The 57,671-nt window shown below is 58.4% G+C and carries 58 protein-coding genes and 1 tRNA gene (2 of these 59 only partly in view); 38 read left to right on the top strand and 21 right to left on the bottom strand.

Annotation, left to right across the window (positions count from 1 at the left end):
- The 12 genes from DSCA_RS31595 to DSCA_RS31650 all read right to left on the bottom strand — a co-directional run.
- Positions 1–257 carry the 5' portion of a class I SAM-dependent methyltransferase gene (locus tag DSCA_RS31595; protein WP_155320207.1) on the bottom strand. The gene continues 559 nt to the left of window position 1, outside the view, so the window shows 257 of its 816 coding nt (coding positions 1–257); its start codon is at positions 255–257; its stop codon lies off the left edge, out of view.
- 256 nt (positions 258–513) lie between these two features.
- Positions 514–1,203, bottom strand: coding sequence for an ABC transporter permease (locus DSCA_RS31600; protein WP_155320208.1), 690 nt, complete (start codon positions 1,201–1,203; stop codon positions 514–516).
- 1 nt (position 1,204) lies between these two features.
- A complete protein-coding gene (locus DSCA_RS31605) occupies positions 1,205–1,912 on the bottom strand; it encodes an ABC transporter permease (protein ID WP_155320209.1) in 708 nt (235 codons plus the stop codon).
- Between the two features lie 14 nt (positions 1,913–1,926).
- On the bottom strand, positions 1,927–2,793 hold the full coding sequence (locus DSCA_RS31610) for a transporter substrate-binding domain-containing protein (RefSeq protein ID WP_167528044.1): 867 nt from the start codon (positions 2,791–2,793) through the stop codon (positions 1,927–1,929).
- Between the two features lie 45 nt (positions 2,794–2,838).
- A complete protein-coding gene (locus DSCA_RS31615; protein WP_155320211.1) occupies positions 2,839–3,627 on the bottom strand; it encodes an ABC transporter ATP-binding protein in 789 nt (262 codons plus the stop codon).
- Between the two features lie 3 nt (positions 3,628–3,630).
- The gene (locus DSCA_RS31620; RefSeq protein ID WP_155320212.1) at positions 3,631–5,937 is read right to left on the bottom strand and encodes a DUF3604 domain-containing protein; all 2,307 of its coding nucleotides are present in this window, start codon (positions 5,935–5,937) and stop codon (positions 3,631–3,633) included.
- Between the two features lie 33 nt (positions 5,938–5,970).
- Positions 5,971–7,575 (bottom strand): gamma-glutamyltransferase, encoded by a 1,605-nt coding sequence (gene ggt / locus DSCA_RS31625; RefSeq protein ID WP_155320213.1) that lies wholly within the window; start codon positions 7,573–7,575, stop codon positions 5,971–5,973.
- A gap of 17 nt (positions 7,576–7,592) precedes the next feature.
- A complete protein-coding gene (locus tag DSCA_RS31630; RefSeq protein WP_167528045.1) occupies positions 7,593–8,312 on the bottom strand; it encodes a FadR/GntR family transcriptional regulator in 720 nt (239 codons plus the stop codon).
- Between the two features lie 508 nt (positions 8,313–8,820).
- The gene (locus DSCA_RS31635) at positions 8,821–9,201 is read right to left on the bottom strand and encodes a response regulator (protein WP_155320215.1); all 381 of its coding nucleotides are present in this window, start codon (positions 9,199–9,201) and stop codon (positions 8,821–8,823) included.
- Positions 9,202–9,210: 9 nt separating this feature from the next.
- Positions 9,211–11,070 (bottom strand): sensor histidine kinase, encoded by a 1,860-nt coding sequence (locus DSCA_RS31640; protein ID WP_155320216.1) that lies wholly within the window; start codon positions 11,068–11,070, stop codon positions 9,211–9,213.
- Positions 11,071–11,089: 19 nt separating this feature from the next.
- Positions 11,090–11,938, bottom strand: coding sequence for a transporter substrate-binding domain-containing protein (locus DSCA_RS31645; protein WP_155320217.1), 849 nt, complete (start codon positions 11,936–11,938; stop codon positions 11,090–11,092).
- A 505-nt stretch (positions 11,939–12,443) separates the two neighbouring features.
- The gene (locus DSCA_RS31650) at positions 12,444–12,770 is read right to left on the bottom strand and encodes a type 2 periplasmic-binding domain-containing protein (protein ID WP_155320218.1); all 327 of its coding nucleotides are present in this window, start codon (positions 12,768–12,770) and stop codon (positions 12,444–12,446) included.
- Positions 12,771–13,629: 859 nt separating this feature from the next.
- On the opposite strand from DSCA_RS31650, the gene DSCA_RS31655 reads away from it, so the two are divergent.
- Positions 13,630–14,109, top strand: a complete 480-nt coding sequence (locus tag DSCA_RS31655; RefSeq protein ID WP_155320219.1) for a response regulator — start codon at positions 13,630–13,632, stop codon at positions 14,107–14,109.
- Here DSCA_RS31655 and DSCA_RS31660 read toward each other — a convergent pair.
- The 6 genes from DSCA_RS31660 to DSCA_RS31685 form a co-directional block, all read right to left on the bottom strand.
- The gene (locus tag DSCA_RS31660; RefSeq protein ID WP_155320220.1) at positions 14,106–14,633 is read right to left on the bottom strand and encodes a GIY-YIG nuclease family protein; all 528 of its coding nucleotides are present in this window, start codon (positions 14,631–14,633) and stop codon (positions 14,106–14,108) included. The genes DSCA_RS31655 and DSCA_RS31660 overlap by 4 nt on opposite strands.
- Before the next feature lie 353 nt (positions 14,634–14,986).
- Positions 14,987–15,062: transfer RNA gene (locus DSCA_RS31665), tRNA-Arg, on the bottom strand.
- Between the two features lie 55 nt (positions 15,063–15,117).
- Positions 15,118–16,413 carry a bifunctional folylpolyglutamate synthase/dihydrofolate synthase gene (locus DSCA_RS31670; protein WP_231716331.1) on the bottom strand — a complete coding sequence of 432 codons (1,296 nt, stop codon included), beginning with the start codon at positions 16,411–16,413 and terminating at the stop codon, positions 15,118–15,120.
- 372 nt (positions 16,414–16,785) lie between these two features.
- Positions 16,786–16,992, bottom strand: coding sequence for a 30S ribosomal protein S21 (gene rpsU, locus DSCA_RS31675; RefSeq protein ID WP_054691100.1), 207 nt, complete (start codon positions 16,990–16,992; stop codon positions 16,786–16,788).
- Between the two features lie 207 nt (positions 16,993–17,199).
- Entirely contained in the window at positions 17,200–17,877 is a 678-nt protein-coding gene (locus tag DSCA_RS31680) for an adenylate kinase (protein ID WP_155320221.1), read from the bottom strand.
- A 274-nt stretch (positions 17,878–18,151) separates the two neighbouring features.
- Positions 18,152–19,564, bottom strand: coding sequence for a CCA tRNA nucleotidyltransferase (locus DSCA_RS31685; protein ID WP_155320222.1), 1,413 nt, complete (start codon positions 19,562–19,564; stop codon positions 18,152–18,154).
- Between the two features lie 398 nt (positions 19,565–19,962).
- On the opposite strand from DSCA_RS31685, the gene rho reads away from it, so the two are divergent.
- The 21 genes from rho (at position 19,963) to DSCA_RS31790 (ending at position 42,458) form a co-directional block, all read left to right on the top strand.
- Positions 19,963–21,210: a transcription termination factor Rho gene (gene rho, locus DSCA_RS31690; RefSeq protein WP_155320223.1), complete on the top strand. Its 1,248-nt coding sequence runs from the start codon at positions 19,963–19,965 to the stop codon at positions 21,208–21,210.
- A 27-nt stretch (positions 21,211–21,237) separates the two neighbouring features.
- Positions 21,238–21,447 carry a 50S ribosomal protein L31 gene (gene rpmE, locus DSCA_RS31695; protein WP_155320224.1) on the top strand — a complete coding sequence of 70 codons (210 nt, stop codon included), beginning with the start codon at positions 21,238–21,240 and terminating at the stop codon, positions 21,445–21,447.
- A gap of 167 nt (positions 21,448–21,614) precedes the next feature.
- Positions 21,615–22,691 carry a peptide chain release factor 1 gene (gene prfA / locus DSCA_RS31700; protein ID WP_155320225.1) on the top strand — a complete coding sequence of 359 codons (1,077 nt, stop codon included), beginning with the start codon at positions 21,615–21,617 and terminating at the stop codon, positions 22,689–22,691.
- The gene (prmC, locus tag DSCA_RS31705; RefSeq protein ID WP_231716332.1) at positions 22,684–23,574 is read left to right on the top strand and encodes a peptide chain release factor N(5)-glutamine methyltransferase; all 891 of its coding nucleotides are present in this window, start codon (positions 22,684–22,686) and stop codon (positions 23,572–23,574) included. The genes prfA and prmC overlap by 8 nt, the downstream gene beginning before the upstream one ends.
- Before the next feature lie 211 nt (positions 23,575–23,785).
- A complete protein-coding gene (rpsB, locus tag DSCA_RS31710) occupies positions 23,786–24,712 on the top strand; it encodes a 30S ribosomal protein S2 (protein ID WP_155320227.1) in 927 nt (308 codons plus the stop codon).
- A 5-nt stretch (positions 24,713–24,717) separates the two neighbouring features.
- Positions 24,718–25,317: a translation elongation factor Ts gene (gene tsf, locus DSCA_RS31715; protein WP_155320228.1), complete on the top strand. Its 600-nt coding sequence runs from the start codon at positions 24,718–24,720 to the stop codon at positions 25,315–25,317.
- A 2-nt stretch (positions 25,318–25,319) separates the two neighbouring features.
- Positions 25,320–26,033: a UMP kinase gene (gene pyrH / locus DSCA_RS31720; RefSeq protein WP_155320229.1), complete on the top strand. Its 714-nt coding sequence runs from the start codon at positions 25,320–25,322 to the stop codon at positions 26,031–26,033.
- A 35-nt stretch (positions 26,034–26,068) separates the two neighbouring features.
- On the top strand, positions 26,069–26,626 hold the full coding sequence (frr, locus tag DSCA_RS31725) for a ribosome recycling factor (RefSeq protein WP_155320230.1): 558 nt from the start codon (positions 26,069–26,071) through the stop codon (positions 26,624–26,626).
- Entirely contained in the window at positions 26,616–27,377 is a 762-nt protein-coding gene (locus DSCA_RS31730; RefSeq protein ID WP_331457140.1) for an isoprenyl transferase, read from the top strand. Before frr ends, DSCA_RS31730 begins: the two co-directional genes overlap by 11 nt.
- Positions 27,378–27,483: 106 nt before the next feature.
- A complete protein-coding gene (locus DSCA_RS31735) occupies positions 27,484–28,290 on the top strand; it encodes a phosphatidate cytidylyltransferase (RefSeq protein WP_155320231.1) in 807 nt (268 codons plus the stop codon).
- Between the two features lie 36 nt (positions 28,291–28,326).
- The gene (locus DSCA_RS31740; protein ID WP_155320232.1) at positions 28,327–29,490 is read left to right on the top strand and encodes a 1-deoxy-D-xylulose-5-phosphate reductoisomerase; all 1,164 of its coding nucleotides are present in this window, start codon (positions 28,327–28,329) and stop codon (positions 29,488–29,490) included.
- Positions 29,491–29,500: 10 nt separating this feature from the next.
- Positions 29,501–30,865, top strand: coding sequence for an RIP metalloprotease RseP (rseP, locus tag DSCA_RS31745; protein WP_155320233.1), 1,365 nt, complete (start codon positions 29,501–29,503; stop codon positions 30,863–30,865).
- Between the two features lie 131 nt (positions 30,866–30,996).
- The gene (locus DSCA_RS31750) at positions 30,997–33,993 is read left to right on the top strand and encodes an AIR synthase-related protein (protein WP_155320234.1); all 2,997 of its coding nucleotides are present in this window, start codon (positions 30,997–30,999) and stop codon (positions 33,991–33,993) included.
- Complete coding sequence (locus DSCA_RS31755; RefSeq protein WP_155320235.1) at positions 33,990–34,808, top strand: phosphoribosylformylglycinamidine synthase subunit PurQ; 819 nt, start codon at positions 33,990–33,992, stop codon at positions 34,806–34,808. Before DSCA_RS31750 ends, DSCA_RS31755 begins: the two co-directional genes overlap by 4 nt.
- Positions 34,809–34,836: 28 nt before the next feature.
- On the top strand, positions 34,837–35,760 hold the full coding sequence (locus DSCA_RS31760) for a lysophospholipid acyltransferase family protein (protein ID WP_167528046.1): 924 nt from the start codon (positions 34,837–34,839) through the stop codon (positions 35,758–35,760).
- A 129-nt stretch (positions 35,761–35,889) separates the two neighbouring features.
- Positions 35,890–36,930: a lipopolysaccharide heptosyltransferase II gene (gene waaF, locus DSCA_RS31765; protein ID WP_155320237.1), complete on the top strand. Its 1,041-nt coding sequence runs from the start codon at positions 35,890–35,892 to the stop codon at positions 36,928–36,930.
- Positions 36,927–38,003 carry a glycosyltransferase family 9 protein gene (locus DSCA_RS31770; protein WP_155320238.1) on the top strand — a complete coding sequence of 359 codons (1,077 nt, stop codon included), beginning with the start codon at positions 36,927–36,929 and terminating at the stop codon, positions 38,001–38,003. The genes waaF and DSCA_RS31770 overlap by 4 nt, the downstream gene beginning before the upstream one ends.
- Entirely contained in the window at positions 38,000–38,794 is a 795-nt protein-coding gene (locus tag DSCA_RS31775; RefSeq protein ID WP_155320239.1) for a glycosyltransferase family 2 protein, read from the top strand. The genes DSCA_RS31770 and DSCA_RS31775 overlap by 4 nt, the downstream gene beginning before the upstream one ends.
- Before the next feature lie 109 nt (positions 38,795–38,903).
- Positions 38,904–40,217 carry a glycosyltransferase gene (locus tag DSCA_RS31780; protein WP_155320240.1) on the top strand — a complete coding sequence of 438 codons (1,314 nt, stop codon included), beginning with the start codon at positions 38,904–38,906 and terminating at the stop codon, positions 40,215–40,217.
- 4 nt (positions 40,218–40,221) lie between these two features.
- A complete protein-coding gene (locus DSCA_RS31785; protein ID WP_269434627.1) occupies positions 40,222–41,109 on the top strand; it encodes a DUF6492 family protein in 888 nt (295 codons plus the stop codon).
- A gap of 101 nt (positions 41,110–41,210) precedes the next feature.
- Positions 41,211–42,458 (top strand): O-antigen ligase family protein, encoded by a 1,248-nt coding sequence (locus DSCA_RS31790; protein WP_155320242.1) that lies wholly within the window; start codon positions 41,211–41,213, stop codon positions 42,456–42,458.
- A gap of 93 nt (positions 42,459–42,551) precedes the next feature.
- Here the strand turns inward: DSCA_RS31790 and DSCA_RS31795 are convergent, their stop codons facing one another.
- Genes DSCA_RS31795 through DSCA_RS31805 form a run of 3 tightly spaced genes read right to left on the bottom strand, consistent with a single transcriptional unit; the run spans position 42,552 to position 46,162 of the window.
- Positions 42,552–43,250, bottom strand: coding sequence for a lipopolysaccharide kinase InaA family protein (locus DSCA_RS31795; protein ID WP_155320243.1), 699 nt, complete (start codon positions 43,248–43,250; stop codon positions 42,552–42,554).
- Positions 43,251–43,257: 7 nt separating this feature from the next.
- Complete coding sequence (locus DSCA_RS31800) at positions 43,258–44,361, bottom strand: glycosyltransferase family 4 protein (protein ID WP_155320244.1); 1,104 nt, start codon at positions 44,359–44,361, stop codon at positions 43,258–43,260.
- A gap of 19 nt (positions 44,362–44,380) precedes the next feature.
- On the bottom strand, positions 44,381–46,162 hold the full coding sequence (locus DSCA_RS31805) for an ABC transporter ATP-binding protein (RefSeq protein WP_331457141.1): 1,782 nt from the start codon (positions 46,160–46,162) through the stop codon (positions 44,381–44,383).
- Between the two features lie 314 nt (positions 46,163–46,476).
- Between DSCA_RS31805 and DSCA_RS31810 the strand changes: the two genes are divergently transcribed.
- The 16 genes from DSCA_RS31810 to atpB all read left to right on the top strand — a co-directional run.
- Positions 46,477–47,400, top strand: coding sequence for a hypothetical protein (locus DSCA_RS31810; RefSeq protein ID WP_231716333.1), 924 nt, complete (start codon positions 46,477–46,479; stop codon positions 47,398–47,400).
- 209 nt (positions 47,401–47,609) lie between these two features.
- Positions 47,610–48,233, top strand: coding sequence for a D-sedoheptulose-7-phosphate isomerase (locus DSCA_RS31815; RefSeq protein WP_197904702.1), 624 nt, complete (start codon positions 47,610–47,612; stop codon positions 48,231–48,233).
- Positions 48,230–49,741: a bifunctional D-glycero-beta-D-manno-heptose-7-phosphate kinase/D-glycero-beta-D-manno-heptose 1-phosphate adenylyltransferase HldE gene (hldE, locus tag DSCA_RS31820; protein ID WP_197904703.1), complete on the top strand. Its 1,512-nt coding sequence runs from the start codon at positions 48,230–48,232 to the stop codon at positions 49,739–49,741. The genes DSCA_RS31815 and hldE overlap by 4 nt, the downstream gene beginning before the upstream one ends.
- A 3-nt stretch (positions 49,742–49,744) precedes the next feature.
- Entirely contained in the window at positions 49,745–49,912 is a 168-nt protein-coding gene (locus DSCA_RS31825; protein ID WP_155320246.1) for a Trm112 family protein, read from the top strand.
- 7 nt (positions 49,913–49,919) lie between these two features.
- Positions 49,920–50,456 (top strand): DUF4416 family protein, encoded by a 537-nt coding sequence (locus DSCA_RS31830; RefSeq protein ID WP_155320247.1) that lies wholly within the window; start codon positions 49,920–49,922, stop codon positions 50,454–50,456.
- Entirely contained in the window at positions 50,453–51,334 is an 882-nt protein-coding gene (locus DSCA_RS31835; protein ID WP_155320248.1) for a YicC/YloC family endoribonuclease, read from the top strand. Before DSCA_RS31830 ends, DSCA_RS31835 begins: the two co-directional genes overlap by 4 nt.
- Position 51,335: 1 nt before the next feature.
- Positions 51,336–51,590: a DUF370 domain-containing protein gene (locus DSCA_RS31840; protein WP_155320249.1), complete on the top strand. Its 255-nt coding sequence runs from the start codon at positions 51,336–51,338 to the stop codon at positions 51,588–51,590.
- Positions 51,587–52,216: a guanylate kinase gene (gene gmk / locus DSCA_RS31845; protein WP_407924233.1), complete on the top strand. Its 630-nt coding sequence runs from the start codon at positions 51,587–51,589 to the stop codon at positions 52,214–52,216. Before DSCA_RS31840 ends, gmk begins: the two co-directional genes overlap by 4 nt.
- A complete protein-coding gene (rlmB, locus tag DSCA_RS31850) occupies positions 52,206–52,991 on the top strand; it encodes a 23S rRNA (guanosine(2251)-2'-O)-methyltransferase RlmB (RefSeq protein WP_155320250.1) in 786 nt (261 codons plus the stop codon). The genes gmk and rlmB overlap by 11 nt, the downstream gene beginning before the upstream one ends.
- 121 nt (positions 52,992–53,112) lie before the next feature.
- Positions 53,113–54,336 (top strand): isocitrate dehydrogenase (NADP(+)), encoded by a 1,224-nt coding sequence (icd, locus tag DSCA_RS31855; RefSeq protein WP_155320251.1) that lies wholly within the window; start codon positions 53,113–53,115, stop codon positions 54,334–54,336.
- Between the two features lie 8 nt (positions 54,337–54,344).
- A complete protein-coding gene (locus DSCA_RS31860; protein ID WP_155320252.1) occupies positions 54,345–55,142 on the top strand; it encodes a ComF family protein in 798 nt (265 codons plus the stop codon).
- A gap of 59 nt (positions 55,143–55,201) precedes the next feature.
- On the top strand, positions 55,202–55,987 hold the full coding sequence (locus tag DSCA_RS31865) for a polyphenol oxidase family protein (RefSeq protein ID WP_155320253.1): 786 nt from the start codon (positions 55,202–55,204) through the stop codon (positions 55,985–55,987).
- Positions 55,988–56,000: 13 nt separating this feature from the next.
- Entirely contained in the window at positions 56,001–56,798 is a 798-nt protein-coding gene (locus tag DSCA_RS31870) for a dihydroorotate dehydrogenase electron transfer subunit (protein WP_167528047.1), read from the top strand.
- Between the two features lie 121 nt (positions 56,799–56,919).
- Positions 56,920–57,138: an AtpZ/AtpI family protein gene (locus DSCA_RS31875; RefSeq protein WP_155320255.1), complete on the top strand. Its 219-nt coding sequence runs from the start codon at positions 56,920–56,922 to the stop codon at positions 57,136–57,138.
- A gap of 25 nt (positions 57,139–57,163) precedes the next feature.
- Positions 57,164–57,550, top strand: a complete 387-nt coding sequence (locus DSCA_RS31880) for an ATP synthase subunit I (RefSeq protein WP_155320256.1) — start codon at positions 57,164–57,166, stop codon at positions 57,548–57,550.
- A 2-nt stretch (positions 57,551–57,552) separates the two neighbouring features.
- A protein-coding gene (gene atpB, locus DSCA_RS31885) for a F0F1 ATP synthase subunit A (RefSeq protein ID WP_155320257.1) crosses the window boundary here: on the top strand, positions 57,553–57,671 show its 5' portion. Its footprint extends 571 nt past the window's final position; 119 of the gene's 690 nt are visible here — the first part of the coding sequence; it begins with the start codon at positions 57,553–57,555; the stop codon falls past the right edge of the window.

The following is a 57,671-nucleotide window of genomic DNA, read 5'->3' on the forward strand; positions in this document are numbered from 1 at the left end:
ATCATCTTTTGAGACAAATCCACCCCTAACACCTTGCAGCCAAACCGTTCATTCAGAGCCTTGGCGGAGATTCCATAACCGCAGCCAACGTCCAGAACCGATGCGCGTGCCTCGATATCGATGGCTTCAGCCATTTTCAAGGCCAGGGCTTTAAAAAAACCGTGCTTCTCTTCAAAGTCCTGGTACATTCCAATACTCTGATCGAAATTCTCAGCAACATTACGCTTGACCTTGTTTTTAAATTCTTTGTCGCTCACGATACCTCCAGGTATTTTAAAATAGCATTCATCTTCGTCGAGACGATCTGTTGCCGTTCTTGCGTTTGACCGACACCGGCAGGCATTTCGGGTGCTATAGGCCGGTGGTTCATGACATCACACGGTGCCGCGAAATTTACACGGATTCCCAATTCATGACAACCCGGGGCCCAACCGGCGCCGTTTTCCTCCGGCTGCCGGTCAACATCACCTGCGGTGGCGCTTCACGATAGAGGGCTGTTGGCGCCGGGGAAAGCTATCGGGTCGGTCGGAGATGCCCCGACAGATGCCACTCGATGGCCTGGACGATGCGGGTCAAAATGAAATTGATCAGAAGATAAAAGCTTCCGGCAACGATGAAGACTTCCAGGGGACGGTAATTTTCGGCCATGATGACGTTGGCCACCCCCGTCATTTCCATGATCGTGATGGTGCTGGCCAGAGAGGTCGCCTTGACCATGAGGATGACTTCGTTTCCATAGGCGGGAAGTGCCTGGCGAATGGCAACGGGAAAAATGATGCGCCTGAACAGGAGCAATCCGGACATGCCGATGGAACGCCCCGCCTCGACTTCTCCCCAGGGAACGGATTCCAGCCCCCCCCTTATGATTTCGCTGCCGTAGGCGGTGGTATTGACCGTCAGTGCGATAATGGCGCACCAGAATGGGTTTCGCAGCACCGGCCACAAAACACTTTCCCTGATCCAGGCAAATTGCCCCAGTCCGTAGTAGATTAGAAACAGCTGAACCAGAAGCGGGGTTCCCCGGATGGCAAAGACATACATGTTCATCAGCCGGGAGGCCCAGGTGATGCGTGAGCGGCGGATCACGGCGACCATGACCGCCATCGTAAAGCCCAGCGCCAGGGAGAGCACGACGAGTTCGACGGTCCGTTGCGCCCCTTCCAGGATCGGCAGGATACTGTCTATCATCAGCGTGAAGTCCATTTCAGGCACTCCTCACGCCGCGATTTGCCCACAGCTCCGCCCGGCGAAAGCCGAATCCGGAGACATAGGTCAACAGAAGGAAAAGAACCGCCGCCATGAAATAGAAAATGAAGGGTTTCTGGCTTGAGCCGGAGGCGACATGGGCCTGGCGCATGATTTCCACCAGGCCGGTCACCGACACCAGAGCGGTCTCTTTCAGCGCACTCAACCAGCAGTTGCCCAGGCCCGGCAGGGCCAGCCGGAGCACCTGGGGGGCCAGCACGCGCCGAAACAAAAGCCCGTCGCTCATCCCCATGGACAGGGCCGCCTCGATCTGCCCTCTGGGAATCGCCAGGGCGGCGCCGCGAAATACTTCCGTCTGGTAAGCCCCGTTGATGATGGCGATGGCGGCGACCCCGGAAGTAAAGGCATTGACTTCGATGTAGCCATGGTAGCCGAATATCCGGGCCAGAACCATGACCACACCGCTGCCGCCGAAAAAAATCAGGTAAATGATCAGCAGCTCCGGGATGCCGCGGCCCATCGTGGTATACACATCGAGTATGATGCGCAGGGGGCGGTAGCGCGACAGCTTGCCCGCTGCACACAGCGTTCCGATGACCAGGGCAACGGCGAAGGCGCACAGGCTGACCGCCAGGGTCATCAGTGTCGCCCTCGCCATTTCATCTCCCCAGCCGCTGGCGCCGAAGCTGAGCAGTTCTAAATCCATCCGTTTCCTATTGCTTAAAAAATGGTGTCATCTTTTGGGCTGTTGTCGAACCCGAACCATTTCAGTGCCAGTTTCTGAATCGTCCCATCCGCTTTCATCTCAGCCAGGCCTTTGCTGATGATCGCTTTGAGGTCCTGGTCTTCCTTGCGCAGGCCGACGCCATTGCCCAGACCGAAGATGTCTCCTGTCCAGGCAGGCCCGAAAAGGGTGACATCCGCGCCGGTTTCCTTTTTCATGGCCGGTATCCAGACGGAGAGGGATGCCTCGGCGGCATCGATGCGGCCGGCTTTCAGATCCAGCAGGACATTCTCCTGGCTTTCGTACTTCTGGATCCTGGCCACGTCCTTGAAATAGGTGTCGAGAAAATTGGAGTGGGTCGTCGTGGTCTGCACCCCGATGACTTTCCCCTTCAGCAGTGAGCGTAGCGCATCGATGACTTCCTGCTCCGATGCCGTGATGTCGTTGAGCGTCACCCCCTCTTCGGCGCTTTTGAAACCCGCCAGCGGGCTGGATTTAAGCGTGGCGAAGGAGCCCGGGGTTTTGGCGTAGGGGCCCGCGAAATCGATGACCTTGAGCCGCTTGGCCGTCGCCTGCATGCCGGCGATGATCAGATCGTACTTGCCGGCCGTCAGGCCGGGGATGATGCCTTTCCAGGCCTGGGGGATAATTTCGCACTCCAGGTTCATGCGGCGGCACACTTCCTCGATTACGTCGATATCGAAACCATACAGTTTGCCATCGGCATCGGTCGCGTTCCAGGGCGGATAGGCCCCTTCGGTGGCGACGCGCACGTTCTTCCATTCCTTGGCGACAACACCCGTCGGAAGGCAGAAGCCGACGGTCAGGGTGGCGATCAATCCGAACAACATCACTTTTTTCATACCGTTTCCTTTCTTTTGGTTGACGGTCATGACGGGATGAACGGCTCAACTGAATTCGCGGGCCAGAAACTTGCGGCAGCGGTCCGATTGAGGGTCCACCAGTACTTTTTCGGGCGGGCCATCCTCCAGAATTTTTCCCTCGTCGATGAAGATAACCCGCGATGAAACCTCGCGGGCGAAGGCAATTTCGTGGGTGACGATGAGCATTGTCCGGCCTTCCCGGGCCAGATCGCGGATAACCCGCAGCACTTCTCCAACCAGCTCCGGGTCGAGTGCCGAAGTGGGTTCATCGAAAAGCATGACGCCGGGGTTGGATGCCAGGGCCCGTGCGATCGCGGCTCTTTGCTGCTGGCCGCCCGAGAGATGACTCGGGTAGTGATCGCATTTCTCGGCAATGCCCACCTTTTTCAACAATACGGTGGCCTCGGCGAGGACCTCCGCCCGAGGGCGTTTCTGTACGTGAACGGGGCCTTCGATGACGTTTTCCAGCACGGTCATGTGCGAGAACAGGTTGAAGCCCTGAAACACCATGCTGAGCCGCGACCGGATGCGATCCACCTGACGGCGGTCGGTGGGGACCCTGCTGCCGTCTCTGCGCCGTCGGGTGGCAACCGGTTCGCCGCTGACGATCACCTCACCGGTATCCGGGACTTCCAGGAAATTGATGCAGCGCAGCAGGGTGCTCTTGCCGGAACCGCTGGCGCCGATGATGCTGATGACGTCCCCTTCGTGGGCGGTCAGGGACACCCCCTTGAGTACTTCCAGTCTGCCGAATCGCTTGTGCAGATTCTTGACTTCCAGGGCGATTTTACGCGACCGGGTTTTATTTTTCACTTTCTATGCCTCTTGTTTTTCAGCACGGTACAGGTACATGGGGCTGCTCCAGGCATTGTGACCGTCCTCGGTGGTCACCCGGACCCACAGCGGGTTGTCGCCTTCCGGTTTCAGGGGCACATCCACCCGCGCGCTGAGCGCCGTGCAGTCGTTGTGGTCGGGCAGGCGGAAAATACGCACCTGCCGGTGCAGTCCTCCGGCCCGCATCACCACGTCGCCGAGGCCCAGCGTTTCCAGGTCGATCTCGCCGGAGACAAGATGGGTGTCGATGTACATCCGGCCGGACTCCAGGTGGTCCAGGCAGACCTCGAATCCGGAGACGTTTCCGGCGGTCTGGTTTTGCCAGGAAATGGTGTGGCTGCCGGACACCTTGAACCGCCTGTCACGCCGCCAGTTGTTGATTTCGGTTACGGACCGGATCTTACAGCCTTCAAACCTCGCCCGGCCCTTCCAGGGGGTGCGGTTGCCGCGGCCCCGATATTCCGCGCCGCTCCACACCACCCGGATCCGATGGCCGAGGTCGGCCTCGATGTACCCGCGCACGGTTTCCACCACGCCGGTGCCGTTTAATATGTCAATGCGTTCAATGGGAGCCCGGGACACGGCCCGGACGCATACGCGGACGACCTCGTCGTCCGTCTGGGCAATGTCACCCATCATCACCTCGGCCACCTCCCGGGAATCAGTTGTGAAGGCATGGGGGTCGCGGTCATGATACCGCCCGTATGTCGCAAATTCCGCCCTTACCGCCAGGTCCATACGGCACCCGGTCGTGCCGTAGGTGTGCCGTCGGCGGATGCAGTCGAACAGGGCCTCGCGGGTCAATGTTTCAGCAAGGAAACAGGTCAGTCCGCCGTAGGTCGCAAAACCGGCGGCCCCGGGATGACTGGCACCCGGGCGGCCCTTGTGGTCGTCGCTGTTGCAGACCACCCCGCAGCGGAAGCCCCGCTCGAAACAGTCCGCCAGCAGCCACTCGAAGGTGCCCCAGGCCGAATGAATCTCCATGGCGGCTTCCAGCCCGGGATCATGGGCGACGGCCACGTTGGCATACCGGCCGCCGCAGTGGGCGTAGACGATGCAGTCTTCCCCGGCCAGGACCTTGAAGAGGTCGCCGAGGGCGGGCGCATCGGTGTCGATGTCGCTGCGGTCCGGGAGCAGGGCGTGGGAGGACCGGTAGATTGGGCGGCCCTCACGGCGATAGTAGACGTTATGATCCCCGCCGACCCCGGTGTTGCCGGACCATTCATAGCCGGGAAACGTGACGAATTGCCCCTCGCTGTTGAAGGCGGCGGTGGTTCGGTTGATGTGGCCCCAGAAATCCTTGTTGACCTGGAAATCATTGGCCTGGTGGGCGCAGGCGTCCAGAAACGCCAGGTCCCGTGCAAACTGGAAGTACTCAACGATGGACCCGACGCCGACCGACTCGCCGCTCTGACCGTGCAGGTCGCCCCAATAGCCGGCCCGGGGCCCGTTTCTGATGACGACGGGGTTGGCATGGGCGAGAACATGCCCGTTACGGTCGAGCAGGCGGATGCGAACGATTCCCTCCCGGTGAACCTTCAGGCCTTCGACCTTCAGGGCCCGGTCACCGCGGGGGAATTCGATTTCTTCCGGCAGGCCGTCCACCGCCACATTGGCCGCCAGGCGGAGGGCAGCCGGGGCCGGAGCGGCGGGATTGCCCCAGGCATCCTCGGCTTTGATGCCCAGGTAAAACCTTTCCCCCGGGCGTCGCCGGGTCGGCGCCACCGCCTTCCAGCGCACCGGAGCGGCGGCTTTGATCCGGATCACGGGGCTGTTGCGGACCGGCGTAAAATGGCCGGTGGCGTATATGTCAACCGCCACCTTGAACTCGAAATGGCTTTCGCAGAACGACTGCAGCCGCAGTCCCGGAGAACCACCGGAGCGGTCGCCCAAGGTGATCGTCAGGGTGTCTCCCTCGCGCAGATAGCCGTTCAGCAAGGTGACCGTCAGACCGTGGTAACGGGGACGGGGCAGGGCATCTTCGGCGTAGGCGATTCCCAGTGCCACACCGTTGCCGGCCGCCGCGGAGACATAGTTCTCGCCGGCCGGGTCGCTGGTCTGCAAGCACCCCCAGTCCGTCGGGAAGCGAAACAGGACGCGCAGGGCTCCCGTATCGTCGATGCCGTAGGGGCCGGCCGTATACACGAGCCGGAAGGTCTGCAGGCTGCGGACTTCAAATGCGCCCCGGGGGGTGAGATCGACGGCGCCATAGCGATCCGCGTCTGCGGCCGGGTGGGCGGCGGGCCAGATTTCGCCCATGTGCTTGTCGTCTATCCTGTCTGCGTTCATTTCTGCCGATTCCGTTGAATGGATGGACACGAATTACTTGCCGATGGCGTAGGCTTGCCGGCGCGGGTCTGCCCCGGCCGCGAGTACACCGTTTTCCCGGTCGATCGTGATCACCTGTGAGGACCCCATGATTTCGGCGTAGTCCTCCACCACCCGCACATCGTGTCCTTTTGCCTTGAGGGAGGCGATGGTTTTTTCCGGAAAGCGGTTTTCCATCATCAACGAACCGTCCGGGTTGGAGCGCCAGCGCGGCGCCTCATTGGCCTGCTGCGGATCGGCATCAAAGTCGATCAGGTCGATCGCCAGTTGGATGTTGGTCTGGGTCTGGCCGTCGGCTCCCGGGGTTCCCAGCAAAATGGCCGGCCGGCCGTCTTTCAGTATCATGACCGGGTGCAGCGTGTGGTAAGGCCGCTTGCTGGGCGCCAGCACGTTGGGATGGGCGGCGTCCAGGGAGAATCCCCGACCGCGATTGTGGAGCACCATCCCCGTTTCCGGCACCATCTCGCATGAACCGAAGGCCTCGTAGAGGGACTGAATCAACACCACGGCGTTGCCGTCGGCGTCCACCACGGTCAGGTATACGGTGTCATCCCCGCCGCGGGTGAAGTCCTGGGCGTCATAGCCGTTGGCCGCCCGATCGGGATCGATCAAACCGATGCGATTGCCGGCCCGGGCCGGGGAGAGCATTTCGGCTATCGGAATCGTGTGAAAGGCGGGATCGCAGACATGGGCGTCCCGATCGACAAATGCCAGTTTCTTGGCCTCCACCATCAGGTGGACCAGTTCGGCCGAGTCGACCGCCATGGCCGCCAGGTCCCGGGTTGCCAGCATGTTGGCCTGCATGAGCAGGGCGATTCCCTGGGAATTGGGAGGCTGGGTGGCAATGGTGTATCCACGGTAATCGCTGGTGATGGGCGTCTCCCATTCCACCGTGTGTCGGGCCAGGTCAGCCTCGCTGAAAAAACCGCCCATGGCTTCCGAGTGCGCCACCAGGGCTTCACCCAGCGGGCCCTTGTAAAAGGCGTCCGGTCCGTTCTCCATGAGCATCCGGTAAGACCGGGCCAGTTGGGGCTGCACCATCAGCCGGCCCACTCGGGGAATCTCTCCACCGGGGAGAAAGGTCTCTCCTGCAGCACCGGAGGCCTTCAGGATATCCTGCCGTTCTTTGAGAATACCGACCAGTTCCGGGTAAACCGGAAATCCGTTCTGCGCATAGGGGATGGCCATGGCCAGCAGGGTGTCCAGGCCCAGGGTGCCGTGTTTTTCCAGAGCCGCCTGCCAGCCGGCGATGGTACCCGGCACGGTGCAGGTGTGAATGCCCGTCTCGGGTACATGCCGGTAGCCCCGCTCCCGGTATGCTTCCAGGGTGGCTGACGCCGGGGCTCGGCCCGACGCGTTGAGGGCCTCGACGGTCCCCCCGGCGGCCATGTGGATCAGCATGAACAGGTCACCGCCGATGCCGCACATGTGCGGTTTGACTGTGGTCATCACCAGGTTGGCGGCGATGGCCGCATCCACGGCGTTGCCGCCGGATTCCAGCACGGCTGCACCGGCCCGGGCGGCCAGGGGATGATCGGCAGTGATCATCCAGCTGGTGCCCATCAGAAGCGGACGATGGGTGGCAAAATGGTTCGTCATGGTTGTGCGTTTCCTGTTTATAAGGCGGCTTCCACCTGGAGCAGATGTTTTTCCATGGCCTTCAGGGCGGCGCCTGAATCTCCTTTTTCCACGGCACGAAGAATACTGGCGTGACCGGAAAGGGACAGTTCCGCCCGGTTGGTGTTTCGGGGCACCCTGGTCCGGCTCTCGTCCAGTATGTCATTGAGCCGTTCAACCACTCTCAGCAGGGTGCTGTTCCGGGTCGCACGGGCCAGGGCCATATGGAACTCCTGGTCCAGATCGACGATCTGGTGGATGTCGCCGGCTTTTTCTTGACGCTCTAAAATACCTTTCAGTTCGGCGAGGTCTTCGGGCGACGCTTTCGCGGCGGCTTTCGCGGCGATCTGCGGCTCGATCATTCGCCTGAACTCGAAGATCTCGGCCAGTTTGTTCTTCTCCCGCTCGAGCGCGTGCGTGAGCAGGTCATCTATCGAAGCGTCGCGTTCATTGACTACAAATGTGCCTGACCCCACCCGGCTGACGAGCACGTTTTTTTCCTCCAGGGTCCGGATCGCTTCCCTGACCGGGTGGCGCGACACCTGGAAGATTTCAGCCAGGCGACGTTCGGGGGGAAGTTGATCACCGTGCCGGAGCTTGCCTGCTTTGATCAGGTGGATGATCTGTTCGGCAATTTCCTGGTAGACCTTGGTCCGTTTGACCGCCTTGAGATCAATCTCTGCCGAAAAGGGGTCGTTGCCATGTTTGGGCTCGTTCATCGGTTGTCTGTCCCTTGCTTTTAAGGGCATTCGTGCAACTGCCGGCGCATTTTTTTTGAAGGCCTGACGTGCTGTTCCCTTTCCATCAGAACCGTTTCGCCGTCCGCAGGCTCCGGCTGAAAGGGTAAATCTTTTGTACCAATTTAATTTGGTTGTACCGATTTAGGAGAATTCTTCGATCAAAGTCAATCAAAAAATCACCATCCCGGATGATCGGGAACAAAACAGCAGCGATTCCGGAAAGGCGGACCCGCCGGGTGCACCCGTATAGTTCAGTAGGGCCGGCATGGCAGGCTGATAGAGGCGCGCACTGAGGTGGCGGGGGCCGGGGGAACACATGGACAGATTCGCAAAATCGATCCCGCGACCTCCCGCCGGCGTGTGGAACGGAACCACCGGCCTTTTCCGTATAAAGACGCCTTACGAGACGTGCTGTCCGTGCGAATGCTTCAGAGGCGGCGTTGCGGGAAGACCGCTGTCATCCAGCGGCGACGGGATCGGGAGAAGATCATTTTTGCCGGTTCCGGATTGCTTTGAGCAGATCTTTGATCTCTTTCAGTGAGAACGGTTTGTTGAGAAATGCGAAGGCACCGGACTGAAGGGCCGCATCGCGTGCGTCCGTCTGGCCATGCCCGGTCATGATGATGATGGGCAGCGGCAGGTGGGCCTGCCTGGACCACTTCAACAAGCTCATGCCATCGATTCCCGGCATGCGCATATCCACGAAGGCGGCATCATACCGGTCCTGTTCCATATGCTTTTTTCCTGAGACGCCGTCGTTGGCCCTGTCCGCCGTGTGGCCAAAATGGGCCATCATGTCGGCCAATGTTTCCTGGACGACGACTTCGTCATCGACGACGAGGATTTTCAAGGGTTCCGCTGATTTCATCCATGTCTCCTATTGCGCGCATTCAGGAAAAACAATTTCAAACCGTGTCCCCTGGTTTTCAGTTGTCGCGAAATGAATCCTGCCCTGAAAGGATTCGACGATCGATTTGCAGATCGACAGCCCCAGCCCGGTGCCCTTGTCCGGATCCTTGGTGGTGAAAAAGGGGTCGAAAATTTTTTCGGCCGCATTCGCCGGGATACCGATGCCGTTATCTTCCACGACAACGAAGGCTTCTTTTACGCCGCCGTTGTGAACGCCGGTCGCCACGAGAATGCGAGGCTGGTATACGCCATTTTCGATCGTCGCCCGATGCTCCACAGAGTCCCGTGCATTGGTCAGCAGGTTGAGAAGGACCTCCTCCACCGAAAATGAATTCACACAGACCGACAATGGACCGTCTGCCATTTCATTTTTCAGCAGCAGTCCATGGGATTTGAACTGGGCCGTGAGGAGATTCAAACCGGAGCGGACCACCTCGTTGAGATCGACGACGGTGGTTTCGGTACTGCCGGCATCTCGGGCAAACAGGCGCACATGATTGATGATGTGAACCATGCGCTCGGCCTGTTCAACAATTTTGCCGGTATTTTGACGAATCGTTTCCGGGGGCAGCTCCAGGCCTTCGTCCAGGCTGTCAAGCATGAGTTCCGCATATCCGCGAACGCCCACAAGGGGCTGGTTCAACTCGTGGGCGATGCCCGCCGCCATTTCACCCAGCGACCGCAGCCGGTCCGAGCGCATGCGCACGGTTCTCTGCACCGCCAGTTCTTTTTCCGCGTTTTCGCGTTTTTCTATTTCTGCCCTGAGTTGACTGTTTTTCAGGGCCAGGACGTCCTGCTGTCTTGCGGCCTCATCGAAGCGGGTTTTTAAAATCAGGTTCTGGGCGGAGAACCGGAGAATCAAACCCAGCGATACCAGCACCACTGCCGCCAGGGCGCCCATGCCCATGATCAGCCGCATGGGCGCCAGCGCACCGGCGATCTGTTTGCTTGGCATCCAGGCCAGGTAGGACAGATTCAGGTTCGGGATGGGCACGCGGGCCATCAGGATTTCATGGACTTCTCCTCCCGACGCAACGGCGTTGCTGGAGAAACCGGTTTTGGGCAGGGCCTTGATGCACCCCGGTGTCAATTGGGAGGCAATTTCCGGATGTGACCGGGCATCCGGCCAGTGCAACTGACCCTGCTCATCGATCAGTCCGGCTCCGCATAGTCCGGGGGGGCCGTCCAGGTTGACGAAATGGGAAAACAGGGTCTCCTCGTCGAACCATATGAGCAGCTGGCCGACAATCTGGTTTTTGTACAGGCAGGATACCGACATCCGCAGTGGACGGTGCCGGTTTTCACTCCCGAAACAGATCCGGGGCGGCCCCTGGGCGGCTTTGGGCGCTTCCAGCGGATCCCCGGCACGGTTGTCGGTGTCCACCAGCTGTTTTCCGGAGTTGTCTATAAAGACCAGTCGGGAATAGAGCCGGTGTCCATTGATCTGCCGGTACGCCAGGATCCGCTCCAGTCGTTTCCGAATCATGAACAGGTTGACTTTAAGCCCGTATTGCTCGGACATCCCCAGGGCTTTGTTGACAAAGTAACTGTTGATTTCACTGGAAAGGGCCAATGCGTTCAGATCGTATTTCCTTTCCAGGAAAAAATAGCCCAGCGAGTCCGCCCGCTTTTCCAGATCCAGACGGAAGCGGTTGCGGGACGCATCGCGCAGGGCAAGCTGGCTTTGAAAGTTGGAAATTACCAGGAATCCGATGTAGAGCACCAGCAGCAGGCATGCCGCCGTCAACGCCAGGAGGGGCTTTCGCCGGTCCATCGTTCCCAGGCCCGATCGGTGCGGCAAAGACGGTTGAATGGGTTCCCGGATCATGATGAGGTCCTGCTCCGATTCAGAAAAAGTCAGGGTAATAGGCAAAGACAGTCGGGTAGTATTTGGCCACTAACCGGTTGTAGGTTCCTTCTTCTTTGAAATGCTTGAAAAACGCTTCGAACGCGGCCAGCAGTTCCGGTGAGGATTTCGCAAATGCCGGGGCCATTTCCTGTTGCAGGGAAATGGGGCCCACCACTTTAATTTGACCGGGCCATTTCTCCAGGGCGATCAGCGCCACCGGAACGTCCATCAGGGAGGTGTCCGTTCTCCGGGCAATGACCAGCGGAATCATTTCATCCAGATCGCGTTCAGGGTCCAGCAGTTGGATGGTGGCGCCTGTTTTTCCCAGTTGATAAAGCCCCGGGTCCAGGCAGCTGTCTTTCAACGCCAGTACGCTGTGGCCGTTCAAGCCGGCTTTGACCGTGTCGATATCGTCCCTGATGCTGCCGCTGGGTGTCACCGGATTAATCTTTGAATCCGCGCGTGTGATGAGCCAGACACCGGTGGGGAAAGAGGCCGTTGAAAAATTGACGATTTTACGGCGCCATGCCAGCACCGTAAATCCAGTGGCAATCACATCGCCCCGGACCTCACTGCTGCCGGTCACCGCCACATCGTCACCTTCCGGCCGGATGGTTTTCCCTGTGAGATCCGGGATGATGGTGGGCCAGGAGGACTGGACGAACTCGTAGTCGACTCCCAGATGGGCCGCAAACCGCTGCATCAGTTCCACATCCAGACCGTCGCCCCGGCTGGAAACGAAGTTGGCGTAGGGGATGCCGAGATGGCGAAGCTTGCCGGCCTTGAGGACATCCTTCAAATCCTGGCCGTGTGCCGGCGGCCGCCAGGTTCCAAGGGCCAGAATCATGGCCCAGCCCGCTAATAGAAAGGTACTGCAGAACAACGATCTTTTACGAAAAACGGCGCTTGGGGAAGGGGATCTCGTTTTCAGGTTCGATCGGTTCGGCATGATTCTAATCTCCCTTTTCAGGATCAAAAAAATCACTCGGGTCGTCGAGCGGGGGGGGCTTCGGCCGCCCCGTCGATGGGCGCCGGGGCCGTATCATTGGGGGGGCACTGCCGGTATGATCGCGAATAACGGCATGCGTCGACGCCAGGTCGCACCAATCCGGGTCCAGGCAGGCCCTTTTCTTGGTCAACACCAAGCGGCCGGCCAACCGTCTTGGGACGTTTTCGATATCGGTCTCGATATTTCCACTGGGGGGGAATGGGGGGGCGCGGCGAATTTGCCCGGGCATTCAGCCAGACGCCTGTGGGACAGGCCGGCATTGCGGATTTCACCGCCTGCACACGCCAGGGCAGCAGGATCAGCCCATTGGCGATCAAATCGCCCATGCTCTGCGTCTGGCCGCTCATCGTGGCCACACCCGTTCGGGCTGTTTGCCGTGCTGTCCGGTCAGATCATTGAAAACGGTGGACCAGGAGGTGCCCACCCACCCGTAGGCGACCCCGAGGTGGTCTGCAATCCGCTGTATCAATTCCACATCCAGGCCATCGAGGCCCCTGGCGGTGGTTCTGACAAGGTGGGCACGGGGAACTCCCAGGTGGCGCAACACGTCGTGCTGACGGATTCCTTCCCGGTCCCCGGCGGCCACGGCCGGGCTGATGAGAAAAACCATGACCGCTGCAATGGAAATGATACCCATGGGTCTGTAGCCGGGGAGGTGGACGCGGTTCATGGTTTCAGTTTTTTTCCCTCCATGGCCCATCGCCGGACCAGTGCGTCTCAGATCGGCGGTTTCTCCAAAACTGCGCAAACAATTAGGCTTCACGTCCGGGTGATTGGGTTTCAGTCAATGGTTGGTCCAGGAAAACGTTCAACAAGAACGTTGAGGGTGAACACCCATTGGGCCGTTGTGCGGCACCTGCTGAAATTCCTGTCATCAAAGATGTCGGGAAAGCGGTTTTTTCCCTTCAGGTGCTTTGGTTTTCAACCCTATGCAATTCCGGATAGTTGAATTTATTGAAGGCCGACAGATACTAAATTTTTATCGGTGATGGTGTCAATGAATTCTTGCATTTTCAGTCCCTGTCCAAGCCGCTGGGTGAATGTCCGGATATATCGCGAAGGCTCTCCCGCCCGATCCAATTCGGCGCTGGGCGCCCGTCCGATTCCTTAAAGGGGGAAATCCTTTGTATGCCGCTGCCGGCATTCAAACGGTCTGTACCCTTGACGCGATCGGGCAGAACACGGCCGGCCGATACCCGGGCCTGTTTCCATGTTGCTGCCGCCGGGCGCATCGGAAGCCAATGCCAATTTTTCCGCCGACCGTTGTGCCGGTAAGGCGATTCTTACAGACTGTAAACGAGTCTGACACCTTTATTCCCCCATGAAGTCCTCTTTTTACTGCCTGCGCCGAAAATAATGATTATAAAACAATAAGTTGTTTAATATTCCCCTGCCGGCTGGCCATGGTACACAATTTGCGCTGCCTGAAATACGAAATCAAGCCAATAAATGTGACGATTCGCCCTGGAAACAGGTCGCATTTGCCCGATCGATTTTCGGCGAAGAGCGAAGAAGAAAAGAGATTGAAAATGAGTGTCGCAAAAGTGCTTCTGGCAGATGACGAAAAACCCTTTGTAGAAAACTTGATCAAGCTGTTGAAAATAAGAGATATTGATACGGTTCCCGCATTTAACGGCCGGGAAGCGCTGGACCGCCTGGAGGAAGACAATACCATCGATGTCGTTGTCTTGGATGTCAAAATGCCGTTGATGGACGGCATGACCGCCTTATGGGCGATCAAGAGCAGGCATCCCCTGGTGCAGGTCATTCTGCTCACCGGCCACGCCACGGTGGAAAACGGAATCTCGGGGATGAAGATGGGTGCCTTTGATTATCTGCTGAAGCCTTGTGACGTGGGCCAGCTGGTCGCCAGGATCATAGAGGCAACCCGACACAAGCGACGGCATGAAAAAAAGATCATGGCAATCAGGAAATGGGGGCGATTGGTTTGCGGAGTCCCATCGGAAAAGCCCTCCCTGAATTATCCCCGAAACAGTGGACACGGTTAAACGCCTGCTGATGCGTTGTCGCCTTTCAATTTGAACGGGCGTTGGATACCGGAATCCAAACCATATCGAAGAAGGCTGCCATTGACGGCTTTTTCCGTTTGGATCTGTTTTTTAAAGATGGCGTAGTCCGGACGTCGCGGCATATGGATCAGGTGGGAGAGGCAGGAACAGTCCGATGCCCCGAACCCGGCAATCGGACGGGATGCCCCTTTCAGGCCGGCAAAAACGCCCGCCCAGCGATGCTCTCTCCGGATCGGGTCATTCGTGGCCCAGATTTCAATGGGATCGAGGGCGTGTTTGATGTAATCCAGATGCCAGTGGCGGCGGGTTGATGGTTTCAAGTGGTGGGCGAGCCTGGAACGCAACCCGCCGGGGCCGAACGCACTTCCCACGTAAACCCAATATCCGGCGCCGACCTGTGTCGGGCCCAGTTTTCCCACCACCGCCTGGAAGGGGGTTTCACACCTGAACAACAGGGCGTAGGTGCCCGGCTGACTGGTTATCCGGATCGATTGACGGACCATTCCCCTCACGCTTTACCGGGCCATGCATCGGCATTGCTTCGATGGATGGACCGGATTCTGGTGCGACAGGTTCCAGAAGTTGATGATATGGATCAGGAACCTGAAGCAAAATTGGGCACGCCCATGGCGGGGCCATGCTCAATGATAGAAGGCGCAGGCCGGCACAGGTAACCAGCCGTTTCATTCTGTCGGATATCCCCCGGGATAAAATTGATTGGCAGGCTTCGTTCCGCCGGGAAAAATCTGATTCAGGAGCTTCGGAATCTCGCTCGCGCTCCGTCAGGGCTGGAAACCAATGATCGATGGCAAATTAAAAGGGACCCGCATATATGTGTGTAAGCCCCTTATTTGTTTGGCGCGCCCGGCAGGGATCGAACCTGCGGCACCCAGCTCCGGAGGCTGGTGCTCTATCCACTGAGCTACGGGCGCGTTGTGATTTGTCGTGGGTAAATAGAGGATTGGCGGCCACAAGTCAACCCTCTTGTTACACCTGAAACAAGGTCCCTCCCGATTCATCGAGGGCCGCCTTGGCCTCACCCACCACGTACAGGGAGCCGGCGATGCAGACGGCATCTTCGGGGCGGGACGTGGCAATGGCATGGCGTACGGCATCGCCCACGTCGAAGATGGTCTGGATGTCTGAAATCAGAGGCCTTGCAGCGGCTTCAAGCGTTTCCGGGGGCAGGGACCGGTCGATTTTGGGCCGGGTGATGATCAGGCGTTCGCAGGGGGCCAGCAGATCTTTCAGGATCGACTCGTAGGGCTTGTCATCCAGGATGCCGGCCACCATGGTGATGCGCCGGCCGGCCAGGGCATCCTGAAGGAACCGCCCCAGGCGCCGGGCGGCCATGAGGTTATGCGCCCCGTCCATGATGACGTAGGGGCTCTGGGAAACCACTTCCAGACGCCCCGGCCAGCGGTTCTGGACCAGGCCGGACTGGATATGGTCCCTCGACAGGCGGTCCTGGCCCCGCATGAGAATCTCACAGGCCGCCAGGGTCAGGGCCGCGTTGTCCACCTGATGGCCGCCCAGGAGGCTGGTCTGCATGCCCGTCCAGTGGTTATCGATGCCCAGATAGGAAAAGCGGTCTTTGCCGGTGCGGCGGACCCGAAAATCGCGTCCCTTCATGAACAGGGGCGCCGAATTGGCCGATGCGGCCTTCTCGATGACGGTCTTGGCGCTTTTCTGGGTCACGCCGGTCACCACCGGTATGCCGGGCTTGATGATGCCGGCCTTTTCTCCGGTGATGGCCGCAATCGTGTCGCCGAGATAGGTTTTGTGTTCCAGCGAAATATTGGTGATGATGCACAGTGCCGGCGATACGACATTGGTGGCGTCCATCCGGCCGCCCATGCCGGTTTCGACCACGGCGAAGTCCACCCTTCGCCGGGCGAATTCGTAAAAGGCCATGGCCGTGGAAAATTCGAAGAAGGTGGGTTCCCGGTCGCCCTGGTGAACCGATTTGACGGCTTCCCAGGAGGCCACCACGTCCTCATCGGAAATCGGTCTCCCATTGACACTGATGCGCTCGTTGAACCGGATCAGGTGCGGTGAGGTATAAAGCCCCACGCGATACCCGGCGATCTGCAGGATCGTGGCCAGGGCGGAGGCAATCGAGCCCTTGCCGTTGGTGCCGGCGATGTGGATGGCGGAAAATGTTCGCTGGGGATTGCCGAGTCCGGCAAGGATACTGGTGATGGTAGAAAGGCCGAGAATGATGCCGAATCGTCTCATGCTGTACATGCTGTCGAGGCATTCGGTGTATGCGCAGTTTGGCATTGCAGCGACTCCTAATTGCCCTGTGGTACAACGCGGATGAATCAAATCGTGGGCGATGCTTGCTGCCGTCTGCCGGTCGATGGATGCTGCCTGGCCGGTTGAATCGGCATGGTACCTGGGGAGAGGGAACGAAATCGATCGAGTTCTTTGACGAGGTCCGTAAAACGTTCCGGATTGCGTCTTTTCCTTTCAGGACGGAATCCACCGGTATGGGACGATACCGGAATCCGGTCTGGGCGGAGATGACAACAATGAGGGAATGGGACTGCTTACGCGTTCATCAATTTTTGGCTCATAAACGATCACGAACCCAAAACAGAAAACCCGGCGGGGAAGCGCTCCCTACCGGGTCATGTGCTCAAACGGGTGCCGCTAACGATATCTCCTGCTTCGAGCAGCGGCGATGCGCTGTCTACGCAGGGCTTCACGCTCTTTGCGACGACGGTACTCGCTCGGTTTCTCGTAGCTTTTTTTAAGCTTCAGGCGTTTGAACAGACCATCATTCTGAATTTTTTTCTTCAGAATCCGCATGGCCTTTTCGAGATCGTTGTCGAAGACTTTAACTTCAATTGCTTTCAAACTGACTCAACCCCCCTTTTTCCCATCGCGTCGACAATCTGGCTATGCTGTTTCAACCATGATGGTTATTTCGATATTTTTAGTAAACGCCATTCGTATCAAATAAAAAAAAAATATTCAAGAAAAAGATTGTTCCTGCAAAAATACAGATTTTGAAACCTGAAACGGTGGCCTCCACCGGAGGGGGCCACCGCTTATGAAACCCGCTTAATCAAGCTTTGAGACCAGCTCGGCCGTCACGTCCGTTACGCTCGGGGCGCCGTCCAGGGTGATGTACTTCATGGACGCGCCCTCGCCGGCCAGATCTCTGAAGTAATAGGCCGATGCCAGGGTCCCTTCGGTGGTGTCATAATAGATGTTATGACGTTTGTTGATCGCCTCTTCATCCTGATCGTCGTCACGGGTCTTCAGCTCGCCGCCGCAAACCCGGCATTTGTCGCCGTCGGGTTTGATGACGTCGATGTAGATGTTGTTGGGATGGTTGTTGTCGTTGACGCACAGGCGACGTCCCATGATCCGGTTTTTGGCAATTTCGCGGTCCAGCAGGATCTCGACAACGATGTCCAGGGCCATGCCGGCTTCCTTGAGTGCTTCATCCAGCTTGATGGCCTGATTTTTATTGCGCGGGAATCCGTCCAGCAGCCAGCCGTTTTTGCAGTCGTCCTGCTGCAGTCGGTCGAGGATCATGGGGATCGTGATTTCGTCAGGAACCAGGTCGCCTTTGTCGATGTAGGCCTTGGCCTGGGCGCCGAGTTCGGTTCCCTTGCCGATGTTCTCACGAAAGATCGCCCCGGATTCAATGTGGGGGGTGTTGTACTTGTCTTTCAGGATTGCGCCTTGCGTGCCCTTGCCGCTTCCGTTGGGGCCAAAAAACAAGATGTTCATTCACATTCTCCTTTCTGTTTCCCGTTCGCTGTAACAGGATCATTGAAAATACCAATCGCACGATGATGCCGGGCGTCGCGCTTTCAGACCAGCGGTTGGAATTCCCGTGCAATCGTCGTCTGCCGTTCTTGTCGGTTGCGTGCGGTGGTCGGCCGCATCAATTGTTGTTGATTGGTTTCAGGCGGGCTGGCACCGAAGTGTGAATGCTCCAGCTAACCGCGTTACTACAGAAATGAGGGGGGCTTGTCAAGCGTCGGCGCAGCGGGCCCCGGCCTCAGTCTTCCGCCCGCCGGCTGACGTCATGCGGCAGGAGATGGGTGCCGACCCATTCCAGGGCCTGGTCCCGGGTGGTCAATTCGCCGGACAGCCGCCGTTCATCGACTTCTCGCAGTATGCTTTTGAACCGGGGGGACGGGGAGAGGCCCAGGACCGCAATCAGGTCGCGGCCGCTGATCAGCGGCGGTACGGCGGCCTTTCTGCGGCGGGTATCGACGTATGCCGCGACCAGGCGGTCGCAAAAAAAGATGAAGCCATTGTCCCTGGCTTGGAGGACCTCGCTTTTGGCCATGATGTCCGCCATGGCATGCACGATGATCGGCAGGGCCAGGTCGCCGCAGCGGTTGAAAAAACGGATCATGCCGCGGCGGCCGAGGGTTCCGTTTTCAGACGCAAGGTACAGGAAAAGGGGGCGGATGTGATGTCGGATGATGGCATCGGAGACGTGGCGCTGCCGGTTGGAAAGCCTCAATCGCCTGCTGACCCCGGCGGTGATGTCGGCACTTTTGGCGGCGTGCCCGGGAAAGCCGACGCGTCCGCGGCTGTCGACGGACCGGGTGGCCGGTTTGCCCGCATCGTGAAGCAGGGCGCTGTATTTCAGCATGGCCGCATGGCCATGAAGCTTCGCGGCGTCCTCGGTGGCCGTCAGGTCCGGAAAATGGCTGTCAAAGTCAGCCAGCAGGGCTTCCAGCCTGGTATAGACCCTCAGGCTGTGGTCGAATACATCGAACTGGTGGTGGCGGTTCTGGGTGCATCCCACGGCCGCCTGCAACTCCGGGAAAATGGCCGTGAGCAGGCCGCTGGCTGCCATGCGCATCACGACGGGGCCGGAATCGGCAGTGCCGAATATCTTGACCAGTTCCGCCCAGACCCGTTCGCCGGCGACGCCGGTCACGAGGTGACGGTGGCGGCCGATGGCGTCCTGGGTTCCGGCGTCGATGGAAAAATGAAGCGTTGCCGCCATGCGATAGGCCCGAACCAGCCTTGCCGGATCTTTTTCAAAGGCTGTGGGCGACACCATGCGGACGGTCTGGTTTTGCATATCGGCCTGACCGCCGGTGCAGTCCACCAGCCGCCGCGCCTTCAGGTCGTAAGCCATGGCGTTGATCGTGAAATCCCGCTGCTGCAGATCGGCTTCGATGGATGGGTGGGCAAGGGGGGTGATGTCGATGATTGTATCCGGCGACGCGACCCGCAGGACGGCAAATCCGTTTTTTCCCAGATCGATGACCCTGCCGCCGGTTCTGGCGGCGATGTGTCCGGCGACGCCGGTAATGTCACCGGATACCACCAGATCGATGTCTGTCGGCGAGCGGCCTGCCAGCAGGTCGCGTACGGTTCCGCCGACCAGGTAGACCCCATCGGGGCGGTCCGGCAGAAAATCAAGCGTGATGTTGGTTAACCCATTCATTTGGAAGCCAATTTTGATTCAGGTGCGTACCGGCATGGCCGGACATTCTGCCGGGGCGAATAAACCAGGCGTGCGAAGGCCAAAATCCCTTGACACCAGTGGGTTCATGGTATAACAGTTTTTCATATTCTCTCGTACAGGCCCGGCTGGTGGGGTAAACCTAAACAACTTCTATCACAAAAACACGCATATTCCTCCAAAAAATCAACAGACCAACCCAATTCACCTGAAAGGCACCGTTGCTAGTGGCATTCAAAATGCCGGATTAGGGTGTTAAACCTTTTCGCCATCTTGAAAAATCGGAAGCCAGGGGCGCTGTTGTTTTCATATAGAACATTTATACAGGAACCATACATGCAGAGGGTAGGCGACATTCAATCCGAAAACGGGGTGTGTTGATGAACATCGTAGAACTGAAAAACAAGAAGATCAATGAACTGACCAAAATGGCCAAGGACCTCAATATCGACGGGGCGGCCGGCATGCGCAAGCAGGAGCTGATATTCTCTTTGCTCCAGGCCCAGATTGAAAAGAACGGACTTATTTTCGGGGAGGGAACCCTGGAAATCCTGCCCGACGGATTCGGTTTTCTTCGCGCCCCCAACTACAACTACCTGCCCGGCCCCGACGATATCTATGTCTCACCGTCACAGATCAGGCGGTTCAACCTGAGAACCGGTGACACCGTCTCCGGCCAGATCCGTCAGCCCAAGGAGTCCGAGCGCTATTTTGCCCTGCTGAAGGTCGAAGCGGTCAACTACGAAGACCCGGAAGTGGCCCGGGAGAAGATTCTTTTCGACAACCTGACCCCCCTGTATCCGGAGAATAAAGTCAACCTGGAGACCGATCCGGAAAACTATTCCGCCCGGATCATGGACCTGCTGACGCCCATCGGCTTCGGTCAGCGCGGGCTGATCGTTTCGCCGCCCCGCTCCGGCAAGACCATGCTGCTGCAGTGCATCGCCAATTGCATCGTGAAAAACCACAAGGACATCGTGCTCTTTGTCCTGCTCATCGACGAGCGCCCGGAAGAGGTCACGGACATGCAGCGTTCGGTGAAGGGGGAAGTGATCAGTTCCACCTTTGACGAACCGGCCGAGCGACATGTGCAGGTGGCCGAGATGGTCATCGAAAAAGCCAAGCGACTGGTGGAGCACAAAAAGAACGTGGTGATTCTGCTCGACAGCATTACCCGGCTGGCCCGCGCCTACAACTCGGTGATGCCCCCCAGCGGCAAAATACTTTCCGGTGGTGTGGATTCCAACGCCCTGCAGCGGCCCAAACGGTTTTTCGGCGCCGCCCGCAATATCGAGGAAGGGGGCAGCCTGACCATCATTGCCACCGCCCTGGTCGATACCGGCTCCCGCATGGATGAAGTCATCTTCGAGGAATTCAAGGGCACCGGCAACATGGAAATCCAGCTGGATCGCCGCCTGGCCGACAAGCGCATCTTCCCGGCCATCGACATCAAGAAATCCGGTACCCGCAAGGAGGAACTGCTCCTCGACGAAGCGACGCTGAACCGGGTCTGGATTCTCAGGAAACTGTTTTCTTCCCTCAATCCGTCCGACAGCCTTGAATTTTTACTTGAAAAAATGAACGGAACCAAGGATAATAGCGATTTCCTGGATTCAATGAATGCTTAAAAATGATTATAGGGGGTTGAAATTACAATGAAAGCTGACATCCATCCGGATTATTCCGAAACGACCATCCAATGTGCCTGCGGGAACGTTGTTGAGGTTGGATCGACGAAAAAAGACATACGCGTGGAAATTTGCTCCAAATGCCACCCATTTTTTACCGGCAAGCAGAAGCTGGTGGATACGGCCGGCCGTATCGAGCGTTTCCGCAAAAAATACGAAAAATTCCAGAACCAGTAGCGCGTTTTTCCCGTCTTCCTTCAGGCTGCGTCCGGTGTCCGGTTGTCAACGCCGGCACCGGGGCGTGCCCGCCTTGAACGCCTCCGTACCCGATTATATCCTAATTCGTTTCCAATCCTGACCATTGAACGGTTGCGGCGGTTTCCCGTTATGAATTGGTGGTGCCCATGTTTAACAAATTAAAAGGTGTTGAAGATCGTTTTCAGGAACTGGAGCGGCTCCTGTCCGACCCCAAGGTGGTCCAGGACAGGGATGCCTATCAGAAATACATCCGCGAGCACGCGGACATCGCTCCCGTCGTCGAGGCATTCAGGGAGTTCAAGCAGGTGGACCGGGAACTGGATGACAGCCTCGAGCTGCTTGCCGATGACGATCCCGAAATGAAGAAGATGGCCGGCGAAGAAGTCGACCGCCTGGAAAAGGAGAAGGCGCGGCTGCAGGACGCGCTGAAAATTCTTCTGGTCCCCAAGGATCCGCTGGACGACAAGAATGTGATTCTGGAGATCCGTGCCGGGACCGGCGGCGATGAAGCCGGGCTCTTTGCCGGCGATCTGTTCAAGATGTACCAGCGCTATTCGGATGCACGCGGCTGGAAGGTGGATGTCATGGACCACCATACGACCGGCGTGGGGGGGCTCAAGGAGATCATTGCCAACGTCAACGGGAAAGGCGCATACAGCCGCCTGAAGTTTGAAAGCGGGACCCACAGGGTTCAACGGGTGCCCACCACCGAGACCCAGGGCCGGATTCATACCTCCGCCGTGACGGTGGCGGTCCTGCCCGAGGCCGAGGAGATCGAAGTCAATATCGATGCCAATGAGTTGAAGGTGGATGTTTTCCGGTCCTCAGGACCCGGCGGGCAGAGCGTCAATACCACCGATTCGGCGGTGCGCCTGACCCACCTGCCGTCCGGCCTGGTGGTGACCTGCCAGGATGAAAAATCCCAGCACAAGAACAAGGCCAAGGCGATGAAGGTGCTGCGTTCCCGGTTGCTGGACCAGATGGTCAGCGAACAGAACGCCGAGCGGTCCCAGAACCGCCGGAGCCAGGTGGGCAGCGGCGACCGCAGTGAGCGGATCCGGACCTACAACTTTCCCCAGGGCCGGGTCACCGACCATCGTATCGGGCTGACCCTCTACAAACTGGAAAGCATTCTTCAGGGGGCGGTGGACGAGGTGATCGACCCGTTGATCACCTATTACCAGAGCCAGGCGCTCCAGAATGCCGAACCCATCGATGGATAGACGCGCGCCATGGACCCCCCTGGAACTGGTGCGCTGGACGGCCGGCTACTTCAACGGCCATCAGATTGAAAGCGCCCGCAGCGAGGCTGAAATCCTGCTGGCCCACACCCTTGGGGTCCGGCGCATCGACCTTTATCTGAACCACGACCAGCCCCTGTGTGACGATGAACTGGCGCGCTTTAAATCCTACATCAAACGGCGGGTGGACCGGGAGCCGGTGGCTTACATCACCGGGGAACGGGAATTCTGGTCCCTGGAACTGGCGGTGAACCCGTCGGTGCTGATTCCCCGGCCGGAGACCGAATGCCTGGTGGAAGCGGTGCTGCCGTTCCTCGACGCATCCGGCGGGCCGCCGAAACGGGTGCTGGAGTGGGGAACCGGATCCGGGGCCATCGTCATTGCCCTGGCCCACGAACATCCCGGGCATCGATACACGGCCATGGACCGATCAGTGGACGCCCTGCAGACGGCCCGGCAAAACGCACGCACCCACCGGGTGGACGATCGGATCGTCTGGTTCTGCAGCGACTGGGATGCGGCCCTGGCGCCAGGCCAGGAGACCTTCGATCTCATGGTTTCCAATCCGCCTTACATCCGCAGCGGCGATCTGGACGGGCTGCAGGCTGAAATCCGCTGTCACGAGCCCTGCATGGCCCTGGATGGGAGCGGCGACGGTCTGGCATGCCTCCGGCATATCATCGAGGTCTCCCACCGCTACCTGTTGCCGGGCGGCATTCTTGCCCTGGAAATGGGCTATGACCAGCGTTCGGACGTCCAGGCCATTGCCGCCGCGACAGGACAATACGGTTTGCCGAGAGTCCTCAAGGACTACAGCGGTCACGACCGGGTCGTGGTGATGGAGAAGCTCGCAGCTGATGGCTGATAGGTGGAAGGGGGTAACCATTTTTCAGAGGCATTGCATTTCAACGCGATGAGCGACGATCTCAAAAAAGGCTTGCGACCCAAAACAAATTTTGTTAAGTAAAGTCGTTTTTAAACCGCACGTCCGTGGACCTGATCCCGGTGCTTTCCGAGGAAAGTCGGATTCAGGGCTGAAGCGGGCGCAGGATAAACCAACCAGTAAGGAGAAGACCATGGCTTACGTAACAATGAAAGAAATGCTTGAAGCCGGTGTCCATTTCGGCCACCAGACCAAACGCTGGAACCCCAAAATGAAACCCTATATTTTCGGGGCCAGAAACGGCATTTACATCATCGATCTGCAAAAGACGGTGAGAATGTTCCGGGATGCCTACGATTTCATCGCGGACACGGCGGCCGCCGGAAAATCGGTCCTGTTCGTGGGTACCAAGAAACAGGCCCGGGAGTCCATCTACGAAGAGGCCAACCGTGCCGAAATGTTCTATGTTCACAACCGCTGGCTGGGCGGCATGCTGACCAATTTCCAGACCATCAAGAAAAGTGTTGACCGCCTGAACTATCTCAACACCATTGAAAACGACGGATCCATCAGTCTGTTTCCCAAGAAAGAGCGCCTCAAACTGGGCAAGGAACGCACGAAACTGGACAGCACCCTGGGCGGCATCCGCAGCATGACCAAGCTTCCCGGGGCCATCTTTATCATCGACCCGAAAAACGAAGCCATTGCCGTGCGCGAGGGGCGTCGGCTGGGCATCCCCATCGTGGCCATCGTGGATACCAATTGCGATCCCGATGAGATCGATCACGTCATCCCCGGTAACGATGACGCCATCCGGGCCATTCGGCTGGTCACTTCGAAAATGGCCGACGCCTGTATCGAAGGCCGGGCCCGTTACAAGGAACGGCAGCAGGCCGACGCGGACAAGGGCGTGGACGAGACGGAACTGGAGAGTGCCGCGGCAGAACTGAAGCCCGGTGAACGAAAAGTGATTTCCGACGGCACGGACGGACCGGTGGTGGAGATTATCCGCAAAGGGGCCGCCGGTGCCGAGGATATTGAACCTACAGAGGAAGCCGCGCCCGCAGAAGCAGCACCCGCAGAAGCCGCGTCCTCAGAAGCAGAACCGACGGGAGAATAATTCACATGGCAGGTATCAGTGCAGCAATGGTTAAAGAACTCCGGGAAAAATCCGGAGCCGGCATCATGGATTGTAAAGCCGCCCTTGGCGAGTGCGACGGGGACCTTGAAAAAGCGATCGACTTTTTGAGAAAAAAAGGGATCGCCACCGCCGCCAAACGGGCCGGCCGGGCCACCTCCGAGGGCACCGTCCAGTCTTACATCCACATGGGCGGCAAGATCGGTGTCATGGTGGAAGTGAACTGTGAAACCGATTTCGTGGCAAAGACCGACGATTTTAACGAATTCGCCAAAAACATCGCCATGCATGTGGCGGCCACCAATCCGGTGGGCATCGTTCCCGAAGACGTTCCCCAGGATGTGATCGACCGGGAGCGGGAAATCTACAAGGCCCAGGTCCTGGAGATGGGCAAGCCCGAGCAGATGGTCGAAAAGATTACCGACGGCAAGATGAACAAGTTCTTCAAGGAAAGCTGCCTGATGAATCAGCAGTACGTCAAGGAACCGGACAAGACGGTTGCCGACTACCTGAACGAAGTCATTGCCCGGACCGGCGAAAAAATTTCCATCAAGCGATTTGCCAGATTCCAGATCGGAGCGGAATAAGGGTGGGGTCCAGATTCAAGCGGATTCTGCTCAAGCTGAGCGGTGAAGCCCTGATGGGTGATCAGGGCTTCGGCATCTGTCCCAACATGCTCACCTACGTGGCGGAGGAGGTTCGCTCCATCGTTGAACTGGATGTCCAACTGGCCATTGTGGTCGGCGGCGGAAATATCTTTCGCGGCGTGGCGGCCAGTTCATTCGGTATGGAGCGGACATCTGCCGATCACATGGGGATGCTGGCCACGGTGCTCAACAGCCTGGCCCTGCAGGACGCCCTGGAGAAAAAGAGCGTTCAGACCCGGGTCCAGACGGCCATTTCCATGCACGAGGTGGCCGAGCCGTATATTCTCCGCCGCGCATTGCGGCACCTGGAAAAAGGGCGCGTCGTTATTTTTGCCGCCGGTTCCGGAAACCCATATTTCACCACCGATACGGCGGCGGTACTGCGCGCCAAGGAAATTCACGCGGAAATACTGCTCAAGGCCACCAAGGTGAACGGTCTGTACGATTCCGACCCCGAGCGAAACGCCGATGCCCGGTTCATCAAGACCATCAGCTTCATGGAAGTGCTGGAGCGGCAACTGAGAGTGATGGACATGACGGCGATTTCTCTGGCGATGGATAACCAACTGCCCCTGGTGGTGTTTAATCTGAAGGAAAAGGGAAACATACAAAAGGTGGTCTGCGGAGAAGATGTCGGAACCACTATCGGCCGATAAATCCGGTTTGACCGTGCCAGCGAGGTGACTCAGCCATGATCGAATCCACACTTCAAGAAACCAAAGACCGGATGGGTAAAACCATCACCGCACTTGAAAACGAACTCAAGCGGGTCAGGACCGGACGGGCGTCATTATCACTTCTGGACGGTATCCGTGTCGATTACTACGGCACCCAGACCCAGCTGAACCAGATGGCGTCGCTGTCGGTGCCCGAAAGTCGCCTGATCGTTATCCAGCCCTGGGATGTATCCGCCATCAAGGACATCGAAAAGGCCATATTGAAATCCGATCTCGGGCTGACGCCCTCCAGCGACGGCAAACTGATCCGCATTTCCATTCCGCCGCTGACCGAGGAGCGCCGCAAGGAACTGGTCAAAGTGGTCGGCAAGATGTGCGAGGAGCACAAAGTCGCCGCCCGCAATATCCGGCGGGATTCCAATGAACTGCTCAAGGGCTTCAAGAAAGACGGCGACATCTCCGAAGACGACGCATTCAAGGCCCAGGACAGCGTTCAGAAAATTACCGACGAGTATATCAACCGGATCGACGAGGTCTATAAAAACAAAGAGAAAGAGATCCTTGAATTCTAGTTCATCCGCTTCCATGCAGAATGAACTCGACCCCGACCGGATGCCCAAACACGTTGCCATCATCATGGACGGCAACGGCCGCTGGGCCAAAAAGCGCCTGCTGAACCGCATCAATGGGCACGAAAAAGGGGCGGAGACCGTACGGACCATCGTGCGAACCGCCCGTAAACTAGACATCGCCGTACTGACTCTCTACGCCTTTTCCACCGAAAACTGGCAGCGGCCCCAGCCCGAAGTCTCCGGTCTCATGCTGCTGCTTCGCCGTTTTTTAGAGGCCGAACGCCAGACCCTGGTGGACAACGGCATCCGACTCAACACCATCGGCCAGACCGACCGGCTGCCCCAGGCGGTCCGCGACAAGCTTGCCGCCGTTATGACTGATACCGCCGCCAACACCAGGATGGTTCTGAACCTGGCGCTCAGCTACGGCGCCCGCGCGGAGATTGTCGACATGGTCCGACAGATGGCGACCGCCGCCAGTCAGGGCACCCTCGATCCGGCGTCGGTGACGGCCGAGACCGTTGCCGGTCACCTTTACACCCGCGGGATGCCCGACGTTGATCTGCTGATCCGCACCAGCGGTGAGATGCGCCTCAGCAACTTCCTGTTATGGCAGATCGCCTATTCAGAATTATGTTTTACACCGACCCTCTGGCCTGATTTCGGCGAGGCGGAGTTCGTTCGGATCCTCAAGGACTATCAGTCCCGTGACCGTCGGTTCGGCAGGGTGCCCTCGACCGGCAGGCCTTAGGACAGGGCACCGGGCAGCGCTTCAGGCGTAAACTGGTAAGCCGCAATTGCGATCGGCGGCGCCGCGGCCCCCAACACAACCTCATCACGCCCATCCAAGGATTCCCATGCACCTGAAACGCTGGATCACCGGAATCGTCGCCGTCCCCATCATCTATCTGCTGGTTTCGGCCGGCGGCACGATCTTCGCTCTGCTGATCGCCGCCGTCAGCGTGGTGACCCTGTGGGAGTATTACCGGGCGGTCTTCGACCCGGATGCCGGCAGCCTGGCGCAGCTGATTCCCCGGATCGGGCTGTGCCTCTCTCCGGTTGTCGTCTGGACCGTCCATCGCGGGGGAATGGTTCACGCGCCGCTGATTATCGCCGTGGACCTGATCGTCGTGGCCGGACTGACCCTGCCCCTGTTCAGGAACGATCCCCAGGCGCCCCATCTGGTTGCCCGGCAGGTGCTGGGGCTGGTTTATATTTCGCTTTCGCTTTCATTTTTAGTTCTCATCCGATCGGCCGAGAGCGGCGCCGGGTGGATTTTCTGGATTCTCTGCATCGTCGCCGCCGGCGACACCGGGGCCTTTTACGCCGGCACCTATCTGGGACGCCACAAGCTGTGCCCCTGGGTCAGCCCCAAAAAAACCATCGAAGGCAGCCTCGGCGGGCTGGCGGCCAACATCATTGTGGCGCTGCTGTTCAAAACCCTCCTGCTGCCTTCACTGGCGGTATTGCCCTGTGTCGTGTTCGCCCTGGCGGTGGGCATTGCCGGGCAGGTGGGGGATCTTTTTGCGTCCGAATTCAAACGCTCGGCAGGGATCAAGGATTCCGGGTCGCTGCTTCCCGGCCACGGGGGATTTCTCGATCGGCTGGATGCCCTTCTGTTTGCCGCACCGCTTGCCTATCTGCTGAAAATCAGTATATTCTGATCAGGATCGCCATTCCGGCTTAAAAGACAGGTGACCATGAAATCACTTTCCATACTGGGTGCCACCGGTTCTATCGGCGCCAATGCACTCGACATCATATCCCAATTTCCGGATCGGTTCAGCGTCGCCGCACTGACGGCGAAGACCAGCGTGGCGGACCTGGCCCGGCAGATCCGCCGGTTCACCCCCCGGCTGGCAGCCGTGGTCGATGCCGACCACGCCAGCCGGCTGAAGTCCCTGCTGCCGTCTGGCCTGAAGGTGGAGATCGTCCATGGAGAAGCGGGGTATGTCCAGGCGGCCACCTGCCCGGATACCGACATGGTCCTGGGCGCCATGGTCGGCGCGGCCGGCCTGGTGCCGACACTGGCCGCCATCGAAGCGGGCAAGGACATTGCCCTGGCCAACAAGGAAACCCTGGTCATGGCCGGTGCCATCGTCATGGAGGCGGTCGCCGTGCATGGCGTCAAGCTGATGCCCGTGGACAGTGAGCACAGCGCCATATTCCAGAGCCTGGCGGGCCGGGGAAAGAACGGGGTCCGCCAGATTCTGCTGACCGCATCCGGCGGCCCCTTTTTAAACCGGCCGGCGTCCCAATTCGACACCATCACGCCCCAGGACGCGCTGCGCCACCCCAACTGGTCAATGGGCAGCAAGATCTCCATCGACTCGGCCACCTTGATGAACAAGGGCCTGGAAGTGATCGAAGCCCGCTGGCTGTTCGATGTGGATTTCGATCGCATCAAGGTCGTGGTCCATCCCCAGAGCATCGTTCACTCGATGGTCGTCTATGAAGACGGTGCGGTGATCGCCCAGATGGGGGTCCCGGACATGAAGGGCGCCATCGCCTACGGGCTGTCCCATCCTCACCGGCTGCCGCTGGACGTGCCCGCCCCCGACTTTGCCCGCATCGGCGGGTTGACCTTCGAAGATCCGGACCTGGAGCGATTCCCCTGCCTTGCATTGGCCTACCGGGCCGGTGAACAGGGGGGAACCATGCCGGCCGTGCTCAATGCCGCCAATGAAGTCGCCGTGGCCGCGTTTCTGGAAGAACGGCTGCCGTATTCTGGAATTTATCCGGTTATCGACCATACCCTGAACCGCCATGGCGGAGAAAATGGCGTCGACCTCGGCCACATCATCGAGGCGGACCGACGGGCCAGAGACATCGCCCATTCATTGATCCGCAAGCAGGAGCGTTAACGTATCGCCTATGACTACCAATATTTTTGCCTTTGTTGTCGTTCTCGGCATTCTTATCTTTTTCCACGAGCTGGGTCATTTTCTCGTCGCCAGGCTGTTTGGCGTCGGTGTCGAGAAGTTTTCCCTCGGGTTCGGTCCGCGTCTCTTCGGAAGGACCGTGGGCATGACCGATTACCGGATTTCCGCCATCCCCCTGGGGGGCTACGTCAAGATGGTGGGCGATGAGCCCGATGCGGAACTCGACGCGGAAATGATCCCCTATTCCTTTACCCACAAGCACGTGTTCAAGAAAATCATGATCGTGGCGGCCGGCCCCTTTTTCAACCTGCTGCTGGCGGTCATCATCTACACCGGTTTTTTCACCTTCATCGGGACCGAAGACATCCGCCCGGTGGTCAACCACGTGGTCGCCGAGAGCCCGGCGGACCGCGCCGGACTGCAGACCGGCGACCTTGTCGCGGCCGTGGGCGGTGAAACGGTGGCCTCCTGGAGCGACATCAACCGGCTGGTCGCCGAGGGCGGGGGCGGCCAGGTGCGGGTCACCGTCAAGCGCGACGGCACCGTTTTCGATGTGGCGGTCACCCCGCAGACCAAGGTGGCCAAGGATATTCTGGGAGACGATGCGCCTTACTATGACGTCGGGTTTTCCGGGCTGGCACCTCTCAAGGCCTATGTCGGTGAAGTGGCCGACGGCTACCCGGCCAAAAAAGCCGGCATGCAAAAAGGAGATCTGATCGTCGCCATCAACGATCAGGCCGTAGACAGCTGGGATACGATGAAAACGATCATCTCCCAGAGCCGGGGGGAGCCGCTTGCCGTCCGGGTGGTCCGCAACGGGGAAGCCCTGACGGTTGAACTCGTGCCGGTGCTGTTCAGCGAGGAAAACGTGCTGGGTGAAAAAGTGGACAGTTACCGCATCGGCATTTCCTCACCGGGCATCGATATTCCCGAAGGCGATCGCATCACCATCAAACGCGGCCTCGTTAAAGCCGTGGCGGAGGGGGTGGAACAGACCTATCAGATCTCCCGGCTGACCCTGTTGAGCATCGGCAAACTGATCAAGGGCACGGTGTCCACCAAGACCCTGGGCGGGCCGATCATGATTGCGGAGATGGCGGGGCAGCAGGCCAAGGCGGGATTCACCAACCTGATTTTTTTCATCGCCGTGCTGAGCATCAACCTGGCCGTGCTCAACTTTCTGCCCATCCCCGTGCTCGACGGCGGTCATCTGATGTTCTTCTTCATCGAAGCGGCAATCCGGCGTCCCATCAACGTCCGTATGCGCGAGATCGCCCAGCAGGCCGGTATCTTTATTTTGATTCTGTTGATGATTTTTGTGTTTTACAATGATATTACCCGCATATTCTCGAGCTGACGGATTTTAAATATCCAATGATGAATTTTTAATTTTGAATAAGAGCATTCTATCGTTTTGAAATCAGACAGAAAAATACAATTCATAATGCAACACTAAAAATTTAAAATTCAAAATTAAACAGGTTGATCATGCCGCAACGAATCGAAGTCACGCTAAAAGAGCAGCTTCTGGATGCAGAGGGGCAGTCCCTTTGCGTCAAGGCCAAGAACTATTTTGACATCGATCTGCACCGGGTACGCACGATCCATATCGTAACCATCGATGCGGACCTGACACCCGATCAGACCGAAACGATCCGGACGGAGATTTTCACCAATCCGGTGACCCAGGTGTCCTCCCTTCGGCCCCTGGATGTGGATTTTGACTGGATCATCTGGGTGGGCTTCCGTCCCGGTGTGCGGGACAATCCGGGCGCCACCGCCGTTGAAGCAGTGGAGGATCTGCTGCGGTCGCCGTTGAAGCCCGGCGAGGCCATCTATACGTCCAAACGCTATTGCCTGAAGGGAAACGGGATCTCCCGCCGGGACGCCGAAAAAATCGCCGGTGAACTGCTGGCCAACGACATCATCCAGCAGTGGGCCGTTTATGATCGAAGCCAGTGGGATCCGGCCACCGGCATCGGGTTTATCATTCCCAAGGTGATTCTCGACCATCACCCCGAGGTGGCCACGCTTTCCATCGACAGCGACGACACGCTGACCCGCCTCAGCGAAGAGCGCAGCCTGTCTCTCAATCCCAATGACATCCCGACGATCCGGTCCTATTTCCTGAAACCGGAGGTCCAGCGGCAGCGCCGCCAGGTCTCCCTTTCAGACCCGACGGATGTGGAACTGGAATACCTTTCCCAGGCGCGCAGCGATCATTGCAACCACAATACATTCGGCGGGCGGTTCACCTACCGCGACCTCGAGTCCGGTAAAACGGAGACGATCGACAGCCTGTTCAAAACCTATATCCAGGGACCCACCCTGGAACTGAAAGCCAGAAAAGAGTGGGTGGTGTCCGTGCTGTGGGACAATGCGGGGGTAGGGCGCTTTGACCGGGACCACAATTACGTGATTACCGGGGAAACCCACAATTCGCCGTCCAACATGGAAGCTTACGGCGGCGCCATCACCGGCATTGTCGGCATTTACCGGGACCCCATGGGCACCGGCAAGGGCTCGCGGCTGATCATGGGCAGCTATGGCTACTGCGTCGGACCGCGCGACTACGACGGGGATCTCCAGCCGCGGCTGCATCCCAAAAGGCTGCTGGACGGCGTCATCGAAGGGGTCCGCGACGGCGGCAACAAGAGCGGCATTCCCACCCCCTTCGGCCAGGTGATGTTTCATCCGGGGTACCTGGGAAAATGCCTCGTGTTCGTCACCGCCCTGGGAATCATGCCGGCCGAGATCAACGGCGAACCCTCGGACCAGAAGACGATCCTGCCCGGAGACCTGGCCGTGATGTGCGGCGGCCGGGTGGGCAAGGACGGCATCCACGGCGTGACGGCCTCATCGGCCACGTTTTCCGCAAACACCCCGGCCGGCCACGTTCAGATCGGCGACCCTTACACCCAGAAAAAAATGCACGATTTCCTGATCGACGCCCGGGACGAGGGATTGATCCGTTTCATCACCGACAACGGCGGCGGCGGACTGTCCTCGTCGGTCGGCGAAAGCGCCCTGTTTTCCAACGGCTGTGACATCCAGTTGGACAAGGTCCCGTTGAAATACGACGGCCTGGATCAGTGGGAGATCTGGATTTCGGAATCCCAGGAGCGTATGACGGTGGCCATCGATCCCGACCACCTGCATCGCTTCATGGCCCTTTCCCGGCAGCACGAAGTCGAAAGCACCGTCATCGGCACCTATACCGACAGCGGGAAAATCCACATCACCTACAACGGGGCCACCTGTGCCTACGTGGATCTGGATCTGCTCACATCGGCCTTCCCCCAGTGGGAGTTCGAGGCCGTCTGGCGGCCGCCGGCCCTTCGCGGACTGACCGAGCCGGTGGTTGGCGTGCCCGAGGATTTCGCAGGCCTGATTCTGGACATGCTGGCCCGGCCGAACGTCTGCTCCAAGGAATGGGTCTGCCGACAGTACGACCACGAGGTGCAGGGCACCAGCGTGATCAAACCGCTTGTGGGGGCCGCACGGGATGTGCCCAGCGATGCGGCCGTCATTCGGCCGGTGCTGACCTCCGAGCGCGGCCTGGTTTTCTCACAGGCGCTGATCCCCATGTATTCCGCCATCGATGCCTATCACATGACCACCTGTACCATTGACGAGGCCGTGCGCCGTGCCATTGCCGTGGGCGGGGATCCGGACCACCTCGGCGGGGTCGACAATTTCTGCTGGCCCAGCGTTCAGTACGATGCGGACAGGAACCCCGACGGCAAGCATAAAGCCGCCGGGCTGGTGCGGTCCTGCCGGGCGCTGAAGACGATGTGCATGGCCTATGGCATTCCACTGCTCTCCGGCAAGGATTCCATGTACGTGGACGGCCATCTGCCGGGGCGGTACGGCGAATCCCATAAGGTTTCGGCACTGGAAACCCTCCAGTTCTCGGTGGCCGGCGTCATCGAGGATGTGGGCCAATGCCTCACCATGGATGCGAAAGTCCCCGGCGATCTGGTTTATGTGGTCGGGCTCACCAGAAATGAACTGGGCGGGTCGGAGTACTACGAGCTTTTTGGAGAACTGGGGCTGAATGTGCCCGTCGTCGATCCCGACGGGTTTGCCGTCTGCTATCGCCTCATGGCCGAAGCCGTGCGCAAGGGGTTGCTGGCTTCCTGCCACGGTATCTACCGGGGCGGGCTGGCCGTTCATCTGGCGCTGGTGGCCATGGCCGGTGAAACCGGCCTGGCGGTGAACCTGAAGCGGGTGCCTTCGGACGGTATCGATCGGGACGACACCCTTTTGTTCTCGGAAAGTGCCGGCCGGTTCATCGTTACCGTGGCACCGGAAAACCGGGACGCCTTTGACCGGCTGATGGCCGGCCAGACGGCCGCCTGCGTGGGGCGGGTTACCCGGACGCCGCAATTGAAAATCGACGGCATGCATGGTAAGTGCATTGCGGAATTGACCGTTGAACAGATGAAGTCGGCCTGGAAAGGGCCGTTCGGGGACCTGATATGAGCACAAAACCGAATGTACTGGTGCTGACGGGCTTCGGCCTGAACTGTGATCTTGAAACGGCCTACGCCTTCGAGTTGGCCGGGGCGGCGGCCACACGGGCGCACATCAACACGGTGATCGCCGGCGACGTATCCCTCGACGATTTCCAGATCCTGGCTTTTGGCGGGGGGTTCAGCTGGGGTGACGATCATGGCGCCGGTGTGATTCAGGCCCTGCGCCTGAAAACGAACATCGGTGACCGCCTGCTCGATTTTGTGGCCGCACAAAAGCTGATCGTCGGCATCTGCAATGGATTCCAGACCCTGGTCAACCTGGGGCTGCTGCCGGGCATCGACGGGGACTACACCCGGCGATCCGTGGCCCTGACCTATAACGACTGCGGCAACTTCCGGGATCAATGGGTGCGCACACGGATCAATCCGGATTCGCCCTGCATTTTTACCCGGGGCATCGATGCCCTCGACCTGCCGGTCAGGCATGGCGAAGGCAAGTTTTATGCGGAAGACGAAACGCTGCAGGCCCTTAAGGATAACGGTCAGATCCCCATGCAATATGCCATGCCCGACGGCCGGCCGGCCGCCGGCGCCTTTCCCCACAACCCCAACGGTTCCCTGGCCGACATTGCCGGTATCTGCGATCCCACCGGACGGATTTTCGGCCTGATGCCGCACCCGGAAGCTTACAACCATGTGACCAATCATCCGGACTGGACGCGGCAGGCGGAAAAACAGAAACGGGCCGGGAGGATCGACCGCAGCAAAATGGGGGCCGGGATCCGTATCTTCGAGAATGCCGTCACCTATCTGGGCTGCTGAGAGGCTGAATTTTACCCGAACATTTCCCATGAATCTTCGAAGAACTTTAACAAGCAGCGAACTGCGGCTGTTCAAATTGCTGGAGCGACTGGCCCAGCTCATCGGATGGATTCCCCGACCTGTGGCCAGGTGCATGGGTAATTTTTTGGGGGAGGCCGCGTTCCTGCTGGACAAGCGGCATCGGGAGGTCACGCTGAAAAACCTGCAGATGGCCCTTGGACGCGAACTGGATCCAACACAGCGGCGCTCCCTTGCCAAGGCGGTCTACCGAAACCTCGGGCAGATTTTGTTTGAGGTGGGATGGTCGCTGACCGTCGATTGGGAGACCCTCTGCCGGCATATCACCGTAGAGGGGTTGGATAACTACCGGACCGCCTACCGGCAGGGAAACGGAGTGCTGGTCATTACCGCGCACATGGGCAACTGGGAATTGCTCCCCATCGTCGCCGGACAAGTGGATATCCCTATCAATATCGTCTACCGACCGCTTGACTTCAAGCCGCTGGACCGTTTTTTCGAACGCACCCGGTCCCGATTTGGCGCCAGGCTGATTCAATCGCGGCGTGCCTTGCTGAAAATTCTCAAGGCGCTCAAAAAAGGCGAAGCCGTTGCCATGCTGATGGACCAGAATGTGGATTACTACGACGGGGTTTGGGTCGATTTTTTCGGACATCCTGCCTGTACGACCAAGGCCATGGCGGTGATCGCCATGAAGACAGGGGCTGCGGTGATGCCGGTATTCCTCTACCGCCAGGCGGATGGCTTTCGGGCGGTTTTTGGACAGATCCTGACCCCGGCGCCCACCACCGGAGACCTGAGAAAGGATGTTGAAGCCAGGACCGCCCAGTATACCAAGGTGATCGAAGAGGGAATCCGGGCCGAACCCGACCAATGGTTCTGGGTCCATCGCCGCTGGAAAACCAAAACCTTCACCCCCTGGCCCAGGCCCTGAATCCCGGGGTATTTTGTCCGACGGTAATCTATAAGCATGGAGATGGTGATGTTTCGATCCCGATTTCGATGAGGATGATACCCAGTACGTAGGTGCGAGGTTGAATAAATCAGAAGCCCTGGATTCCCAATGAATGTCAACGAGCGAAAAGCAATCAAGCGGTTGCTGATCCGCTCCACCAACTGGATCGGTGACGCCGTCATGACCACGCCGGCCGTGCGTGCTATCCGTCGCCACTTCCCCGGTGCCCGAATCAGCCTGCTGGCCAAACCCTGGGTTGCGCCGGTGTTCGCCCACAGCCCTCATGTGGACGAGATTATAGTTTACGAGGCCAATGGCCGACACCGGGGAGCGATGGGACCGATCCGCCTGGCCAGGGATTTGCGGCGGCATCGTTTCGACGCGGCCATTTTTTTGCAGAACGCCATCGAAGCGGCCCTGATTGCCTTTTTGGCCGGCATTCCGGTGCGCATCGGGTTCGACACCGACGCCCGTCGCCCGCTGCTGACCCATGCGGTGCGGTGCACCAGGGCCATCAAGGCCATCCATCAGACCGGCTACTATCTTGAGATCCTAAAGGGTATAGGGGTGGTTGATGGCGATCAGGTGCTTGAACTCACCCTTGGTGAAAACGACCGCGAACAGGCTCGGCAACTTCTCACCCGCCAAGGCGTCGATCCAGCGGCAAGGATCGTCGGCCTCAATCCAAGCGCCACCTTCGGCCCGGCCAAGCAGTGGTTTCCGGAGCGCTATGCTGCCCTGGGTGACCGCTTGCGGGATGAATGGGGGGCGACGGTGTTGATATTCGGCGGCCCTTCGGATCGGGAACTGGGAGAAAACATCCGTCGCATGATGCACGGTCCGGCCATTGACCTCAGCGGCCGGACCAGCCTGGGCCAGGCCATGGCCCTGATCGACCGATGCGATGCTTTCGTGACCAACGATTCGGGGCTCATGCACGTGGCGGCCGCCCTGAACACCCCCCTGGTGGCCATCTTCGGCTCTACCAATTCCACCACCACCAGCCCTCACAGCGACACCAGCAGGATTGTCCGGGTGCCCATCGAATGCAGTCCGTGCATGAAACCGGTGTGCCCCCTGGGCCACATGAATTGCATGAAACAGGTCAGTGTGGAGCTGGTGTTCGATACCCTCAAGGGGCTGCTGTGAATATCCTTATTGTCAAGCTCAGCGCCATCGGCGATGTGATCCACACCCTGCCGGCGCTGAACGCCATCCGGGAGCACTACCCGCAGGCCCACATCACCTGGCTGATCGAGGAGGCGGCAGCGGACCTGGTTGTCGGGCACCGGGCCCTGGATCGCGTGCTGGTCTCCAGACGAAAATCATGGATGCGCCGGCTGCGGGGACCGGACCGCCGCCAGGCGTTGAAGGAGATCCGGCGTTTTTGGAAGGACCTTCGCCATACGCGATACGATATCATCATCGACTTTCATGCCCTGCTGAAAAGCGGTCTGCTGGTGGGGATGGCCAGGGGAAAACGCAAGATCGGGTTCGACAAGGGCATGCAACACCAGGAGTTCAGTTATCTGTTTCTCAACGAACGCATACCACCGGTGGACATGGAGGTGCATGCCCTCACCCGGGGATTGATGCTTTTAAACGCCATCGGCATAACCACGCGCAAGGTGGTTTACGACATCCCCTTTTCCGACGGTGACATCGCCGCTGTCAGGGAGCTGTTAGGCGAGCAGGAGGTGGACGGATCGCGCATGCTGGTGGCCATCAACCCGGTTGCGCTTTGGGAGACCAAGCTGTGGTTGAACGACCGCTTCGCCATGCTGGCCGACCGCCTGGTCCGTGACCACCATGTGGATGTTGTCTTTACCGGTGGTCCGGCCGACAACCCGGTGGTGCAATCGATCATGGGGATGATGGCGGCGCCGGCAGCCAACTTGACCGGGCGGACCAGTTTGAAGATGCTGGCCGCGTTGTATCACCTGTCGAGGACCCTGGTGGCCACCGATACCGGCCCCATGCACCTGGCGGCGGCCGTCGGCACGCCGGTCGTGGCCCTGTTCGGCCCTACCGCCCCCTGGCGAACCGGGCCCTTCGGGGACGGGCATCAGGTGGTGCGCACCGCACCGGCCTGCAGCCCCTGCTTCAAGCGTCAATGCGATGAACATCGCTGCCGCTGCATGACGGATATCACTGTGTCCGATGTGCTTCAGGCAACCCGCCGCCTGCTGGAAAAAGACCGGCCCGAAGGAGGCCCATCGTGAACCCATCCGTGATCGTGACGACCTACAATCGTCCGGATGCGCTGACCAAGGTGTTGAACGGTTTGGCCCACCAGACCCATTGCCCGAGTGAGGTCATCATTGCCGATGACGGATCAACAGATGCGACGCGATTGGTGATCGAACAGATGGAACCGGGGCTACCGTACCCGCTCATGCATGTCTGGCATGCGGATGAGGGGTTCAGGGCGGCGAAGATAAGAAACGATGCCATTCGCCGGGCGACTGGCGACTATATCATTTTAATGGACGGTGATTGCATCCCCAACCGGCATTTTGTTACCGACCACGTGCGGCTGGCCCGAAGCCGACGTTTTTTCCAGGGCAAACGGGTACTGGTGGAACAACCGATCGCCGATGCATTCGATTGGCCGCAGGCCAATTCCATTGGGAACATTTTTAAATACATCATCCTGGGCGGACTTTCCAACGCGCACCACGTGATTCGGTGTCCATGGCTCCCATCTTTGCCGGCGCCAGGCGCTTCTGGAACCCGAAGCTGCAACATGGGAATTTTCAAAACGGATCTTCTGGCAGTAAATGGTTTCAATGAGGATTTTGTCGGGTGGGGGCGAGAGGACTCCGAACTGGTGGTTCGGCTCACGAATTACGGCCTGAAACGTCGCACCCATCCATTCATGGCCATATGCTATCATTTGTGGCATGCGGAAAACGACAGGTCCCATTTGAGAAACAATGATGCCGTGTTACAGCAAACCATGGACAGTGGCGGTTATTATTGCCCGCAAGGCATTAATCGAGAAAAACCATGACGCCGCGGTCATCGGCAAAGGGCGCATGTCGAGAATCGTCCGAAGGTTTCACAACAGAAGTGATGCGGCATGAGCGTCGTTTTATTTAATGGAAGAGGACAATTGCGACATGGCCGAAACTCAACGATGGCTGATTCTCGCCCACTGTTTTAATATGGACGGCAGGGCGGCCAGCCATACCATTACGGATAGGCTCCCGATGATGATGGGTAAAGGCATCACGCCCGTTGTCATCAGTGCACCGACCGGGAGAGAAGACCACCGTTTCCCTCACTACCAGATATTCAGCCCCGCACCGTCAGGCTTTCTGTTCGAGATGCGGCACGTCATCGCCAACAAGACGGATGCCAGGCCGCGGCAACGGTTCTTCAAAGTTTTGGTGGCCCTGCCGCTGCTTCCCTTCCTGCTGCTGGAAAAACTGTTCATCAACCTGGACAGCCACTGGTCGTGGTTCCTTTCGGCGGCCATCCGGGGGCGACGTGCCGTCCGTGAGCATCATCCCGCCCTGGTTTATTCCACTGCCGGGCCCACGAGCACCCATGTCGCCGGCTTCCTAGTTTCCAGATGGTGCGGGCTGCCGTGGCTAGCCGAAATCCATGACCCGCTGATCATGGCCGGCCAAAAACGGCGCTATCAGCGTTACCGGTTTCACCGCTGGTTGGAACAGCTGATTTTCAGGCATGCCGATGCGGTTGTCTATTTTACCGAAAAAGCGTTGTCCAGCGCTGCAGAACGAACTCAGACGACCGACAAAGGGCATGTCATTCGGCCGGGTGCCGATCCTCCGCCGATCGATACCGTTGCCTACGCCAAAAGGGATAAGCTGCATGTCGGCTACTTCGGGTCCCTCGCCAGACATCGCAATCTGGGCGAGTTTCTCGAGGCGATGCATCGGTTGAGAGAAACACACCCATCAGCTGGGGAGAAGGTGGTGCTTGATGTCTACGGAGCCGATCTGGATCCGGTGTCCAGGCAGGTTCTGGAACATAATGGGCTGCATGACATGGTGCACCTGCATGGACGGCTCGAACGCGATCCGGAGACAGGGAAATCTGGCAGAGAGCGAGTTTTTGAAGAAATGCATCGCTGTGATCTCCTTCTCCTGATTCACGGTGACAGCATGGGGGGGGACGAGTATATCCCTTCCAAACTTTACGAATACATGCTGACGAACCGACCGGTATTCGGTATTGTTCTGGAAGGTTCGGAATTGGACACGATGTTGACGGCCTGCGGTCATCTTTCCCTGAGGAAAGGGGATTCCAGGGCTATCGCCACGGCGTTGAAGAAGCTATTCGAGCAGTGGCGAGAAACAGGACTTCCGGATCTGGAACAACGCCAGGCATACACCATCGAAAAGGCGGTGGAACAACTGGTTCACATTGCTGCCAACATTGTCAAAAGCCCGGCACACGAAATATAGACCTATGGAAAATCTGGTCCTATTCTGTAAATCCTATGACAGGGACATGCTCCGAGCCAAGCGATTGGCAGAGAGCATTAAACGCTACAATACCGACTCTATTCCATTGTATATGTGCGTTCCCCAAAAGGATCTCGACTCATTTAAGACGTGTTTTGAAGGGATGCCCTGCACGTTCTTAACCGATGAGGAGATATTGTCGGAAAGTTGCAGGACCTACGGGCAGGTCCCCGCTTCGTATCCACAGCACTTGCTGCAACAGCTCATCAAACTTGAATTTTGGCGCATGGGAAAATGCCGGAATTATTTATGGTTGGATTCCGATTCGTATTTTATCAAGGCGTTTTCTCTGTCCGACTTTTTTGCTGAAGAAGGCGTGCCATACACCATTCAGCATCGATCCGAAGACCTTTTTGATTTTGCCGCCACTTACGACGATGCGATCATTGAAAAATTTCAACAATTGGCAAGCAGAATCGCACGTGGCTTCAACCGTTCCGGACCGCAGTATAATTTTGGTTATGCGCCCCTGATTTGGTCATGCGCGGTATTGCAGAGTTTGTATGAAGACTACCTGTCACGCAATAATGAATCCATATACAGCCTGCTGATAACCTATCCGTGTGAAATGCAGTTGTACGGTGAATACCTTCACTATTCCAACACAATCCCCATTATTCCCAAGAGTCCGCTGTTCAAGGTGTATCATTATGCAGAACAATTCTTCAGAGATCAGATGGCTGGCGAAAATGACCACTCTCTATCGGGGCGGTATCTGGGGGTTGTCATGCAGTCGAACTGGGCATCTCCTCGTAAATTCAGTAGAATGCGATGGGTAAGGCAAAAGATTCGAAAATATAGGAAACGGCTGAAATATTTCTTGAACCGCTGATGCCTTTTGTGCTTGTTGGCCGTCGAAAAGCTTGTCGTTCCAGAAATATCTTTTCGTGTATATACTTTAGAACCACAAAGACCGTTTGATGATGAGTTGATATGCTGATAGTTAAGAATTTTTTTCTCAATCAAAAACCCAATACTCTAATAGCAGTCATATTCCTCTCTTCGTTTTTCTTAAATGCATTCCCTCACGTAAATTCAATAAAAGATATTCTGTTTTATATTGCGTTCATTGTTTTTATTGTTTTGGCGGCGAAGAAAAAGATCGCAATTGATGTTGCTTCTCCCTTGACGTTACCGATCCTGCTTATTTTGGTATGGGCGGTTCTTACATCTGTTTTTGCATACAAAATAGGTGACAGCTTCGATAGCCTCTTTTCGCATCTAGTAAAATACATTTTTCTATGGGTCCTTGTCACGAATGTGTTTGGAGATGAGGCCATGATTGAATGGTTTATACGTACCGCAATTGTTTCAATCCTGATTTTTTGTGCCGGCGCGATTGTTTATTTTTATGTCATACAAGCCAACAACTGGTCGACACGGCTTGGCTTTGATTCAGCCGCACACAATATCATCTGTTTCGGAGCCAATATCGCGGTTGTTTTCTCGATTTATGAATTCAGAAATACCAAAAACAAATATCTAAAGTCATTGATAGCAACTGCTATACTGATTTGTATCACCACCACCTTCCTGACCCAGTCTCGGGGTGGGATTCTGGCGCTGGTTGCGTCTGTTTTCTGCCTTTTTTTACTTGAAAAGAATCTAAAGATAATCTTGCCGGTATTATTGATTATCACCATCGGCTTGCTGGGGTCGCCTGTTAAGGAAAGGTTTTTTAAAGAAAAATCAGTCAGCAATCAACACCGTCTGGGCGCAATCCTGTATTATATCGAGGTGATCAAGGACCATCCTGTAAAAGGCACCGGTTATGCCATCGATATCTTTGATAATGAAAAGGTGTATGCCAATGAAAGATATTTCAACCGGATTCCGAAGATATACAGGAAAGACATATACGTAATTTTTCCACACAACATGTTTTTAAGCATTGGTGTCCGTATGGGGTTGGTCGGAATAGGTCTATACCTCTATCTCCTGTCGGCCTATTTCTTTATGGGTATAAAAACATCCGTCCGGGGGGTATCTGTCTCATCAAAGGCGCTGGCCAGAACCATGATGGCCTCAATGGTCGTATTTTTGGTTGGTGGCATGTTCGAGCCGGTCTTCATTCACCAACTGGATATGATTTTCTTCTCGTTGCTGGCTATGACTACCGTGCTGTGGAAAGTATCTTTTACGGGCACTGGGCGTCGGGATTTCGGGCTTGGACGGCGATAGCCAGGCAGGCCGGCAAATCGCTGTAAGTGCGTCTTTTTGAAATTGCCGTGGAAAACACACATTGGCGAAGATTAATGTGCTTACAAAAGCCGATTACAGAGATGCCAGACGCCTTAAAAACGGTTCCTGGAGTTCCTCGGGGATGTTATAGCCGATATCCTTTCTCAATCCCCGGATATCGCGGTTTTTAACCCGGCGCGCATGAAACCAGACCATCGGCTTGATGTCGTCAAGATCCAGGAGGCAGATGCGGTCGTTTTTGAAAATCAGGTTTGACATGCGGATATCCCCGTGGATCAAGCCCAGTTCCTTGAAACGCCTGAGCAGATTTACCACCAGTTCCATGCCCAAGGCCGTCCTTTGGGGATCCTTTCGGTGTTCCAGGAAATAATCCTCACCGTTCGTTCCTTTGACATAGTTGTAGATAAAATAAGACTTACCCCGCAGCGGCCCGATGCGCGTTTCAATGCAGGCCACCGGTTCGGGCACCCAGATCCCCTCGTTGAGCAGCAGTTTCGAATAATACCAGTTTTTGCTGGCCCGGGTCGGTCTGAAATACCGCCGGAACCTGTGCAGCCAGTCCTTGTAGTTGTGGTATTTGATTACCAGATCGGTGCCGTCCACATGGATCAGGCCCAGCTTGCTTTTGAAGTTGTCTTGGATGATGTGGCAGTCGTCCCCACCCAGGAAACGGTCCGGATCGTTGAGCAGGTTATGCATGGTCTCGGACAGACGGTCTCTTCTGCAGCGGACCAGTCGCGAAAACGTATGCTCAGAATATTCTGTAGCCATGGCCATCTTAACCGCGGTTGGCGATGAGTTGCCGGTAAAATGCCTCATGGAGCAGCCCCACCTGCTCCCAGGTATGGGCCTGCGCCGTCTGCCTGGCATTTTCACCGAGCCGACGCCTTTCTTCCGGCTTTCCAAGAAAGTCCAAGTATCGGTCAAGGCCGACGTCGGTCTGCATGATCAGCCCGTTTTCGCCATGCACGATCAGGTCGGCCACCCCTGCATTTGGCGTGACCACCACCGGCAGGCCGCAGGCCATCCCCTCCAGGACGCTCATACCAAAGGCCTCTGACCGCGACGGTAGCACCACCACATCGGCCAAGGCATAATACGGCACCACGTCGTCCACCATGTCTGTGAACACGACCCTGTCTTCAAGACCATACTGGCGGATGAGCCGGTGGTATCGGGCATGCCGGTCACCCCTGCCCACCACGAAAAGCCGTCTTTTCCCTTGGATGGCTGGCAGCACCCTGTCCAGCCCCTTGCGCTGAAACGCCGAACCTACAAAGAGGACAGCCAGTTCATCTTTTTCCAGATGGTGCGCCTGTCTTGCCTGATCCCGCAGGCCGGCCACGGCGGCCGGGGAGAACCGATTCACATCGGCACCCGGGGGGATGCAGACGATTTGGTGGCTGCGTCCGTAATGCTTGGTGACATCCCGGGAAACTTCTCCTGAGACGGTAACCAGCCAGGGGGATTTCATCTGCTGCTTCTCCAGCCAGAGATAGAGCAGACTTCTCGGGCTGAAATATTTCTGGTCCAGCTGTCTGAGGCATGAGTATTTTTCGACGCCGTGGACAAAGGAGAGGCTGTGGAGGGTGACGATCTCCTGGGTATAATTTCGCTCGTGGGAGTGGATGATATCATAGGTGCTAAAGGCGAGTCGCTTCCTGCTTTCCCGGATAAACGAGAGGGTGTTGAGGACGCTGGAAAATGGCATGCCTTTGCGCACGCCGTGAAAGGTTATCCTATCGGTCAGGTCGGGGTCGCAATCATAGGCGTAGACGTGGATGGTGTGGCCCAGTTGTTGCAGCGATCCTGCAAGCTCAACCACATAACGTTCCTTGCCCCCGGATCGGGTAAAGTGTTTGACAAGTAAGGCGATTTTCATGGTTTCTCAGACAATGCGGTCAGACCTCCAGTTCAGCCGACAGGGCATTTTTCTTGCCGGCGGCATACTGCATGCTATAGAGCTTGCGGTATTCACCGTTGGCGGACAACAGGGTTTCATGTGTGCCTTCTTCAACAATACGCCCGCCGACAATGACGGCGATGTGATCAGCAGAGGCGATGGTGGAAAGGCGGTGGGCGATCACCACGGTGGTTCGTCCGTGCATCAGGTTTTCCAAGGCTTTCTGAACCACGGACTCCGCTTCCGAGTCCAGAGATGAGGTGGCTTCATCCAGAATCAGGATGGGCGCATTCTTGATCAGCGCCCTGGCGATGCACAGGCGCTGTTTTTCGCCTCCGGAGAGCCTTCCACCCAGTTCGCCGATCATGGTGTCATATCCGTTGGGGAAGCGCTGGATGAAATCGTGAGCGAACGCGGCCCTGGCTGCGGCCACGATTTGCTCCTCCGTGGCATCGGGCCGGCCGTAGGTGATATTGTCGCGAACCGTTTCGTTGAATAAAATGGGGTCCTGGGTGACAATGGCGATCTGGCTGCGAAGGTTGGCCAGGGCATAGTCGCGAATGTCGGTGCCGTCAATGCGGATACATCCCCCGGTGACATCGAAAAAGCGGGGGATCAGGTTGGCCAGGGTGCTCTTACCGCCGCCGCTCATGCCCACCAGTGCCAAGACTTGGCCATGATCCACCTTCAGGTCTATGCCCTTGAGTACATCCTGATTGCCGTAACTGAAGCGAACTTTTTCAAAAGAAACCTGGTGAGGTCCGGGTACGATGGATTGAGGGGCGGCGGAATCCTGGATGTCGCAGGGCGTCTCGATGATATCGAAAACGCGGTCGGCGGCGGCCATACCCTGTTGGATGGTGTTGTTAAGGTGGCTCAGTTTCCGTACCGGATCGTATAGAAGCAGGACGCATGCAAGAAAGCTCATGAACGTACCCGGCGTGGTCTTGCCGGCGACCACCTCCGAACCGCCGTACCAGATGACGAAAGCGATGCCCAGACCACCAAAGAATTCCATGATTGGCGAGGAAAGGGCACGCACCTTGACGCCCTTAATCTCCAGGTTGAAAAGCTGCCGGGTCTGGTCAAAGAATCGCCGCTTTTCGTGCTGCTCCATGCCGAAGGCTTTAACGATCTTGCTGCCGGCAAAGGTTTCGTGCAGGAAGGCGCTCAGGCTGGCCATGGCCTCCTGGCAGCCGGTGCTCACCCGTCGCACCTTGCGTCCCAGGATAAAGATCGGCCAGAAGGCCACTGGCAGCACAAAAAAGGCGATGATGGCCATGCGCCAGTTCTGGTAGAAAATTACCCCGGTCAGGCCCACGATGGTGGCGATGTCCCGCATGGAACTGGTGACGGCGGTCGAGACCATCGATTTGAGGATATTGACGTCATTGGTGATGCGCGACATGAGCGTGCCGGTGCGCGCTTTTTGAAAAAAAGCCAGGGAGAGGTCTTGGATGTGGTCGTAAAGCTGATTGCGCAGGCGGCGAATGATATCTTCGCCGACATAGTTCATGAAATACTCCTGGCCATAGCGACCCAGTCCATTTATCAGAAACACGACAATCACCAGCAGAGGCATGACGATCAGCCCCGTGGTATCTCTGTTCACGAAGATGTCGTCGATGACCGGTTTGATCAGGTACCCCGTTGCCGTGGTGGCCGCCGAAATCATCAGGCTGCATGCGGCGGCCATGACCAGGCGACCGCTGTTTTTCTTGATCAGGGCCAGTATCCGCCGATGCCGGTCCCTGACCTCTATGTTGAAAAGATGTTTCACACCCGTTTTCCTTATTGTCTGTAAGCGCTCACGCTTCCTGGATCCCACGCGCCACCGTATTTAACCCATGGGGCGCTTTTTGTAAACGATGGGGTTGAAAGCGGCCCCATCGGCAGTGCCCCGGAGAGGGCAGTCACCGCCGACTGTCGGGATAGCCATTGCCAATCCATGCCTGACACTATATAAAATCGGCAACGATCAACGCCCCATGCCGTGCGATTCGAGCGCCCTGCATGCCAATGGGTGTCCCGGTTTGCCGGGACTCCCGGAATGGACTTGAAATTATGCCTCATCAGGAAATAGATCTTTCCTTATTGAAAACCTATCAGGCGTCGGCCAGGCCCTCCAAGGTGACCACGGCCCTTGAAGGCCGACCGCTGCGGCGGGGCATGGCCGTTTCAGAATTTCTGGATGGCCTGCCCGCCGTTTTGAAAGCCGATGAATTCAAAGCCCTTGCCCGGGCCGTTGCGGTTGCCAGGCAGCGGAAAAAGCCGGTTGTGGTCATGTTCGGCGGGCACGTGATAAAAACCGGCTGCGCCCCGGTGCTGGCCGGGCTGGCCGCGGACGGGTTCATCACCCATCTGGCATCCAACGGCGCGGCGGCCATTCACGATACCGAACTGGCGCGCTTCGGCCACACCTCGGAGGACGTGGGCGCGCAGCTGGAAGACGGCTCCTTCGGCATGGCTGCCGACACCGCCCTGCTGGTCAACGATGCGGCCAGACGATCCGCCGCCGGCAGTGAGGGCTTCGGGGAGGCGGTCGGTGCGCTGCTGCGCCGGGAGAAGGCCCCCCACATCCAGCGCGCCCTGATTGCCCGTGCCCATGAATTGAAAATCCCCTACACCCTTCACGTGGCCATGGGCACGGATATCGTCCACCAGCATCCGACGGCCAGCGGTGCCGCCATCGGCGAGGCCTCGCTTCGGGATTTCCGTATATTTGCGGCCAGCGTATCGAAACTGGGCGGCGGCGGCGTGGTGATCAACCTGGGCAGTGCCGTGGTCATGCCGGAGGTGTTTTTAAAGGCCCTTGCCGTGGCCCGCAACCTGGGATATGCGGTCAAGGATTTCACCACGGCCAACTTTGACATGATCCAGCACTACCGCCCCGGTGTCAATGTGGTTCAGCGGCCGGTGCTCGCCGGCGGCCGCGGGTACGCCATCACCGGCCACCACGAGATCATGATTCCCCTGCTTGCGGCTGCCGTTTATGAATACGCAGAGGCCCGGGACTGATTGACGGCCAAAGCCGGCGTGCTATCGACTTCCCTGAAAGGACGTTTCATCGGTGTTTGAACTGCCCGGGGGAGGTGGCGCCTCGGACCCCGGGGATAGGGGCCTCGGGCCCCCGACCTTCGTGGAGCATGTCGGGTCATTATAAAAATGCTGCAAATCCCGCCCGTGTATGGTAATAATATCGATTTTGGGTAATCGCGGTGATGGTGATGGGGCCGACACCACCCGCTGCCGACACGAGGGAGAATGACGGAACCATGCTGAACACCATGATCGACGCGCATGTCCAATGTCTGGAAAACCTGAAACCCATGGCGCCCGTCCTGAAAACCGCGGGCGATATGCTGTTGCAGTGCCTGCTCGACGGCGGCAAATTGATGATATGCGGCAACGGGGGCAGCGCGAGTGACGCCCAGCACTTTGCCGCGGAGATCGTGGGACGGTTCGAGCGGGAACGGCGGGCCTACCCGGCCGTGGCACTGTCAACGGATACTTCCATTCTTACTGCCGTGGGTAACGACTATGGCTACCGTGAGGTGTTTGCCCGTCAGGTCGCCGGCCTTGGCCGTTCCGGAGATGTCCTGATCGGCATCTCTACCTCGGGGCACTCGGAAAACATCGTCCGGGCAGTCGAGCAGGCCGCCTCTTCAGGTCTGAAGACCATAGGCCTGTTGGGAAAAGACGGCGGCACCTTGAGCCGCCTGGTGGATCAGGCCATCGTGGTGGACAGCGCCACCACGGCGCGTATCCAGGAGGCGCATATTTTTATCCTGCATTACTGGGCCTGGCTGATCGAAAGCGGGTTGCCCCAAACCCATGGAGACCCGGTGTGACCATCTCTTCCACGCATAGCCATCTGGCCGACCGACTGGGACGGGCCACCGTCCTCGTGGTGGGCGACCTGATGCTGGACTGCTACTATTGGGGCGATGTCCGCCGGATTTCTCCGGAAGCCCCTGTTCCGGTGGTCAAGGTCAAGGTCAATGAGAAAACCTACCGGCTTGGCGGTGCGGGAAACGTGGCCGCCAACCTCACCGGTTTGGGCTGCCGTGCCGCCCTCATCGGGCTGATCGGAAAAGATACGGCCGCCGGCCGGGTCAAGGACCTGCTGGCGTCATTCAACATCGATGATCGCTGCGTCGCCGATGCCGACAGGCCAACCACCACCAAAACCCGCATCATGGCCAGCAAACAGCAGGTGGTTCGGCTGGATGAAGAGGACGGCAGCGGCATCACCACCGGGACGGCCCATCGGCTGCTCTCGGCGGCGACGGACATGATCCCCCGTGCGGACGCGGTTATCCTGTCGGATTACGGCAAGGGCATGTTTGCTTCCCCGGAGTTCATCCAGCAGATCATCCGCGCCTGCAACGAAGCAGGGGTGCCTGTTTTTATTGACCCCAAGGGCAGGGACTGGAGCCGGTATGCCGGGGCCACCTGCATCACGCCCAATACGGCCGAACTGGAACTGGCAACCGGCAGCCGGGTCCGGGCGGAAGGTGAACTGGTTCCCGTCGCCCTGGATTTTCGACGGCAACTGGGTGTCGCGTGGCTGCTGGTTACCCGGGGGCCTGAAGGCATGGCCCTTTTCGGCGAGGATCCCTCGCCGGTTCTGATTGCCGCCCGGGCCAGGGAGGTGTTTGACGTGTCCGGGGCCGGCGATACGGTGATCGCCACCCTGGCGGCCGGTGTGGCCACCGGCCTGTCCTTTGCCCAGGCGGCATCGGTGGCCAACACGGCTGCCGGGATTGTCGTCGGGAAACTGGGCACCTGGGCGCTTCGCTGGGCCGAACTGGAAAACGCGCTGATGGGTGAAGCGGAGCCGAAACCCGCATCCACCCTCTGGAAGGTGGCCGGCCTCCCGGAGGCATCGGACCGGCTCGCCACCTGGCGTCAGGCCGGGCAGCGCATCGTTTTCACCAACGGCTGCTTCGACCTGCTGCACCCCGGCCATGTCAGTTTGCTGCACCAGGCCCGCCACCTGGGGGACCGATTGATTGTGGGCTTGAACACGGACGCATCCATCCAGCGGCTCAAGGGGGCGCAGCGGCCCATTCTACCCGGCCGGGACCGGGCGGCCATTCTCAGCGCACTCGAAGATGTGGACATGGTGGTTTTTTTTGATGACGACACCCCCTTGAATCTCATCGCGCAACTCAAGCCGGACATCCTGGTCAAAGGCGCCGATTACCGGATCGAGGACGTGGTCGGCAAGTCCGTGGTCGAGGCCTATGGCGGTCAGGTCCGTCTCGTTGAGATCCTCGAGGGACACAGCACCACCGCCATCGCCCGCAAGTTGTCCGCCAACGGCAATAATTCAGAACCATCTGTTAAGGAGTAAGGAATGGCCATCAACCAGGAGCTGCTCGACATCCTCGCCTGTCCCCGGTGCAAGGGGGAAATTCACCTCAACGAGGCCGGTGACGGCCTGGTCTGCGAACGGTGCCGGCTGGTATACGAAATCCGGGATGACATCCCCATCATGCTGATCGAAGAGGCCAAAGCGCTTTGAAGGTATCATGAGCCAGCCCCAATCCCCCATGCCCGCCAGGCTGGTTGCGGGCTTTTTCGTGAAAGACAAGGCGCTGGCCGCCGACATCACCCGGGACCTGCAGGACCGGATGGGGCCGGTGGACATGGTCAGCGCCTGGCTGAACTTCGATTTCACGACCTACTACGAAAGGGAGATGGGCGGGCCGCTGTATCGGCGGCTGGTCGTTTTCAAACGTCTCATCGAACAGGTGGACCTGGCATCGATCAAGCAGGCGACCAACGAACTGGAACAAAAATACCAGCGCCAGGGACGACGCCGGGTGAACATCGATCCGGGATATCTGCTTGCCGAACGGTTTGTCCTGGCCACCGGCAAGAATTTTACCCACCGCATTTACATCGGGCAGGGCATTTATGCGGACCTGACCCTGATCTACCGGAAGGGCGCTTTCCGCACCCTGCCGTGGACCTACCCCGATTATGCCGACAGGCGCCTGATTGACTTTTTAACCCTGGTCCGAAATAAATATATGCTGGATTTGAAGCAAAGGACGCCATCATGATCAAAAGCATGACCGCCTATGCCCGGGCGGAAAACCAGGCGGGGCCGTTCACCGTTCGCGTGGAAGTGCGGTCGTACAACAGCCGGCACCTTGATGTGGCCTTAAAACTGACCCACGGTTTCGAATCGCTGGAGGAGCGCATCAAAGGGACCATTGCCGACACCGTGGCCCGCGGGCGGGTGGACATCCGCGTGCGGATTCAGGACGAGAGCGAGGCGGGAACCGGGTTTGAGGCCAATCTGCCGCGCGCCCGGGCCTATTTCGAAGCCCTGAACGCCTTGAACGAGTCCCTGGGGCTGGCGGGCCCGATAACCATTGAGTCGGTCCTGGCGGCCGGCAGCATGATCCAGGCGGTCGAGGCCGAAAAGGACGTGGATGCCGTATGGTCCCAACTGGAACCGTGTCTGAAGACGGCCATGGCCGACCTGGACGCCATGCGGCGGGTCGAGGGGGAGAATATGGCCGGGGATTTCAGACAGCGGATGGATGCCATCGAGGCGATGCTGGAGGAGATCGGCACCCAGGCCGCCGGCTTGCCGCAAATGTATCGCCAGCGGCTCGAGGAGCGCATCGAGGCCCTTACCCACGGTATCGTGGAGATCGACCAGACCCGCATCGCCCAGGAGGCGGCGCTGCTGGCGGACCGGGGCGACATCTCCGAGGAGATCGTGCGGGCCAGGAGCCACATCCAGCAGTTCAGGGCATTGATGGCCGACGATACGCCGGCCGGGCGGCCATTGAATTTTCTTCTTCAGGAGTTCAACCGGGAATTTAACACCATGGGCTCGAAATCGGGCAAGGCCGCCATGTCGCACACCATCGTGGCGGTCAAATCGGAACTCGAAAAACTGCGCGAGCAGGTTCAGAACGTGGAATGACATGGAAAAAAAACTGCTCAACATCGGCTTCGGAAACACGCTGGTGGCCGAACGGGTGGTGGCCATCGTCTCGCCCAGCTCCTCGCCCATGAAACGGTTGAAAGATGATGCCCGAAAAGAACGGCATCTGGTGGATGCCACCCAGGGACGCCGCACCCGGGCCATTATCATCATGGACAGCAATCACATCGTGTTGTCCGCCATTCAGTTTGAAACGGTTTCCCAGCGATTCGAAGACCTGAAATCGGAAAAGTGACGACGTTGGAAGATACCCAAAAGCATGATTCGGGGATGAAGGGCGGCCGGCTCTTTGTGGTTTCCGCGCCCTCGGGGGCAGGCAAGACCACCTTGTGTGAAGCGGCACGCCAACAGCTGCCTGATCTGGTCTACTCGGTGAGTTCGACCACGCGCCCGCCCCGGGAGGGGGAGCAGGAGGGCGTGGACTATTTTTTTGTCACCGAGGCACAGTTCCGTTCAGGAATCGATGCCGGCCAATGGGCGGAATGGGCCCGGGTTCATGACAATTATTACGGCACGGCCGCCCGCTTCATCGAGGCGCATCTGGAAGCCGGCCGGGATGTACTGCTCGATATCGATGTCCAGGGGACGGAACAGATTCTGCAGCGCTATCCGGATGCCATCACCATCTTCATCATGGCACCGTCCATGGCCGTTCTTCGCCAGCGGATCACCGACCGGGGGCTGGACAGCGGCCCGGTGATCGACAAACGGATGGATAACGCGGCGGCTGAAATTGCCCGTCAGGGGATGTACTGTCACACCGTGGTCAATGACGACCTGAGCGATGCCATCAGCCGGTTTGTTTCCATTTTAAAGGGCGAGGCCTGTTTAAAGGGCGAGGCCGGGTGCCGTGGCCGCTAAAACCCAAAAACGGCGGCTGCGGTCGGGTACCCGCGAGGTCCTCTATGGATTTCATCCGGTCATGGAGGCACTGGGCGCCGGCCGAAGAACGATCGATACCGTGATGGTGGACCGGGCCGGTCTTTCCGATCGTCAGGCCAGGGTCGTCGACCTGGCGCAGCGACGCCGGATTCCCTGTCAGACGCTGGATCCCGAGCAGATTCGTGCCGCCTGCGGCAGCGGCCAGCACCAGGGGATTGCCGCCAGGGTGTCCCCTTTGCCCGTCGATTCGCTGGAATCGGTCCTCTCCGAAAGCGGCTCCGACACCGGCGCCTGCCTGCTGGTGCTGCTGGACAGTATCGTGGACCCGAATAACCTGGGGGCCATCGTGCGCACGGCGCACTGTGCGGGAGCCGATGCCCTGGTAATTCCCAAGGATCGTGCTGTCGGGGCGATCCCGTCCGTGTCCAAGGCCTCCGCGGGCGCCCTGGAACACACGCGGCTGTGCCGGGTGACCAACCTGGCCGGTACCCTCCGGATGCTCAAGAAACAAGGTGTCTGGGTGGCCGGCCTGGCCATGGAGGGGGACCGGACCATTTTTCAGGCCGACCTCAAAGGCCCCCTGGCCCTGGTGGTGGGGGGCGAGGAGAAAGGCCTGCGGCCGCTGGTCCGGCAGCATTGCGACTACCTGGTTTCCATTCCGCTGTGCGGCCGTGTGGATTCCCTGAATGCATCGGCTGCTGCGGCCGTGGTGCTCTACGAAGCCTTCCGGCAGCGCCGGGCATCGACGGGGTGACCATATAATTTTGAATGATGAATTTTTAATTCTGAATGGCACCGTTTTGTAAAACGGTATAAAAAGATAGAATTACTTAATTCAAAATTAATAATTGGGCTTAAGTCAGGAGGAACGGTATATGGCAAATCCAGCAAAGATCAGTAAAAACAAGGACGGCAGCCTGAATGTGCCGGACCATCCAATCATTCCTTTCATCGAGGGCGACGGCATCGGCCCCGATATCTGGCGGGCCACCGAGGCGGTCATCGACGCTGCCGTCGAAAAAACCTACGGCGGCGACCGGAAAATTGAATGGCTGGAACTGCCCGTCGGGGAAAAGGGATACGCGCAAACCGGCAACTATCTGCCCCAGGCGTCCCTGGACACCATTGAAACCCATGTGGTGGCCATCAAGGGGCCGCTGACCACGCCCATCGGCAAGGGCATCCGGAGTCTCAACGTGGCCATCCGGCAGCGGCTGGACCTGTATGCCTGCGTCCGTCCGGTCCGTTATATCGAAACCGTTCCCAGCCCCATGAAATTCCCGGAGAAGATCAATATGGTGGTCTTCCGGGAAAACACCGAAGACCTCTATGCCGGCATCGAATGGGCGTCGGGCTCGGATGAGGCGGTCGCGGTGGCGGATTTTTTCAAATCTAAGATGGGGGTCGATCTGCCGCCCGCATCCGGTATCGGTATCAAACCCATCAGTCCGGCCAATACCAAGCGCCTGGTGGCCAGCGCCATCGGGTACGCCCTGGAAAACGGTTTTTCCAGTGTGACCCTCATGCACAAGGGCAATATCATGAAATTCACCGAGGGCGCCTTTGCCCAGTGGGGATATGAGGCGGCCCGGGATCAGTTTGCCGACCGGACGATTACCGAGGCCCAGCTTTATGACCGTTACGACGGAAAGGCACCCGAGGGAACGGTGGTGATCAAGGACCGGATTGCAGACATGCTGTTCCAGCAGGTGCTTCTGCGGCCCGAGGAATACGGCGTCATTGCCACGCCGAACCTCAACGGCGATTATATCTCAGACGCCCTGGCCGCCCAAGTCGGTGGATTGGGCATGGCGCCGGGAGCCAATATCGGCGACGTCTGCGCCGTGTTCGAAGCCACCCACGGCACTGCGCCCAAATACACCGGACTGGACAAGGTGAACCCCGGTTCACTGATCCTGTCCGGGGCCATGATGCTCGATTACATGGGGTGGAAAGAGGCGGGCAGCGCCGTTCGCGATGCCGTTCAGGCGGCCGTCAAGGCCCGCCGGGTGACCTACGACCTGGCCCGGCAGATCGAGGGGGCCCAGGAAGTCAAATGTTCCCAGTTTGCCGCGGCCATCGTCGGTCAGATGAAATAGGACCGGGCGTGTTCGGTCGGAAGATGGTGCCGGGGGCCTTCACCGGCTGGCTGCATTGCGTGGCCGACGCGCTGTTTCCGGCCAGGTGCGTGGACTGTGGCCGGCTGTTTCACCATATGGCCGCCACGCCGGGAATAACCGACGCCGGTTCCGCAGCGATGGACCCGTATTTCTGTCCGGGATGCCGGGGACGGTGGACAGCAGTGGCATCCCCCCTGTGTTCCCGCTGTGGACTGGTGTTTAAAGGCCGCGCCGGGGAGGACCACCTGTGCGGCAGGTGCCTGGATCGTCCCGGTGCCTTTACCCGGGCCCGTGCCGCCGGCATTTACGACCAAACCCTGCGCACCGCCATCCATGCCTTGAAGTTCAAGGGGCAGGTCCGCCTGGCCGCGCCGCTGGGGGTGCTGCTTTTCGATACGTTCCGGCGTTATTGGACAGCCGGCGACATCGACATGGTGGCGCCGGTTCCCCTTCACCGCAACCGATTCCGCCGGCGCGGCTTCAACCAGGCCTACCTGCTGGTGAGAAGGTGGACGCTGCCTGCGGGGACCGATGTCGTTCGCGACCTGCTGGTGCGCGACCGGGCCACGGCACCCCAGACCGGATTGGACCGGCGCCAGCGGCGCATGAATATCAAAAATGCGTTTTCGGTCAATCGCCCCGGTCAAAGCGCCGGCAAGCGGGTTCTGCTGGTTGATGACGTGCTGACCACCGGTGCAACGGCGGATGCCTGTGCCGGCGTTCTGATTCAAGATGGGGCCAGACGGGTGGATGTGCTGACATTGGCCCGGGCGCTCCAGTCCTGAATGTGCCCGTTTCCACAACGGCCACCCCATTGCTGTTTTTCGTTTTCTGAGGTTGCCGATTGCTGCTGGTAAAAAAAAAGGATAATTATTTTTTTCAATTTCCGGCGCTGAGCCGGTTTCCGGGGCTGACCCATGCCATCGCCTGCCGGTCCGGCGGCTTCAGCCGGGCGCCCTTTGCGGGGCTGAATCTCAGTCCGGGCGTGGGCGACGAACCGGAAGCGGTGGCGGCCAATCGGCGGCGCCTGCTGGCGCGAAGCGGCGGCGGCATTCACGTGTATACCCGTCAGAATCATGGCACGGCCATCCGGGTGGTCTCGCGGGAGGCGTGGGAATGCGGTGAACCCATTCAAACCGGCCCGGTGTCGGCCGATGCCCTGATTACGAATGTGCCGGGGATTCGTTTGCTGATCCAGACGGCGGACTGCCAGGCGGTGATGCTTTTCGATCCGCAAAAGCGCGTGGTGGCCAACGTCCACTGCGGCTGGCGGGGCAGTGTCGCCGACATCCTCGGAGATGCGGTTTCGGTTATGTCGGGTGAATTCGGTTGTGACCCCGGGCGGTTGATCGCGGCCATCGGCCCCTCCCTGGGGCCCTGCTGTGCCGAATTCATCAATTACGAAAAGGAAATCCCCCGGCCGCTGTGGCCCTTTCGCGTGGGCCCGCACCATTTTGATTTCTGGCGGATCAGCCGGCACCAGTTGGCCGCCGCCGGTTTGGCTGCTGACAACGTTCATGGCCCCGGAGTCTGCACCCGCTGCAATCCGCACCTGTTTTTTTCATACCGGGCTGCGCGAAAGACCGGTCGTTTCGCCGCACTGATCGGCATGGATGCGGACTCCGATTAGAGGAAGGGAAGGTATGACCGCACAAGACACCCTCGTGTTGTGGAACCGGCCGGCTGCGGCGGGCTATTACCGCATGGGACTGGCCTGCAGTGCCGGTTTCGATAACGCCAGACCCGGGCAGTTTGTCATGGTCCGTACCGGCAACGACGCCACCCCCCTGCTGCGCAGACCCTTTTCCCTGCTGGGTCTGATCCGGGAGGCGGACCGGGTGACCGGCATCGAGATCCTTTTCAAGGTGGTGGGCAAGGGGACCCGGCAGCTGTCCCGATGCCGGAAGGGCGACCGGCTGTCGGTCATCGGTCCGCTTGGAAATGCCTTCCTGGTGCCCGACACCTGTCGCCAGCTGATCCTCGTGGCCGGCGGGGTCGGTGTTCCGCCCATCCGATTCCTGGCGCAATCGCTGCTGGAGCGGAAAGGCGGTCTCAATCGTTGCGTGGTTTTCATCGGTGGCAGGACCAGGGAGGACCTGGTCTGTATCACCGAATTCGACCTGCCCGGATTTTTGCTGGATGTGTCCACCGATGACGGCAGCCAGGGGCGTCAGGGTGTGGTGACCCGCAGCCTGGAAGCGGCGCTGGATGCCGGTCCGGCGGATTTGATCTGCGCCTGCGGGCCGATGGGAATGCTCAAGGCGGTTTCCGCCATCGCCGCGGCACGCAGCATCCCCTGTCAGGTGTCCATCGAGGCCATGATGGCCTGCGGAATGGGCGCCTGCCTGGGATGTGCGGTGGGCGTAAACGACGACGATTCGCGTTACCGGCACGTTTGTGTGGACGGTCCGGTTTTCGATGCCGGCCGGCTTCGGTGGTGAGGGGTTTCGATGCCGCAGCAACAATTTGAGATTGACTTGCTCACCCAGCTATGTTAAACGCACACATTCCGATCAAGGCCTTATCTGACGCCATTTCGCGGTCGGAGAAGGGTCGACTCCCATGAAAAAAGAAACGCGAACGTGGATACGAGAACTGGCATTCTACTCCAGCCTGGGTTTCTCGGTTTCACTTTCCATATTTATCGGACTTGGGATCGGTGTGTATCTGGACAGGCGGTTTGACACATCACCCTGGTTGATGCTTCTCTTTCTGGGGCTCGGTATCGCCGCCGGATATCGGAACATTGGCCTGGCTATTAAAAAAAGCCGCAAATTGTGACCCGTAGCAGCGAAATCCGACCACCGTGAATATTCAGCAGCGCTTACTCACTTTCGTTACCCGATCCAACTGGGTGCTTCTGGTTTCGGTCAGCCTTCTTGGCCTGCTGGCAACTTCTCCGCCCTTTGCCAGGGGGCTGATCTTCGGCGGTCTCATCGTTACGGTCAATTTCCACCTGCTGGCAAAAACCCTGAAAAAAGCGCTTCACCCCCAACATCTGACTTCTCCCAACGTGATCCTGGTTAAATACTACATCCGATTCATCATCAGCGGCGTGATCATCTTCTTTCTTATCCGCCAGCAGGTGGTGAACCCTATCGGTTTGTTCATCGGTCTTTCCGTCGTGGTCGCCAGCATTACCCTGGCCACCATGGTTGAGCTCAAAAAACTTATTTTCAAGGAGGCGGTCTAAGGATGGAGCATCCCTATCTATTTTTCGTGAAGATTTTTGAAGCGATCGGGCTGGGGCATTTCGCCCACACATACCCCCATGTGGTCTACTCCTGGGTTCTCATGGCAATCCTGATTGCATT

This window comes from Desulfosarcina alkanivorans, assembly GCF_009688945.1.
In the GTDB taxonomy this organism is placed as follows: Bacteria; Desulfobacterota; Desulfobacteria; order Desulfobacterales; family Desulfosarcinaceae; genus Desulfosarcina; species Desulfosarcina alkanivorans.

Excerpts from the sequence above, each read along its gene's own strand:
- DSCA_RS31600 (WP_155320208.1), bottom strand. The coding sequence starts at position 1,203 with ATGGACTTCACGCTGATGATAGACAGTATCCTGCCGATCCTGGAAGGG.
- DSCA_RS31605 (WP_155320209.1), bottom strand. The coding sequence starts at position 1,912 with ATGGATTTAGAACTGCTCAGCTTCGGCGCCAGCGGCTGGGGAGATGAA.
- DSCA_RS31610 (WP_167528044.1), bottom strand. The coding sequence starts at position 2,793 with ATGAAAAAAGTGATGTTGTTCGGATTGATCGCCACCCTGACCGTCGGC.
- DSCA_RS31620 (WP_155320212.1), bottom strand. The coding sequence starts at position 5,937 with ATGAACGCAGACAGGATAGACGACAAGCACATGGGCGAAATCTGGCCC.
- ggt (WP_155320213.1), bottom strand. The coding sequence starts at position 7,575 with ATGACGAACCATTTTGCCACCCATCGTCCGCTTCTGATGGGCACCAGC.
- DSCA_RS31630 (WP_167528045.1), bottom strand. The coding sequence starts at position 8,312 with ATGAACGAGCCCAAACATGGCAACGACCCCTTTTCGGCAGAGATTGAT.
- DSCA_RS31635 (WP_155320215.1), bottom strand. The coding sequence starts at position 9,201 with ATGAAATCAGCGGAACCCTTGAAAATCCTCGTCGTCGATGACGAAGTC.
- DSCA_RS31640 (WP_155320216.1), bottom strand. The coding sequence starts at position 11,070 with ATGATCCGGGAACCCATTCAACCGTCTTTGCCGCACCGATCGGGCCTG.
- DSCA_RS31645 (WP_155320217.1), bottom strand. The coding sequence starts at position 11,938 with ATGATTCTGGCCCTTGGAACCTGGCGGCCGCCGGCACACGGCCAGGAT.
- DSCA_RS31650 (WP_155320218.1), bottom strand. The coding sequence starts at position 12,770 with ATGAACCGCGTCCACCTCCCCGGCTACAGACCCATGGGTATCATTTCC.
- DSCA_RS31655 (WP_155320219.1), top strand. The coding sequence starts at position 13,630 with ATGAGTGTCGCAAAAGTGCTTCTGGCAGATGACGAAAAACCCTTTGTA.
- DSCA_RS31660 (WP_155320220.1), bottom strand. The coding sequence starts at position 14,633 with ATGGTCCGTCAATCGATCCGGATAACCAGTCAGCCGGGCACCTACGCC.
- DSCA_RS31670 (WP_231716331.1), bottom strand. The coding sequence starts at position 16,413 with ATGCCAAACTGCGCATACACCGAATGCCTCGACAGCATGTACAGCATG.
- DSCA_RS31680 (WP_155320221.1), bottom strand. The coding sequence starts at position 17,877 with ATGAACATCTTGTTTTTTGGCCCCAACGGAAGCGGCAAGGGCACGCAA.
- DSCA_RS31685 (WP_155320222.1), bottom strand. The coding sequence starts at position 19,564 with ATGAATGGGTTAACCAACATCACGCTTGATTTTCTGCCGGACCGCCCC.
- rho (WP_155320223.1), top strand. The coding sequence starts at position 19,963 with ATGAACATCGTAGAACTGAAAAACAAGAAGATCAATGAACTGACCAAA.
- rpmE (WP_155320224.1), top strand. The coding sequence starts at position 21,238 with ATGAAAGCTGACATCCATCCGGATTATTCCGAAACGACCATCCAATGT.
- prfA (WP_155320225.1), top strand. The coding sequence starts at position 21,615 with ATGTTTAACAAATTAAAAGGTGTTGAAGATCGTTTTCAGGAACTGGAG.
- prmC (WP_231716332.1), top strand. The coding sequence starts at position 22,684 with ATGGATAGACGCGCGCCATGGACCCCCCTGGAACTGGTGCGCTGGACG.
- rpsB (WP_155320227.1), top strand. The coding sequence starts at position 23,786 with ATGGCTTACGTAACAATGAAAGAAATGCTTGAAGCCGGTGTCCATTTC.
- tsf (WP_155320228.1), top strand. The coding sequence starts at position 24,718 with ATGGCAGGTATCAGTGCAGCAATGGTTAAAGAACTCCGGGAAAAATCC.
- frr (WP_155320230.1), top strand. The coding sequence starts at position 26,069 with ATGATCGAATCCACACTTCAAGAAACCAAAGACCGGATGGGTAAAACC.
- DSCA_RS31735 (WP_155320231.1), top strand. The coding sequence starts at position 27,484 with ATGCACCTGAAACGCTGGATCACCGGAATCGTCGCCGTCCCCATCATC.
- DSCA_RS31740 (WP_155320232.1), top strand. The coding sequence starts at position 28,327 with ATGAAATCACTTTCCATACTGGGTGCCACCGGTTCTATCGGCGCCAAT.
- rseP (WP_155320233.1), top strand. The coding sequence starts at position 29,501 with ATGACTACCAATATTTTTGCCTTTGTTGTCGTTCTCGGCATTCTTATC.
- DSCA_RS31750 (WP_155320234.1), top strand. The coding sequence starts at position 30,997 with ATGCCGCAACGAATCGAAGTCACGCTAAAAGAGCAGCTTCTGGATGCA.
- DSCA_RS31755 (WP_155320235.1), top strand. The coding sequence starts at position 33,990 with ATGAGCACAAAACCGAATGTACTGGTGCTGACGGGCTTCGGCCTGAAC.
- DSCA_RS31760 (WP_167528046.1), top strand. The coding sequence starts at position 34,837 with ATGAATCTTCGAAGAACTTTAACAAGCAGCGAACTGCGGCTGTTCAAA.
- waaF (WP_155320237.1), top strand. The coding sequence starts at position 35,890 with ATGAATGTCAACGAGCGAAAAGCAATCAAGCGGTTGCTGATCCGCTCC.
- DSCA_RS31780 (WP_155320240.1), top strand. The coding sequence starts at position 38,904 with ATGGCCGAAACTCAACGATGGCTGATTCTCGCCCACTGTTTTAATATG.
- DSCA_RS31785 (WP_269434627.1), top strand. The coding sequence starts at position 40,222 with ATGGAAAATCTGGTCCTATTCTGTAAATCCTATGACAGGGACATGCTC.
- DSCA_RS31790 (WP_155320242.1), top strand. The coding sequence starts at position 41,211 with ATGCTGATAGTTAAGAATTTTTTTCTCAATCAAAAACCCAATACTCTA.
- DSCA_RS31795 (WP_155320243.1), bottom strand. The coding sequence starts at position 43,250 with ATGGCTACAGAATATTCTGAGCATACGTTTTCGCGACTGGTCCGCTGC.
- DSCA_RS31800 (WP_155320244.1), bottom strand. The coding sequence starts at position 44,361 with ATGAAAATCGCCTTACTTGTCAAACACTTTACCCGATCCGGGGGCAAG.
- DSCA_RS31815 (WP_197904702.1), top strand. The coding sequence starts at position 47,610 with ATGGGGCCGACACCACCCGCTGCCGACACGAGGGAGAATGACGGAACC.
- DSCA_RS31825 (WP_155320246.1), top strand. The coding sequence starts at position 49,745 with ATGGCCATCAACCAGGAGCTGCTCGACATCCTCGCCTGTCCCCGGTGC.
- DSCA_RS31830 (WP_155320247.1), top strand. The coding sequence starts at position 49,920 with ATGAGCCAGCCCCAATCCCCCATGCCCGCCAGGCTGGTTGCGGGCTTT.
- DSCA_RS31835 (WP_155320248.1), top strand. The coding sequence starts at position 50,453 with ATGATCAAAAGCATGACCGCCTATGCCCGGGCGGAAAACCAGGCGGGG.
- DSCA_RS31840 (WP_155320249.1), top strand. The coding sequence starts at position 51,336 with ATGGAAAAAAAACTGCTCAACATCGGCTTCGGAAACACGCTGGTGGCC.
- icd (WP_155320251.1), top strand. The coding sequence starts at position 53,113 with ATGGCAAATCCAGCAAAGATCAGTAAAAACAAGGACGGCAGCCTGAAT.
- DSCA_RS31870 (WP_167528047.1), top strand. The coding sequence starts at position 56,001 with ATGACCGCACAAGACACCCTCGTGTTGTGGAACCGGCCGGCTGCGGCG.
- DSCA_RS31875 (WP_155320255.1), top strand. The coding sequence starts at position 56,920 with ATGAAAAAAGAAACGCGAACGTGGATACGAGAACTGGCATTCTACTCC.